The 57384-nt window shown below is 65.3% G+C and carries 55 protein-coding genes (1 of these 55 only partly in view); 26 read left to right on the top strand and 29 right to left on the bottom strand.

Annotation, left to right across the window (positions count from 1 at the left end; genetic code table 11):
- A protein-coding gene (locus LZC95_23465) for a hypothetical protein (GenBank protein WXA99762.1) crosses the window boundary here: on the top strand, positions 1-1259 show its final stretch. The gene continues 3532 nt to the left of window position 1, outside the view; 1259 of the gene's 4791 nt are visible here — the last part of the coding sequence; the start codon falls outside the window, past its left edge; it ends in the stop codon at positions 1257-1259.
- Here LZC95_23465 and LZC95_23470 read toward each other — a convergent pair whose 3' ends face one another.
- Entirely contained in the window at positions 1260-2144 is an 885-nt protein-coding gene (locus LZC95_23470) for an LD-carboxypeptidase (GenBank protein ID WXA99763.1), read from the bottom strand. It abuts the gene before it with no gap.
- Positions 2145-2198: 54 nt separating this feature from the next.
- On the opposite strand from LZC95_23470, the gene LZC95_23475 reads away from it, so the two are divergent.
- The 3 genes from LZC95_23475 (at position 2199) to LZC95_23485 (ending at position 5595) form a co-directional block, all read left to right on the top strand.
- Complete coding sequence (locus LZC95_23475; protein ID WXA99764.1) at positions 2199-3137, top strand: acyltransferase family protein; 939 nt, start codon at positions 2199-2201, stop codon at positions 3135-3137.
- Between the two features lie 39 nt (positions 3138-3176).
- Positions 3177-4118 (top strand): NAD-dependent epimerase/dehydratase family protein, encoded by a 942-nt coding sequence (locus LZC95_23480; protein ID WXB00214.1) that lies wholly within the window; start codon positions 3177-3179, stop codon positions 4116-4118.
- A 103-nt stretch (positions 4119-4221) separates the two neighbouring features.
- Complete coding sequence (locus LZC95_23485) at positions 4222-5595, top strand: phenylacetate--CoA ligase family protein (GenBank protein WXA99765.1); 1374 nt, start codon at positions 4222-4224, stop codon at positions 5593-5595.
- 74 nt (positions 5596-5669) lie between these two features.
- Here LZC95_23485 and LZC95_23490 read toward each other — a convergent pair whose 3' ends face one another.
- Together LZC95_23490 and LZC95_23495 are read right to left on the bottom strand one after the other, a co-directional pair.
- Positions 5670-6728, bottom strand: coding sequence for a polysaccharide deacetylase family protein (locus LZC95_23490; protein ID WXA99766.1), 1059 nt, complete (start codon positions 6726-6728; stop codon positions 5670-5672).
- 50 nt (positions 6729-6778) lie between these two features.
- Positions 6779-7291, bottom strand: a complete 513-nt coding sequence (locus LZC95_23495) for a polysaccharide deacetylase family protein (GenBank protein ID WXB00215.1) — start codon at positions 7289-7291, stop codon at positions 6779-6781.
- Positions 7292-7758: 467 nt separating this feature from the next.
- On the opposite strand from LZC95_23495, the gene LZC95_23500 reads away from it, so the two are divergent.
- The 3 genes from LZC95_23500 (at position 7759) to LZC95_23510 (ending at position 12205) form a co-directional block, all read left to right on the top strand.
- The gene (locus tag LZC95_23500) at positions 7759-9243 is read left to right on the top strand and encodes a sigma-70 family RNA polymerase sigma factor (GenBank protein WXA99767.1); all 1485 of its coding nucleotides are present in this window, start codon (positions 7759-7761) and stop codon (positions 9241-9243) included.
- Between the two features lie 278 nt (positions 9244-9521).
- Entirely contained in the window at positions 9522-10901 is a 1380-nt protein-coding gene (locus LZC95_23505) for an insulinase family protein (GenBank protein ID WXA99768.1), read from the top strand.
- Positions 10898-12205, top strand: coding sequence for an insulinase family protein (locus LZC95_23510; GenBank protein ID WXA99769.1), 1308 nt, complete (start codon positions 10898-10900; stop codon positions 12203-12205). The genes LZC95_23505 and LZC95_23510 overlap by 4 nt, the downstream gene beginning before the upstream one ends.
- A gap of 180 nt (positions 12206-12385) precedes the next feature.
- Here the strand turns inward: LZC95_23510 and LZC95_23515 are convergent, their stop codons facing one another.
- The 6 genes from LZC95_23515 to LZC95_23540 form a co-directional block, all read right to left on the bottom strand.
- Positions 12386-13789: an ATP-grasp domain-containing protein gene (locus LZC95_23515; GenBank protein ID WXA99770.1), complete on the bottom strand. Its 1404-nt coding sequence runs from the start codon at positions 13787-13789 to the stop codon at positions 12386-12388.
- Between the two features lie 14 nt (positions 13790-13803).
- The gene (locus tag LZC95_23520; GenBank protein ID WXA99771.1) at positions 13804-14430 is read right to left on the bottom strand and encodes a TetR/AcrR family transcriptional regulator; all 627 of its coding nucleotides are present in this window, start codon (positions 14428-14430) and stop codon (positions 13804-13806) included.
- A complete protein-coding gene (locus LZC95_23525) occupies positions 14427-16271 on the bottom strand; it encodes an amidohydrolase family protein (protein WXA99772.1) in 1845 nt (614 codons plus the stop codon). Before LZC95_23525 ends, LZC95_23520 begins: the two co-directional genes overlap by 4 nt.
- 97 nt (positions 16272-16368) lie before the next feature.
- Positions 16369-17112: a TerB family tellurite resistance protein gene (locus LZC95_23530; protein ID WXA99773.1), complete on the bottom strand. Its 744-nt coding sequence runs from the start codon at positions 17110-17112 to the stop codon at positions 16369-16371.
- Positions 17113-17147: 35 nt separating this feature from the next.
- Positions 17148-18278, bottom strand: coding sequence for a DNA topoisomerase IV subunit A (locus tag LZC95_23535; protein ID WXA99774.1), 1131 nt, complete (start codon positions 18276-18278; stop codon positions 17148-17150).
- A gap of 12 nt (positions 18279-18290) precedes the next feature.
- Positions 18291-20222 (bottom strand): DNA topoisomerase VI subunit B, encoded by a 1932-nt coding sequence (locus tag LZC95_23540; protein WXA99775.1) that lies wholly within the window; start codon positions 20220-20222, stop codon positions 18291-18293.
- Between the two features lie 116 nt (positions 20223-20338).
- On the opposite strand from LZC95_23540, the gene LZC95_23545 reads away from it, so the two are divergent.
- From LZC95_23545 to LZC95_23560, 4 genes are all read left to right on the top strand, one after another.
- Complete coding sequence (locus tag LZC95_23545; GenBank protein WXA99776.1) at positions 20339-21583, top strand: MFS transporter; 1245 nt, start codon at positions 20339-20341, stop codon at positions 21581-21583.
- Positions 21584-21670: 87 nt separating this feature from the next.
- Positions 21671-23062, top strand: coding sequence for a thioredoxin family protein (locus LZC95_23550; GenBank protein ID WXA99777.1), 1392 nt, complete (start codon positions 21671-21673; stop codon positions 23060-23062).
- Positions 23063-23263: 201 nt separating this feature from the next.
- Positions 23264-25996, top strand: coding sequence for an outer membrane protein assembly factor BamA (gene bamA / locus LZC95_23555; protein WXA99778.1), 2733 nt, complete (start codon positions 23264-23266; stop codon positions 25994-25996).
- A gap of 55 nt (positions 25997-26051) precedes the next feature.
- Positions 26052-27089 (top strand): hypothetical protein, encoded by a 1038-nt coding sequence (locus LZC95_23560; protein WXA99779.1) that lies wholly within the window; start codon positions 26052-26054, stop codon positions 27087-27089.
- Here LZC95_23560 and LZC95_23565 read toward each other — a convergent pair.
- The 6 genes from LZC95_23565 to LZC95_23590 form a co-directional block, all read right to left on the bottom strand.
- Complete coding sequence (locus tag LZC95_23565; GenBank protein WXA99780.1) at positions 27086-28651, bottom strand: caspase family protein; 1566 nt, start codon at positions 28649-28651, stop codon at positions 27086-27088. The two genes, LZC95_23560 and LZC95_23565, sit on opposite strands and share 4 nt — an antisense overlap.
- Entirely contained in the window at positions 28648-29280 is a 633-nt protein-coding gene (locus LZC95_23570; GenBank protein WXA99781.1) for a hypothetical protein, read from the bottom strand. The genes LZC95_23565 and LZC95_23570 overlap by 4 nt, the downstream gene beginning before the upstream one ends.
- A complete protein-coding gene (locus tag LZC95_23575; protein ID WXA99782.1) occupies positions 29273-29803 on the bottom strand; it encodes a sigma-70 family RNA polymerase sigma factor in 531 nt (176 codons plus the stop codon). Before LZC95_23575 ends, LZC95_23570 begins: the two co-directional genes overlap by 8 nt.
- A gap of 21 nt (positions 29804-29824) precedes the next feature.
- Positions 29825-30439, bottom strand: a complete 615-nt coding sequence (locus LZC95_23580; GenBank protein WXA99783.1) for a hypothetical protein — start codon at positions 30437-30439, stop codon at positions 29825-29827.
- Positions 30440-30455: 16 nt separating this feature from the next.
- Positions 30456-31082, bottom strand: coding sequence for a hypothetical protein (locus tag LZC95_23585; protein ID WXA99784.1), 627 nt, complete (start codon positions 31080-31082; stop codon positions 30456-30458).
- 69 nt (positions 31083-31151) lie between these two features.
- Complete coding sequence (locus LZC95_23590) at positions 31152-32081, bottom strand: LysR family transcriptional regulator (protein WXA99785.1); 930 nt, start codon at positions 32079-32081, stop codon at positions 31152-31154.
- 66 nt (positions 32082-32147) lie between these two features.
- Here LZC95_23590 and LZC95_23595 point away from each other — a divergent pair, with 66 nt between their 5' ends.
- The gene (locus LZC95_23595) at positions 32148-33032 is read left to right on the top strand and encodes an NAD(P)H-binding protein (GenBank protein WXA99786.1); all 885 of its coding nucleotides are present in this window, start codon (positions 32148-32150) and stop codon (positions 33030-33032) included.
- Here LZC95_23595 and LZC95_23600 read toward each other — a convergent pair.
- Entirely contained in the window at positions 32971-34701 is a 1731-nt protein-coding gene (locus LZC95_23600) for an amidohydrolase (GenBank protein ID WXA99787.1), read from the bottom strand. The two genes, LZC95_23595 and LZC95_23600, sit on opposite strands and share 62 nt — an antisense overlap.
- A 32-nt stretch (positions 34702-34733) precedes the next feature.
- Between LZC95_23600 and LZC95_23605 the strand changes: the two genes are divergently transcribed.
- Positions 34734-35177 (top strand): hypothetical protein, encoded by a 444-nt coding sequence (locus LZC95_23605; GenBank protein ID WXA99788.1) that lies wholly within the window; start codon positions 34734-34736, stop codon positions 35175-35177.
- 24 nt (positions 35178-35201) lie between these two features.
- Here the strand turns inward: LZC95_23605 and LZC95_23610 are convergent, their stop codons facing one another.
- Positions 35202-35435 (bottom strand): hypothetical protein, encoded by a 234-nt coding sequence (locus tag LZC95_23610; protein WXA99789.1) that lies wholly within the window; start codon positions 35433-35435, stop codon positions 35202-35204.
- A 76-nt stretch (positions 35436-35511) separates the two neighbouring features.
- Positions 35512-36144, bottom strand: coding sequence for a glutathione S-transferase family protein (locus tag LZC95_23615; protein WXA99790.1), 633 nt, complete (start codon positions 36142-36144; stop codon positions 35512-35514).
- 62 nt (positions 36145-36206) lie between these two features.
- On the opposite strand from LZC95_23615, the gene gyrA reads away from it, so the two are divergent.
- Together gyrA and nth are read left to right on the top strand one after the other, a co-directional pair.
- Complete coding sequence (gene gyrA, locus LZC95_23620) at positions 36207-38876, top strand: DNA gyrase subunit A (GenBank protein WXA99791.1); 2670 nt, start codon at positions 36207-36209, stop codon at positions 38874-38876.
- Between the two features lie 2 nt (positions 38877-38878).
- Positions 38879-39631, top strand: a complete 753-nt coding sequence (nth, locus tag LZC95_23625) for an endonuclease III (GenBank protein ID WXA99792.1) — start codon at positions 38879-38881, stop codon at positions 39629-39631.
- A gap of 133 nt (positions 39632-39764) precedes the next feature.
- Here the strand turns inward: nth and LZC95_23630 are convergent, their stop codons facing one another.
- Positions 39765-40241 (bottom strand): hypothetical protein, encoded by a 477-nt coding sequence (locus LZC95_23630; GenBank protein WXA99793.1) that lies wholly within the window; start codon positions 40239-40241, stop codon positions 39765-39767.
- 214 nt (positions 40242-40455) lie between these two features.
- On the opposite strand from LZC95_23630, the gene LZC95_23635 reads away from it, so the two are divergent.
- Both LZC95_23635 and LZC95_23640 read left to right on the top strand, forming a co-directional pair.
- Complete coding sequence (locus tag LZC95_23635; protein WXA99794.1) at positions 40456-40635, top strand: hypothetical protein; 180 nt, start codon at positions 40456-40458, stop codon at positions 40633-40635.
- A gap of 11 nt (positions 40636-40646) precedes the next feature.
- Positions 40647-41609 (top strand): hypothetical protein, encoded by a 963-nt coding sequence (locus tag LZC95_23640; GenBank protein WXA99795.1) that lies wholly within the window; start codon positions 40647-40649, stop codon positions 41607-41609.
- Positions 41610-41698: 89 nt separating this feature from the next.
- On the opposite strand, the gene LZC95_23645 is transcribed toward LZC95_23640, so the two are convergent.
- The 4 genes from LZC95_23645 to LZC95_23660 all read right to left on the bottom strand — a co-directional run bounded on the left by LZC95_23645 (position 41699) and on the right by LZC95_23660 (position 44828).
- Entirely contained in the window at positions 41699-42196 is a 498-nt protein-coding gene (locus tag LZC95_23645; protein WXA99796.1) for a DinB family protein, read from the bottom strand.
- A gap of 85 nt (positions 42197-42281) precedes the next feature.
- Positions 42282-42590, bottom strand: coding sequence for a hypothetical protein (locus LZC95_23650; GenBank protein WXA99797.1), 309 nt, complete (start codon positions 42588-42590; stop codon positions 42282-42284).
- A gap of 57 nt (positions 42591-42647) precedes the next feature.
- Positions 42648-43886 carry a ParA family protein gene (locus tag LZC95_23655; protein ID WXA99798.1) on the bottom strand — a complete coding sequence of 413 codons (1239 nt, stop codon included), beginning with the start codon at positions 43884-43886 and terminating at the stop codon, positions 42648-42650.
- 84 nt (positions 43887-43970) lie between these two features.
- Positions 43971-44828, bottom strand: a complete 858-nt coding sequence (locus LZC95_23660; protein WXA99799.1) for a mechanosensitive ion channel — start codon at positions 44826-44828, stop codon at positions 43971-43973.
- A 101-nt stretch (positions 44829-44929) separates the two neighbouring features.
- On the opposite strand from LZC95_23660, the gene LZC95_23665 reads away from it, so the two are divergent.
- Genes LZC95_23665 through LZC95_23685 form a run of 5 tightly spaced genes read left to right on the top strand, consistent with a single transcriptional unit; the run spans position 44930 to position 48160 of the window.
- Positions 44930-45829 carry a methyltransferase gene (locus LZC95_23665; GenBank protein ID WXA99800.1) on the top strand — a complete coding sequence of 300 codons (900 nt, stop codon included), beginning with the start codon at positions 44930-44932 and terminating at the stop codon, positions 45827-45829.
- A 20-nt stretch (positions 45830-45849) separates the two neighbouring features.
- Entirely contained in the window at positions 45850-46434 is a 585-nt protein-coding gene (locus LZC95_23670) for a hypothetical protein (GenBank protein WXA99801.1), read from the top strand.
- 33 nt (positions 46435-46467) lie between these two features.
- Positions 46468-47010, top strand: coding sequence for a hypothetical protein (locus LZC95_23675; GenBank protein WXA99802.1), 543 nt, complete (start codon positions 46468-46470; stop codon positions 47008-47010).
- Positions 47007-47576: a hypothetical protein gene (locus LZC95_23680; protein WXA99803.1), complete on the top strand. Its 570-nt coding sequence runs from the start codon at positions 47007-47009 to the stop codon at positions 47574-47576. Before LZC95_23675 ends, LZC95_23680 begins: the two co-directional genes overlap by 4 nt.
- A 17-nt stretch (positions 47577-47593) precedes the next feature.
- Positions 47594-48160, top strand: coding sequence for a TIGR00730 family Rossman fold protein (locus tag LZC95_23685; GenBank protein WXA99804.1), 567 nt, complete (start codon positions 47594-47596; stop codon positions 48158-48160).
- A gap of 12 nt (positions 48161-48172) precedes the next feature.
- Here LZC95_23685 and LZC95_23690 read toward each other — a convergent pair whose 3' ends face one another.
- The gene (locus LZC95_23690; protein ID WXA99805.1) at positions 48173-49156 is read right to left on the bottom strand and encodes a CAP domain-containing protein; all 984 of its coding nucleotides are present in this window, start codon (positions 49154-49156) and stop codon (positions 48173-48175) included.
- A gap of 104 nt (positions 49157-49260) precedes the next feature.
- Between LZC95_23690 and nagZ the strand changes: the two genes are divergently transcribed.
- From nagZ to LZC95_23705, 3 genes are read left to right on the top strand one after another with little or no spacing between them, the layout of a single operon-like run.
- Entirely contained in the window at positions 49261-50358 is a 1098-nt protein-coding gene (gene nagZ, locus LZC95_23695) for a beta-N-acetylhexosaminidase (GenBank protein WXA99806.1), read from the top strand.
- A complete protein-coding gene (gene hutI, locus LZC95_23700) occupies positions 50355-51584 on the top strand; it encodes an imidazolonepropionase (protein WXA99807.1) in 1230 nt (409 codons plus the stop codon). Before nagZ ends, hutI begins: the two co-directional genes overlap by 4 nt.
- 2 nt (positions 51585-51586) lie before the next feature.
- Positions 51587-51796, top strand: a complete 210-nt coding sequence (locus LZC95_23705) for a hypothetical protein (protein ID WXA99808.1) — start codon at positions 51587-51589, stop codon at positions 51794-51796.
- 10 nt (positions 51797-51806) lie between these two features.
- Here the strand turns inward: LZC95_23705 and LZC95_23710 are convergent, their stop codons facing one another.
- From LZC95_23710 to LZC95_23725, 4 genes are all read right to left on the bottom strand, one after another.
- Positions 51807-52832 (bottom strand): D-alanine--D-alanine ligase, encoded by a 1026-nt coding sequence (locus tag LZC95_23710; protein ID WXA99809.1) that lies wholly within the window; start codon positions 52830-52832, stop codon positions 51807-51809.
- Positions 52833-53056: 224 nt separating this feature from the next.
- Positions 53057-54010 carry an MBL fold metallo-hydrolase gene (locus LZC95_23715; protein WXA99810.1) on the bottom strand — a complete coding sequence of 318 codons (954 nt, stop codon included), beginning with the start codon at positions 54008-54010 and terminating at the stop codon, positions 53057-53059.
- Entirely contained in the window at positions 54007-54582 is a 576-nt protein-coding gene (locus LZC95_23720; GenBank protein WXA99811.1) for a TetR/AcrR family transcriptional regulator, read from the bottom strand. Before LZC95_23720 ends, LZC95_23715 begins: the two co-directional genes overlap by 4 nt.
- Before the next feature lie 56 nt (positions 54583-54638).
- Positions 54639-55514, bottom strand: a complete 876-nt coding sequence (locus LZC95_23725; protein ID WXA99812.1) for an AraC family transcriptional regulator — start codon at positions 55512-55514, stop codon at positions 54639-54641.
- Positions 55515-55548: 34 nt separating this feature from the next.
- Here LZC95_23725 and LZC95_23730 point away from each other — a divergent pair, with 34 nt between their 5' ends.
- A complete protein-coding gene (locus tag LZC95_23730; protein ID WXA99813.1) occupies positions 55549-55959 on the top strand; it encodes a DUF2000 domain-containing protein in 411 nt (136 codons plus the stop codon).
- Positions 55960-55962: 3 nt separating this feature from the next.
- On the opposite strand, the gene LZC95_23735 is transcribed toward LZC95_23730, so the two are convergent.
- Positions 55963-57234, bottom strand: coding sequence for a hypothetical protein (locus tag LZC95_23735; GenBank protein ID WXA99814.1), 1272 nt, complete (start codon positions 57232-57234; stop codon positions 55963-55965).
- Positions 57235-57384 lie beyond the last annotated feature (150 nt).

A 57384-nucleotide genomic window follows, 5' to 3' on the forward strand; every position in this document is an offset into this window, starting at 1 on the left:
AGGTCTACGAGCGGCAGGTTGCACGCGCGCGGGCACCGCTCGATCGGGTTCGCTCGCTCGCGCGCGCGGCGCAAGTGGCCTCGGCAAAGGACAACCTCGAACGCGCGCAAGCGTTCCTCGAGCTGGCGCTCTCCGGTGTGCCTTCGGCCGAGACGCTGGCCGTGGTTTCGGACTTCGCGGTGGCGGGCGATCGTGCGACCGGCGGCGAGCAGCTCCGGCGCGCGCTCATCCTGGCGCTCTCGCGCGGCGGTACGGGAGCGCGGGATGGCGGGCGCACGCGCGCATCGCTTTTGCGGCGCGCCGCGCAAATCGCCCGGCTCGATCTGGGCGACATCGACCTGGCCTTCTCGCTGCTGGGCGATGCGCTCATCGCGCAGGTCGATGCCATCACGCTCGACTTCGTGGAGGCGCTCGGGCGCGAAGTCCAGAGCCCTTCTCGCAGCGACGCCGTCTTCACACGCGCGCTGTCCGAGGTCTTCGATGGACCGCTGGTGCGGCAGCTTCTCGTGCGGCGCGCGCGCCTTCGCCAGGAGGACCTTGGCGATCTGCTCGGCGCGGCGGCGGATCTGAAGAAGCTTCACGATCTGTCCCCCAGCGATCGCGGCGTGGTGGAGCAGCTATCCACCCTGCTGCGCGAGCTCGGGGACTACCGCGCCATCGTGCAGCTGTACGAGGACCTCATCTTGCGCGGCAAGGACATCGAGACCCGCGCCGAACTCGCACGCCGGGTCGCGCGGATGTGGGAAGAGCAGCTGCAGGATCCGCGGGAGGCCGCGGATGCTTGGCGCCGCGTCCTGCGCATGCGCGCCAACGATCCCGAGGCCCTCGATGGCCTGGAGCGCGCCAAGTCGAAGATGCTGAAAAAGCCGGAACCGGGCGTGAGCATCGAGTCGTACGCGCCGCCGGACGACACCGCGTTGTCGACCGACACGGGGCCGCTGACGGCTCCCCCGCCGGCGGCGAATCCCGATAGCTCGCCCACCGTCGAGGCGGACATCACGCGTCCCGATCCCAAGTTCCGGCGCAAGCTGTCAGGTGCAGCCCGACCTACGCCGCGCGTTCCCATCGACACCTTCGCCGCGGCCGACGAGTTCACGCCGAGCGAAATCGAGGTCAATTCGGTCGACTTCATGGACCAATCGAGGGCGCGTCCCTACCGCGGGCCCTCGGTGGAAATCCCCATCGAGACCGATGAAGAGGACGACGACAGCCTGGAGATCTTCCCCGCGGAAGAACTCACGGACGATCACTCGACCTGATCACACCTGCGAGAGCTGGCCCCCACGCAACGCGACCTCGATGCCGAACTCCAAGGCCGTGTTGATCTCGCCATGCCCGAACGGCGCGCCCGAATAGACCGGGATGCCCAAGCCATCCAGGCACGAGACCATGGCCTCCATGGACGTCACGCCATCGGGCCCCGTCGGGCACTCGGTGAACTCGCCCAAGACGATGGCCGAGGCCTTCGCGAAGTACCCGCCCAGACGCAGCGACGTGAGCATGCGATCCAATCGATACGGCGCCTCGTTCGTATCCTCCAGCGCCAGAATACAGCCCTCCGGAAGATCGAGCCGCCCCGCCGACGCCATCGCCTCGAGCAGCGCGATGTTCCCGCCCACGAGCACGCCGGCAGCATCGCCCGCGACAATGGGGTGCAAGCTCGGGAAATGCAGCGGCGGAGCCTTGCCCTCCAGAGCCCGCTGAAACTCCTCGCGCGCCGGCTCGGACATCCGCCCGACGGCGTTCACGTGCGAGGCGTGCAGCGAGGCAATGCGCAGACGCGTCGCCTCGACATGGAACGTCGTGATGTCGCTGAAACCCACGATCCACTTGGGCTGCGCGCGAAATGCGTCCCACGGTAGCTGGTCGACGATGCGCATCGAACCGTACCCGCCCCGGGCCATGAGGATCGCCTTCACCTCCGGATCGAGCATGGCCGACGCCAGCTCGTCGCGGCGGCGCGCATCGTCACCCGCAAGGTACCCGCGCTTCTCGTAGATCGAGGGCAGCACCGTGCGGATGCGGTAGCGCTCGGCCAACCATGCGAGGCCTTGGTCGAAGTCAGATCGGTCGAACGCGCTTGCCGGTGCCGCCACGGCAATACGATCGCCGCGCGCGAGGGCTGCCGGTCGGGTGAAACGCATGGTGCATCGTACCTGTCTCTCCCTCTCGCGGTCGATCTTTGTTACTTCATGGACGTGCCAGCGAACAACGAACAAGCTTCCAGCGCCCTCGTGCGCATTGGATCGGCAGCGCGGGCCGCATGGCCTTGGGCGCGTCGCGTGCGCGAGGCCGCGGGGGAAACGCTCGATTCCTGGATGTCGTCCCTTCTTGGAGAGGACTTCACCGAGCGATTGCAACGCGTGCCGGTGTCGCTCGGCTCCTCGGGAGTCGACCCCTTCGGGCTCGATCCGGGCTGGACGAAATACGCGCTTGCCTCCGCGGCATTTCTCCACCGGCGTTACTTCCGCACGGACGTTTACGGCGCCAACCAAGTGCCGACCGGTCGCGTCCTCCTCATCGCGAACCACTCCGGGCAGATCCCCATCGATGGCGCGATCATCGGCGCCACCATGTTCATGGACGTCGAACCGCCGCGTTTCGTCCGCGCCATGGTCGAAAAATGGTCGCAGTCGATTCCCTTCGTTTCGACTTTGTTTCCGAGGGTGGGCCAGGTCGTCGGCGTTCCGGAAAACGCGCGCCGCTTGCTCGAACAGGGTGAAGCGCTGCTCGTCTTTCCGGAGGGCGCGCGCGGCATCTCCAAGACGTTCGACCGCCGCTACCAGCTCACCGACTTCGGCCTGGGCTTCATGCGCCTGGCCATCGAGACGAAGACGCCGATCATCCCGATTGCGGTCATCGGCGGCGAAGAGCAATACATTTCCGTTGGCAACCTGGATACGGTTGCAAAGCTATTGCGAATGCCATCGTTCCCGGTCATTCCGCAGTTCCTTCTGCCGGGCGGGCAATTGCCCTTGCCCACGAAATACCGGGTCTACTTCGGCGAACCCATGCACTTCACCGGCGATCACGACGACGACGACGCGGTGATCGAAGAGAAAGTGTGGCTCGTCAAAGCCACCATTCAATCCATGCTCAACCGCGGCATCAAGGCGCGGCGCAGCGTCTTTTGGTGATCCGTGGACCGCGATAAAACGCCGTCGGGCTCGTTCGTGCTGCATCCTCCCGCGGGGGAGGAAGGCGCCATCCTCATCACCGGCATCTGCGGGCGCCTCGGCAAGCGGCTCGCCCGCGTGCTGCACCGCGAGCGCACGGTCATCGGCGTCGACCGGCGCGCCTTCCCGGACAAGCCGAAGGACGTCATCCATCAGCAGGTCGACATCCGCCGCAAAAAGCTCAAGGACGTCTTTCGCGCGCACCCCATCTCGGCGGTGGTGCATTTGGGCATCATGCACAACCCGCGTGCGTCCTCCGGGGAGCACCACGCGTGGAACGTCGCCGGCTTCGCCAAGCTGCTCGAGTACGTCGCACACTTCCGCATCGGCAAGCTGATCGTGCTTTCGAGCGCGAACGTCTATGGCCCGCAGCCGGAAAATCCGCAGTTCCTGAGCGAGGAGGCGCCGCTCCTGGGCGGGGCCAACTTCGGCGAAATTCGCGACCTCATCGAGGTCGACATGCTCGCGCAGAGCTTCTTCTGGAAGCACCCCGAAACGGACACGGTCATCCTGCGGCCGGTGCACATCCTCGGCTCGGTCCGCAATGCGCCGTCGAATTTCCTCCGCCTGCCCACCATCCCCACGCTCTTGGGCTACGACCCCATGGTGCAGGTCATCCACGAGCGGGACGTGGTCGAGGCCATCCGCCTGGCCATCCGCCCCGGGGTGCGCGGCGTGTTCAACATCGCGGGACCGGATCCGCTGCCCCTTTCGCGCATCATCAAGCTGCTCGATCGGCCGAGCATCCCCGTTCCCTATTCCGTGGGGCGCTCCGTGTTGAAACGCCTCTGGTCGCTGCGCCTCACCACCTTCCCCGCCCCGGAGCTCGACCACATCCGTCACGTGTGCATGGTCGACGACCGCCGCGCGCGGGAAATCTTGGGCTTCCACGCGCAGCAGTCCATCGAGAACACCGTGCGGGCGGTGGATTCGGATCGCTGAACGCGGCGAACGCGAAACGTCGGAGCACGTCGGCTCATCCAAGGTCCTGCTCGCGTGCCACGTCCCGCAGCGTTACTTTTGGGCCCGCACGCCCGACGGTACCATGGACATTTACGGGCAACTGTTTCGGTCGATTCTGTGGCCCACCTGGGAGTCGAGGGTTCGGCGGCGGCCCACCCTTGCGCGCCACGAGTACCTCGAACGGACGCAATGGCGTTCGCTCGACGAATTGGTGGCCATTCAAACGGGTGCGCTTCGGCGGCTCGTCCGGCATGCCTACGCGCACGTCCCCTTCTACCGGCAGCGGTTTCGCCAGGCGGACATTACCGAGGCGGACATCAAGAGCCCCGAGGACCTTCGCAAGATCCCCGTTCTCACGCGTGAGGAGGCCCGCGAGCGCGCCAGCGACCGCGAGTCGGTCGCCTACCCCTTCCCCACCGTGCGCAAGAACACCGGAGGCACCACCGGGCAGCCGCTTCTCTTCGGCTACGACGCCGACAGCGAATACTGGCGCCAGGCCATCAAGCTGCGCGGTTACGGCTGGGCGGGGTACCACCCGGGCGACCGCGCGCTCTATTTCTGGGGCTCGCCGAACCCACCGGGCTTCGACTTTTCGAAGGCGCGCGCCAAGGTGATCCTCGACCGCTTCATGCGCCGCGAGACCTACGTCCCCTGCACGGTGATGACGGAGCGCGAGCTGCGGCACGTGGTGCGCGTCCTCAAGCGCAACACGCCGAAGGTCGTCGTGTGTTACACGCAGGCCGGGGCCGAGCTCGCGCGCTTCATCAACCGGCACGGGCTCCGCGCCTGGGGAACCATCCCGGTGCTCTGCGGTGCCGAGCGCCTCTTCCCCGCTGACCGCGCGGAGCTGGAACGCGCCTTCGGTCCCGCCGTATTCGAGACCTATGGCTGCCGCGAGGTCATGCTCATCGCCAGCGAGTGCGAGGCCCACGAGGGCCTGCACGTCTCGATGGAGAACATCCTCGTCGAAATTCTGGTAACGGAGCCCGACGGCCGCGAGCGCCCCGCGCGCGAAGGCGAAACCGGCGAAGTCGTCATTACCGATTTGCACAACTTGGGTATGCCATTCATCCGATACAAGAATGGCGATTTGGCCGTGGCCGGGCCCGCCGATCGCTGCCCGTGCGGGCGGCATCTTTCACGCATTGCCAAGGTGGAAGGGCGCGCCGCGGATCTGCTGAAGGGCGCCGATGGCACGGTCATCAGCGGCGTCGCGTTCCACGTTCTTTTCACGGGATTGGCCGATGCCGCGCGCCAGTTTCAAGTCGTTCAACACCGCGATCGCTCGATCACGTTGCGCATCGTGCCCGGCGATGGGCTCAACGATGTGTCGCTCGAAAACATCCGCCGTGGCTGCGCCCAATTGCTGAAAGAGGTCCCGGTGCGCATCGAAACGACCCCCGAGATCCCCCTCACCAAAGAGGGAAAACGCCGCACCGTGATCATCGAAGCCTAGGGGTTAGGGGTTAGGGAAGAAGAGGATGAGGGCGGCTTCCCCCTAAACCCTAAATCCTAAACCCTAAACCCTGATCACCACTCGTTGCGGGCCATCGTGTGGGGCTCGTAGGCGAAGTACGGTAGGGCGACCATGCCGCGGAAGTACGAGGGCGGAACGTCCACCTCCAGCGAGAGGCGCCGCACATCCATCGGGTCGAAGCGCCACACCGGGTTGGTGCCCGTGCCGTTGGTGAAGCCCAATTCGTAGCCCGCCGCGCGGATGGCATTGCGCGCGTGCGGCGCCCGATGCAGGGCCTTGCCCACCGGATAGGCCACGGCGTCCACGCGCTCGCCGAGTACCTCCTCCAGGTCGTGTTTCGACCCTTCCAGCTCGCTGCGAAGGCCCGACTCGGACAACGTGTACAATACACGGTGTTCGCGTGTGTGCGATTGCACACTCATGCCGGCGCGCCGGAGCCCGAGCACATGCTCCCAATTCATCATCAGGTCGTCGACCATGCGCCGCTCGCATTCGCGGCTCAAGGTCACACCGGCGGCCCGCTCCAGTTCGTCCAGGTAGCGCGCCAGATCCAGATCGTAGTGGCTCTTGATCACGGCCATCGCCCGGCGCGCGGCCGCGACGCGTTCTTCGCGCTTCGTTCCCAGGGTGAAGGTCAGCGGGCGCGGATAGGTGACGGTGATGGACTCGTGCGGGGAGTGCTTCACCAGGTAGCTCACGCGATCCCACCAGAACAGGCGGCGCTCTTCGATGAACCGCGTAGCGATGAAAAACACCCCGGGCACGCCGTGGCGCACCAGAAGAGGAAGAACGGTATCGAAATTATCGCGATATCCGTCGTCGAAGGTCAAAAGCACGGGATTGTGCGGCAAAGGCGCCCCGTGTCGGAATGCCAGAAGATCGTCCATGCCGATGATATGGCAATAACGTTTCAAAAATACGATTTGCTCTTCGAAGGCTTCGGGGCGCGCATCCACCACGTTGCCATCGACCATCTCGGCCGACGCGGGATCGGCCACCCTGTGGTACGTCAACACCGTGAGCCAGGGGCTCGCGGTATGCCCGCGGATGCGCAAGACCAATGAGAGAGCCCCCGTCTCATCGAGAAGCTTCGACAGCCTCGTGCGCGCCATCGCCCTGCTACCTTTGCACCTTTCTGCCCGCGCCACGCGGGAACACACCGTTACGAAGACATGAGCTCACCGACGGTCACCAGCTCGAAGCCGGATCGACGCAGGCGCCCGACGATGGCGGGCAACGCTGAAAGCGTCCACGACTGCCCTTCGTGCATGAGGATGATCTCGCCAGGCCGAACGCGCGAGGTCCTTTCCTGCACCTCGATCGAATCCGTGGTGCGGCAGTCGTCCGAATCGAGCGACCAGAGCACGGTCGTGTAGCCGGCGAAGGCCACACGCGCCAACGTGGCCGGCGTCAGCTCGCCGCGCGGAGGCCGCACGAGCGGTCTCGGCGTAGGACTGGGCGGGAGCAAATCGGCCGTGTGGATCAGTTCATCGACCAGAGCGCACCCGTCCAGCGAGGGAAAGGCGCGATGCGAATATCCGTGACTGGCCACTTCGTGCCCTGCAGCGACGATGGATCGAACAAGTTCGGGCCGCTTTTCCGCGTTCATTCCAAGGAGGAAAAAAGTTGCACGCACATGGAGTTGGTCCAAAGTGCGCAAATACCGAGGTGTCATTTCGTCGGGCCCGTCATCGAACGTGAGTGCCACCCGTTTTCGATTTTCGTGTGGACCCCGCATGAACAGTAAGTTCGACGGCAGAGCATGCGCGACCGTTCGCACGAGCTGGGACTTCATTTGCGAGATGGACGATCCCTCTCGAGCCGGAAGCATCACTACTTTTATGCACGCTCAGCACGTTGCGTTGCGCTTCTTTCACGTACTTCATGCAAATCTGCGTTTCGCCCACGCTCGCGCTGGAAAACCAAGGACCCGCGTCCGACCGTGTCCAACACGTCACGCGCGGGGCAGACTTGCGCCTTTGCTACTTGCGACGCAGGTATCAACACGACATATCGGATCACGGAGAAGTCGAGAAAACGCGACGCACGACCGGCCAGACCCTGAAGTCGGGTTGACCGTATGGAATGAGAGGTCAATTGGGGGTGTTTGATTCAATGGCGTTTCAGGAAAGAGCTCATCAGGTGAAAAGTTCGTCCACGAGTCGTTCTTCTGCCGTTAGGTCCGTCGCTGCTCGTGTTGGTGGGGCTGCAGTCGCCTCGGCTGGCAAGCCTGCCGCCGCGAGTGAAGCCCGCGCCACGCGCACCGTCGACGGCGAGGATTCCGTTCAGGCCTATTTCCACCGGCTCGCCCGGGTGCCGCTCCTCACGCGCGAGGGCGAAGTCGAGCTTGCTCAACGCATCGAGCAGGGTGAGCTCATGATTTTGAGCGCGCTCGTCTCGTCATCATTCGCGGTGCGGGAGCTGGTGGCCATCGCGGACGAGCTCGCCGAAGGAAAAATGCGTTTGCGCGATCTCACGCGCAATTCCGTCGAGTCCGAAAGCCCGACGGACGAGCAGCTCGCCACCGTGAAGGTGCTCGGGCAATTCGAGGCAGTACGGAATCTTGCAATCGTACAGCAAACGAAGCCGTCCGCGCGCGCGTCGATTCCGCCGCCGCCTTCCGAGGTGGCCCTCCAGGCCGGGCCTCGGGTCGCTTCGAAGAAGACGGCTGCGGCCGCCAAGTCGAAGAAGAAGCCGGTGAAGCCGGAGTCGCCGCTCAAGGTGGCGCGCGAGCGGGCTCGGAAGGCGCTGGAAGAAATCCGTCTGACCCGAGGCGTTCTCGACCGGGTCACGGCCCGCCTGCGTGCGCGCCTGGTGCCGGACAACGACGCGGAGGATACCGCGACGGTGGAGGCGCTGCAGCGCACGGTGACGACGATCCGCGAGGGCGAGCGCAAAGCCGACTCGGCAAAGTCCGCATTGGTGGAGGCGAACCTCCGTCTGGTGGTGTCCATCGTCAAGCGACGGAAGAATTCGCCGCTGGGCCTCCTGGATTTGATTCAAGAGGGCAATATCGGACTGATGCGCGCGGCGGAGAAATTCGATTATCGCCGCGGATACAAATTCAGCACGTACGCCATGTGGTGGATTCGGCAATCCATCGCGCGCGCCATTGCCGATCAGGGCCGCACCATTCGCACGCCGGTGCACATGGTGGAGACCGGCCAGAAGATCGCGCGCGCACGACGCCAACTCGAACAGGTGCACGGCCGCGAGCCGACACCCGAAGAGCTGGCCAATGAGCTGGATCTTCCGGTGAAAAAGGTGATGACCGCGCTGAACGCGGCACGCACGCCCGTGTCGCTGGAGGCCCCGGTCGGGGACGATGGCGAGGCGCGCCTCGGCGACTTCGTCGAAGATACGCACAACCCGGCGCCCGTCGATGTGCTCGTGCGCAAACGGTTCGTGCAGGAAACGCGGGAGCTGCTCAACGAGCTCACGCCGCGCGAAGAGCGTGTACTCCGCATGCGTTTCGGCCTCGACGACGGCAACGAGCGCACCCTGAGCGAAATCGGCGAATCGTTCTCCCTGACACGCGAGCGCATTCGTCAAATCGAGACCCAAGCGCTGCGCAAACTGCGCCTCCCCACCCGCGCCCGAAGACTCCGAACCGATCTAGAACCCTAGTAGACGAGTGGACGAGTGCACGAAGATCGACGATGGCCCCCAGGCCAAGTCGACTCGTAGTGCACGAGTCCACGAAGGTCGACGAAGGCCCCCAGGCCGTAGTCAACCGTAGTGGACGAGTGCACGAAGATCGACGATGGCCCCCAGGCCAAGTCGACTCGTAGTGCACGAGTCCACGAAGGTCGACGAAGGCCCCCAGGCCGTAGTCCACGGAGGGGCCGGAGGCCGCAGGGCCGAAGTGCCACCTTAATGAGCTGCGGCCGTGCTAAACACGGCCCGTGAGCACAGCACGAGCGAAGTGGATCGAAGCGCTTAACACGGGGGATGGGTCGAAAATCACCTTCGAGGGGGAGGTGCCCTTCGGCGGGGGCGAAGTTCTGCGCTATCGGCTGGAAAATGGGCTGCGGGTGCGGCTCCTGGTCGATCGCAGTGCGCCCGTGGTGAGCTATTTCACGTGGTTCGGTGTGGGCTCGCGCCACGAGAAGCCTGGAAAGACCGGGCTGGCGCACCTCTTCGAGCACCTCATGTTCAACGAGACGGAGTCGCTCAAGGCGGGCGAGTTCGATCGCAAGCTGGAAGAGAACGGCGCCGAGTCGAACGCCGCCACCTGGCTGGACTGGACCTACTACTACGAGAGCCTCCCGGCCGATCGCCTGTCGCTCGCGGTGGAGCTGGAGAGCGACCGCATGGCGCACCTGGTGTTGCGCGAGCCGCAGGTCGCCAGCGAGAAAGAAGTCGTCGCGAACGAGCGCCGTTTCCGCGTGGACGACGACATCGAGGGCACGGCCAGCGAGTTGCTCTACAAGACGGCGTACACGGTGCACCCGTACCACTGGCCGACCATCGGCTGGATGGAGGACATCCACAACTTCTCGCCCGAAGATTGCGAATCGTTTTATCGGACGTATTACGCGCCGAACAATGCGATGGTCGTGATTTGCGGCGATATCAAAGAAAAGGACGTCCTCGCGAAGATTCAAAAAGCGTACGGCCCCATTCCGAGTTCGGAGATCCCCTTCGAGGACACGCACCCCGAGCCGCCGCAGCTCGAAGAGCGACGCGTAGCCATCCGCAAGCCGACGCCGACGGAAAAGCTCTACATCGGATTCCACGGCCCCGCGTTGGGCGATGCCGATCATGCGCATCTGACGGTGCTCAACGAGATTCTCTTCGGCGGGCGAGCCTCGCGCTTGTACCGGTCGCTGGTCATCGAGAAGGAGCTGGCGAGCGATCTTCGCGGCTGGGTGGCCACCTTCCGCGATCCGGGATTGTACGAATTGCACTTCACCGCGCGGCCGGGCAAAACGGCGGCGGAAATCGAGGCGGTGTTGGCAGAGGAGCTGGATCGGGCGAAGAAAGTGCCCATTTCCGAGGATGAATTGGTGCGCGCCAAAGCGCGGCTGGAGCTATCGACGTTGCAATCGATGGAGACGATGAGCGGCAAGGCGGAGCAAATTGGCTTTTACGAGACGGTGCTCGGGGACGCATCGGTGAGCTTCCGGCGGCTCGAAGAGTACCGCCGCACCACCATGGGTGACGTGCTGCGCGTGGCGCGCCGTTACCTGGTGGATCGCGCCCGCACGACGATTCACGTGCAGCCCGAAGAAGCGACGAGCTGCGCGCCAGCCTCCCCTCGGGGGACGGAGGCCGCAGAATGACCACGCGCATCGAGCTGGAAGGCGGAGCGCTGCTCTACGTCGAAGAGAGCCATGCGATTCCGTTGGTCGAGGTGGTCGTGTCCACGCGGAGCGGCTCCGCGCACGATTCGGTGGAGAAGCAAGGGCTTTTCCGCACCACGCTGGGCATGCTCCGCCGCGGCGCGCGCGATCTGACATCGCACCAGATCGAAGATGCGCTGGACCGATTGGGCAGCGAGATATCGCTCGACGTGAACGCGTCGATCTCCACGGTGTACGGGCAGGTCATCGAGCGCAACCTCGGGCCGTTCATCGAGTTGTTCGCGACCTTGCTGGAGTCGCCGACGTTCCCCGAGGACGAATTCGGGCGTTTGAAGCGCGAAATCGTGGCCGATCTGATCGGCGCGCGCGACAACGACAGGGCGCTCGCGCAGCGGGCCTTTCGCCGCGGGCTGTTCCGCGATCATCCGTACTCGCGCTCGGCGGCGGGCACCATCCCGGGTGTGGAATCATTGACGACGGATGATGCGCGTGCGGAGTACCGCAAGCACTTCGTCAAAGGGAACATCGTCATCGGCTTTTCGGGCGACATTTCGCTGGAGGCGGCGGAGAAGCATGCGCGGCGCCTCATTCGCGATATCCCCGACGGCCCGCGGCTGGAGGATCCGGTTCCCCCGCCCGCGCCCATTGCCGGGCGCCGTCTCGTCTTCGTGGACAAGCCGGAGCGCACGCAGACGCAGATCGTGATTGGCCAATTGGGCACGTCGCCGCACGACGACGACCACATTCCGCTGACCGTCGCCAACGCGGTATTCGGCGGCACCTTCACGTCGCGGTTGATGCGCGAGGTGCGGTCGAAGCGCGGCTGGTCCTACGGCGCATCGTCGCGCCTGGGCATCGATCGGCAGCGGCATTCGTTCGCCATGGTGACCTTCCCCGCAGCCACCGACGCCGCCGCCTGCATCGCCCTGCAACTGGAGCTCTTCACCGATCTCGTGGAAAAAGGCATTACGGCCCGCGAGCTCGCCTTCATCAAGCGCTACCTCGCCCGCTCCTTTGCCTTCGAGGTCGACACCGCCAGCAAGCGGCTGCACCAGGCGCTCGACGTCGAGCTTCTGGGTCTGCCCGCGAATTACTACTCCGGCCACGTGGCCCAGGTGGAAGCGGTCACCTTGGAGCAGGCCAACACCGCCCTGAAAAACCGCCTCACGACGCGCGACCTGCTGGTCTCCATCGTGGGCACCGCCTCGGAAATCGAAGGCAAGGTCCGCGAGGCAATTCCCGAACTCGGCGCGCACGACATCGTGCCGTTCGACCGCGATTAACCCTCCCAGAAGATTGAACAGGGAGGGGGGGAGGCGGGGAGGGATACAACGCGAATCCCACCGCGTGCCAAGGCTTTTTTAGTTTTTCAGTTGGCTTCGTGAGCCAAGTGAAAACCCAAACCAGCCTCGGTGCGCGGTGGGATTTGTGCCGTATCCCTCCCCGCCTCCCCCCCTCCCTGTTCAAATTCTCTTGGCGAGCACCTCGGCGAGGGAGGTGTCGTAGCGGCCCGAGCGGAATTCGGGGCTCTCGAGGATGGCCTGGAGGAAGGCGACGTTGGTGACGCAGGGTGCGATTTTCGTCCCCGCGAGGGCGCGCGCCAGTTCGGCGATCGAGGCTTCGCGATCGGCGCCCCAGGCGACGACCTTGGCCACCATGGGATCGTAGAACGGCGTCACCTTCGAGCCGGCGGCCACGCCCGATTCGATGCGCAGGGCGCGCGTTTGGGCATCGCCCACGCCGCCGGCCCAGACCAATTCGTCGATGGCGCCCGGCTTGGGGATGAACCCCTTCTTCGGATCCTCGGCGTAGACGCGCACCTCGATGGAGTGCCCCTCGGGATGCACCCGCGATAGATCGGGCAGCGGCTCGCCCGCGGCGACGCGAAGCTGCAGCTCCACCAGATCGAGGCCGAGCACCATCTCCGTGACGGGGTGCTCGACCTGCAGGCGCGCATTCACCTCCAGGAAGAACAGATCGCCCGAGGCGTCCGCGATGAACTCGCACGTGCCCGCGCCCACGTAACCGACGCTCTTCACCACGCGGAGCGCCGCGTCGAAGAGATCCGCCCGGCGCTTTGCGCCTTCTTCGCCCTGGAAGAACGCCGCCGGCGAGGGCGACTCCTCGAGGATCTTCTGATGGCGCCGCTGCATGCTGCACTCGCGCTCGCCCAACGCGTACGCGTTGCCTTGTGCGTCGCAGAGCACCTGCACCTCGATGTGGCGCGGCTCCTGAACGTAGCGCTCCAAGTAGACCCGCGCGTCGGCGAAGGACGCCTTGCCGCGGTCCGAGCACGTCTTCAGCGCGCGCTCCATGCCGGCTTCCTCGCGCACGATCTGCATCCCGATGCCGCCGCCACCGCCGACGGCCTTCACGATCACCGGATAGCCCACGCGCCCGGCCACGGCCTTTGCCTCGGCCACGCCCTCGGGCGTGTCGATCGCGATGGGCTCGTCGGTGCCCGGCACGGGACGCGTCCCCGCCGCGAGGGCCACGTGGCGCGCCTTCATCTTGTCGCCAAAGGCGTCGAGCACCTCGGGCGAGGGACCGATGAAGGTCACGCCCCGCTCGGCCACGCGGCGCGCAAAGTCGGAGTTTTCGCTCAAAAAGCCGTAGCCCGGATGCACGGCCCGCGCGCCAGTCTTCTCGATGGCGGCGAGCAACGCATCGCGATTCAAATACGAATCTTTGGGCGGGGGCGGGCCCAAGAGCACCGCCTCGTCGGCCTCGTGCACGTGCGGCGCGTTGGCATCGGCCTCCGAGTGCACGGCCACCGTCTTGATACCTAGACGGCGGCAGGTTCGAATAACGCGGCGCGCAATCTCACCGCGATTCGCAATGAGAACTTTCTCGAAAAGGGCGGACATGCCGCCGCGTTCTATCAGGCGCGCCGCTGCTGCAAAAGCTCGATCAGGCCGACGAGAAGCGACATGCGGCGCTCTTCCAGCTCGGGATGCGGCAGAACCACGCGAGCCAAGGACTCGCCGTCGAAAACGTGCACCAACGTGAAGAGAAGCGTCTCGAACAGGTCCTCCGGGATGGAGTCGATGCCCGGAAGGCGCGACGCCGTCGTGCGGATCGATGCGTAATACCGGCGGATCGTCGGCTCGAGCGCCGTTCGAAGCGGCGCATCCGTGCGTGCCGCCACCAGAAGCTCGTACCACACCGAATTGATCGGCGTGCGGCAGGCATCGCGCAGCATGCGCATCGCGGCATGCAGCGACGGCTCCTCGTGCGGCGCCTGCCAGAAACGCCGCTCGAACTCGGCAATCTGGCGGCGGGCCACTTCCTCCGCCGCGGCGAGGATCAATTCGAGCATCGACGGGAAGTGACGAAAGAGCCCGCCATGCGAAACGCCGGAGCGGCGGCAGACCTCTTTCACGGACGTGGCGGCATAGCCGACCTCGCGCAACGAATCGATGGTCGCCTCCACCAACTTCGCCATCGTGCTTTCACGCCGCTCACGCTGACTGCGACGGACCTTTGGCAATGTCATCTCTTCGCTCATGCTGCGCACTCGCCTCCGCTGGTGACCTCGTTGGTGCCCGACTGCTCGCGTGAACTGCCGGACGTGGCCGTGGCCGCGTCCGTGCTGCGCTCGCCGACACGAAGAAAAGAGCCCGTACGCAGGGTCTCCCCGTAGCCTGCGAGAAATTGCCCATTCTGATACACGACACGGCCCGCGACGAGGGTGGCCCTCACCGCGGCATCGCTTCGGTTCACCATGCGCGAGAGCCCGCCGTACTCCGGCACCGGCGCCTCGTAATACGCGTCCACGCTGGCATCGAGGCCCGCGGGATCGAGCACGACGACATCGGCGCGATCGCCTTTGCGCAACGTGCCCGCGTGAATACCGTACCAGCCACCGAGCTCGCCGGTGAGCCGGTGAACGGCGCGCTCCAAGGTCATGAACGGCGTTCCCCCATCGATGGCTGCCTTCACCCGGCGTAGCATGCGAATGGGGAAATTGTAAAAGGCCATATTGCGAAGATGGGCACCCGAATCGGCAAATCCCATTTGCACGGCCGAATCGGCAGCCAATCGGTCGAGCACCGGCGTGCGATGATTGGCAATCGTGGTTCGCCACCGAACCTTGGTCCCATATTGAACGACCAAATCGAGAAACGCGTCCACCGGGTGAATTCCGCGCTCGTCGGCCACCTGCCCGAAGGATTTGCCCACCACCGACCCATCGGGGCACGCCACGATGTGCGCATCGTGGAAATCACGTTGCCACACGCGCGGGGTGAATTTCGCTTCGTAATCGCGACGGAATTCGCGGCGGTACTTCGGATCGGTCAATAGCTGATTGCGTTCCACTTCCTCTTGGAGGTGCAAGGCTGCGCGTCCGGCGCCGAATTCCTCGAAGACGACCAAGTCGATGCCATCGGCGTACACCTCGAAGGGCACCGGCAGATGCTGCCAGCGGAAGTCCGCTCCCGTGAAGCGATTGATGAAGCGCGCCACCGCGCAGAGTGCACGCACCAAAAAGGGACTCGATTTGGCGTCGGCGGCGGTGAGAAGCGTCGTTTTGAGCGCCTTGCGTCCGAAGAGCGCCATGCTCTCCCAGAGAAAGCGCACCGCGTTCACCTTCGTGGTGATGTTCGGCGCGCTCTGGAGAACGCGCCCGGTGGCGCGCAGGATGCGATTGAACCTCTGGTATTCGTTCCAGTGGGCGAACGTCGAGGGCAGCGATTTGGAGCGATACCGCTCACCATCGAGCTTGTCCCACGGATTGGTCATCGTGGAGAGCCCGAGGAATCCCTGTGAAAGCGCGTCGTCGAGCATCTGCTCCATCCGGCGCATCTCGTCCTCGGTGGGCTTCTCGTTCGGATCGACGGAGCGCCCCAGGCCCATCACGGTCGCGCGCATGTCCGAGTGCCCGAGGAACGCCGCCACGTTGGGGCCGAGCGGCATCGACTCGAGAAAGCGCACGTAGTCGCCCGCGGTCTGCCAGGACTTGTGGCGCTCGAGCAGCGCGAGCACGTACTCGCGCGGCACCGCCTCGACGCGGCTGAAGAGGTCCGCGCAATCGAGCGCGGAGGAGTGCACCGTCCCGATGGAGCAGCTTCCGAGGAAGACGCTGGTCACGCCATGGCGAACGGATTCGCGCAGGCCCGGCGCGGCGAGGATCTCCGCGTCGTAGTGCGTGTGGATGTCGACGAAGCCAGGCAGCACCCACTTTCCCTCGGCCTCGATGATCTCGGGACAGCCCTCTTCGGGGAGCGGCACCGAAGACACGGCTGCGATGCGTCCCTGGCGAATGCCGAGATGGCGCACGGCGGAGGGTGCCCCCGTCCCGTCGAACCAGCGGCCATTGCGAATGATGACGTCGTACGCGGTCTCCATTGGCCAACCTCTCGTTGCCGGATGGTAACGAGATAGAGACCGCTCGCAATCTTTTTATCAGCGCAAACGTTTCACCACGCTGAAATTTCTCGCAAATTCAGTCCGCTTCGTCTTCCAGCGCCCGGCTGGAGAGGCTGATCGCGCCCTCTTCCACGGCCGACTGAACGATGACGGTGGCCTGCTCTTCCGAGTAGCCGAGCATTTTCCCGAGCTTGGCCAGCATCGTTTTTTCCGAGGGAAGCTGCACCCCATCGGCGTGGGTGATGATCGCGGCATTGGTGAGCAAGAGCTCGCGATCCTCCGCGCCGAGGTGCTCCAGCGCCATGTCCGTGTCGAGCTTTCGCTCGCTGCGCACGAAGGCCGTGAGCTCTTTGCGCTGCTCGGGGGTGACGGCATACCCGGAGATGACCTGATCGACGATTTCGAGCTCCGCCGGATCGGCATTTCCATCGACCCAAACAACGGCGGCCAGCGCGCGGATGACATCGCGTTCGCGGTTCGTCAGAGGACGCGGACGCGAGCGGCTCGGTGGGTTGACGCTAGGCGGAGGCGGCGGAATGGACGCGCCGCGCTTGGCGGTCACGTTGTCCAATGCGGCCGCCGCCGTCGCCGATTTCACCGTGTCCTCGACGCGCTCGATGCGGATCTCCACCCCTTCGTTCCGCAGTTGATCGGCCACGAACTGATGAACCCCCGCCAGATCGGCACAGGAAAGGCGCGCCATGAGCTCGCCCCCGACGAAGCGATGGCACTCGACGACCTCGGCGCGCGCGCCAATCACATCGAGCAGCTCCTCCTGACGCTCCGGTACCGCGGTGATGAAGACGAACGCCGTCACCATGATGACCTCCAGCCTCCATTATGCGGCAGAAGGCTTTACTGAAGGAAATCTTTGTCCCGCAGTTTCTTCGGAATGTACTCCTCGGTGATGAAGGAAATGCTCTTCGTGAGAAGGGCGTCGACCTCCATCTTGAAGCCGTTTTTCAGCAGCTCCTGGATCTCACGCTGCCACTTCTTGTCCTTGAACCAGGGGTACGCCTTCATCTGCTCGGCGCGGGAAATGTCTTCCTTGGAGAGCTTGATCTCCACCGCCTTGGGCAGGGTGAACTTCTTGTAGTCGAACGAGCTCATGCCCAAGAAGCGAACGCCCGGGACGGCCATGCGCATTGATTCGTAGGCCAGGTTGATCGAGCCCTGCTTGAGGACCGAGTAGATGTAGAGCCCCCACGGATCGTTATCGACGAGGACGTAAATGGGCAATTTCAGCTCGGTGGCCATGCGTTGCAGTAGCCGGCGCGACCCGCGGGCGGCCTGGCCCTCGGTGGTCATGAGGATGCACTTGTGCTTCTCCCAGAAGCGATCCTCGTTGAGGCGGTGCCAGACGGCTTGCTTCTCGACGCAGAGGATGAACTCGGCCTTGTTGCGCACGAAACGGAGCTGATCGTCCTCGCAGATGCTCGGGATCCCCCACCCTCCGCGGCCCATGCGCGTCAAATCGATCTCGTCGCCCGCGTCGTTGACGACGAGCGAGCCCACGACGAGGCCGCGCTTGTTGGCGAAGAGATGAAGCTCCTCGCGCAGCGCGTCGATGCCCACCTCGAGGTCCTCGATGATGGGATCGCTCTCGCTCTGGTCCTCGAAGGTGTTCTCCGAGCTGCCCTGGAGCGTGTGCTTCGTCATGTAGAACATCTGACGAATGCTGACCGTCTTGCCCTCGTCGATCAGCGTCTTGCAGCCGCGCGCGATGAGGAAGGTCTGCATGAACTTGCGGGCCATCGCGGTGTTGAAAAACTCGCGCGATTGCGTCTTCTGACCCAGCTCGATGATGCGCTTTTTCTCGTTGAAGGAGACGTTGGACAGCGCCCGCATGCGGATGGATAGCGCGGGGTTCTCCTTCTTTTCGACGGTGCGTACCGCGGCTTGAGCGAGCTGCTCGATCTTGCGGAGCGTACGAACGTCCTTGTCGGATGCCTTGGGCTTGGTCGTGGCTTTCTTCGCGGCGGCCATGGGTTGTTCTCCTTAGACCTGGGTCCGTAGCTCGGGTTTCGTGCGCTTCTTCGGCAGCGGGGCGCCCTTCTTGGGCGGGGGCGGCGGTGCCTTCTTCGTCGGGGGCGCCTTGGCCGGGGGCGGCGGGGGCGCTTTCTTCGCGCTCGCGCTCCCCTTCTTGGCGGCGGCAGCGGCCTTCGGAGGCGCCGGCGGGGGCTCACTTCCACTGGCCGGCGGGGGCGGCTCGCTCGGGGCGGGAGAGCCTTCTCCGTCGGGCTTTTCCGGCTGCTCCTGCACGATGCGCACGAAGTTCGGCAGGGCGGAGTAGAAGGACTGCTGCACGGCGTCCTTCGGCTTCGAAAGGATCGCCCCGATGGCCTCGGCCACCTCGGGAATGTAGCGCTGGAAAAGGTGCAGACGCTTTTGCTCGCTGACCGCGCGCTCGCGGGCACGCAGGTGCGCCCCCAGCTTGCGGCCGCACTCCTGCACGGCGAGCTTCATCTCGCGAAGCAGCTCGTCGTAGTGCGCGACGGCTTCCTTCGCCTCGCTGGTGAAGGGCACCCAGACGCTCGCCAGGTGCACCACGACCGCCAAGGGGCCGAGCGGCAAGGCGCCGCGGGGCTGCTGCAGCTCGTACGAGCGCCAGTTCGTATCGTAAATGGCCTCGCTGATGGCGCAGGCCTTGGGCTGGTACTGCAAGGGCACGCGGTTGGCGAAGCGCATGACGTCCGCGGGATCGTCCGTCGGAAGCTCGCCGCCGTAGGCGAGGCCGACCTCCACCACGAACGGGTTGCCGCGGTAAACCGAGGGCGGGCGCGTCGTCGACACGTAGAAATCCGCCTTGAAGCGGCGTTTCAGGCCCTCGATGAGGAGCTCCTCGCCGATGGGCACGACGCACGAGGCCGACGGCGCCTTGACCTTCACCTCGCCCAGCGCCTTGTGCAGGCGATCCACGTCGTCGCCTACGATACTGGCCGCCGACGTCTTCGGCTTCACCTTGGCGAGCTCGCACACTTGATCGGCCAGGGCCGGGCTGATGCGCGAAAAGTCGTCGATGAGCACCTGCTTCACCGACTTGCCCGGTGAATCGTGCAGCATGCGCAGGAGCATTCCCAGCTCGACACCGTGCGGGTGCGGCTTGATCTCCTCGGCCTCGCGCGGCAGCTCGTTGGCCACGCGCGGGAACGAGAGCACCTCGCCTTTGGGCGGGTGGTACGTCAGCCCGAGGTGCGGGTTGGCCACCACGGTTTGCTCGAGGTAAGCCTCCACGCCGGTGCGCCCGCCGCGGTAAGCCGCCACCAGCTCGATTTCGACGCGGGTGCCGTGCTCCTTGTCCCACTCGACGATTTCGTCCTTGAGGACGTCGGGGTGGTTGCGCTTCGTGTCGATGCGCAGCTCGATGCGGTGGGCCGGACGGCCCTTGCCGATCTTCGAGATGATGACCACCGGGCGGCCCGTGGTGAGCTGGCCGTAGAGGCCCGCGGCGCTGATGCCGATGCCCTGCTGCCCGCGCGATTGCTTTAGACGGTGGAACTTCGACCCATATAAGAGCTTCGCGAAGATCTTCGCGATCTGCGGTTTGACGATGCCCGGGCCGTTGTCCTCGATGGAGACGCGAAAGCGCGATGCTCCGGAGGCGTTCGTGGGGTTGCCCACCTCCTTCACCTCGACGATGAGGTCCGGCAAGATGCCGGCTTCCTCGCAAGCGTCGAGCGAGTTGTCCACGGCCTCTTTGACGGTGGTGAGCAGCGCCTTGGCGGGATTGTCGAAGCCGAGGAGGTGGCGATTCTTCGTAAAGAATTCGCTGACCGAAATCTCGCGCTGGCGCGAGGCCATGGTCTCGGCGGTGGCCCTTCGCGCGGGGCGAGTGCCAGATCCAGATGCGGCTGCAGATGCGGCTTCCTCGACGGCGGGGGTCTCTTCGGATTCGATCCGCTCGCTGGCTTTGGCGGCTCTTTTCGGCATAGGTGATAACTCCCGAAGGCGGGGCGCCTAAGGCGATCCCGATCCAGGGAGCGGACGTAGCTCGTGGGTTGAACAAATGTCAAGCTCGTGGCCCTTGACCGGGATAGCCTGCTGACGTGATCCGGCGACCGCTCGTCATTCTGATCCTGCTTACCGGGCTGAATCTCCTCAACTACCTGGACCGCTACGTCCTCTCGGCGGTGCTGCCGAAGATCGAGGCGGAGCTCGCATTGACGAAGCTCGTCGAGGGCACAGCGGCCACCGTGTTTCTCGTGGGTTATTTCGCGACGAGCCCGATGTTTGGCGTGCTGGGCGACCGGGGACGGCGCACGCGGCTCATGGCCCTCGGGGTCGCCGTGTGGAGCCTTGCGACCCTTTGGACGGGGTTTGCGGCGGGAAAATGGTCGCTGCTCGCCTCGCGTGCCTTCGTGGGCATCGGCGAGGCCAGCTACGCGACCATCGCGCCCACGATCATCGACGACCTCGCCCCGCCCGAGAAGCGCGGGCGATGGCTCTCCGTGTTTTACACGGCGATGCCGATTGGCTCGGCGCTCGGGTACCTCACGGGTGGCTTCGTCGAACATGCCTTCGGGTGGCGCGCAGCGTTCTTCGTCGCGGGCGGGCCGGGGCTTTTGCTCGCTCTTCTCTGCCTGGCGGTCGTCGAGCCGGAACGCCGCGCCGTGGCCAAGGCCAAGGAGCCGATGCTCACGGCCATGCGCGATCTTTATCCGCGACGCACCTACCGGCGCGCGGTGCTCGGTTATGCGGCGTACACGTTTGCCATCGGCGGGCTTGCCTTTTGGGCACCAACGTTCCTCTACGAGACGTTCCACCTCGACTTGAAAACGGCGAATTTCCGCTTCGGAATGGTGACCGTGGTGGGCGGGGCGATCGGCACCGTGATCGGTGGTTTCCTCGGGGACAAAGCCGCAAAGCAGGATCGCGGCGAGAGCCATCCGGACCAAAATGCTTCGCTCGGGTACCTCTCCGTCTGCGCATGGAGCACGGCCCTGGGCGCACCGCTCACGGCCCTTTGTTTCGTTGCGGACTCGGCGGGAACGTTCTTCGCCGTGGCCCTGGCATGCGAAATTGCTCTGTTCGTGTCGCAATCGCCGGTCAACGCGGCGCTCCTGCGAAGCGTGCCCGAGGAGCGCCGCGCTAGCGCTATGGCCCTGAGCATCTTCGCGATTCATCTGTTCGGGGACCTCTGGTCGCCCCCTCTCATCGGAGCACTTGCGGATCAGCTCCCCATGCGTGCGGCGATGTTTCTCATTACGGCTGGGTTCGCCATCGGCGCGATCATCTGGTTCGTGCCAGGCAAGCCGCTGAAAAAGCAAGCAAATCCCGCCAGTGCAAATTGACTCCGGTCCTGGCTCGCGTAGAGTGCGGCACTGTTTACCCGCGCACCCTGCTTCGTCACGCGCCTGCCACGAACGGAGAATCATCCTATGCGACACGTTGTCTTTCTTGCCGCGACCGTCCTTGGCTTCGTCACAGCAGGCTGCGGGCACCAGTCTTCTTCAGCCTCATCGACACCGGCAACCCAACAGACCACCGCGGCCTCGGCCAGAGCGAAAGACGCCCCCCTCCCCTTCATCGAGGACGATTATCCGCGGGCGTTGGCCGAGGCCAAAGCGAAGAACAAGCCGCTCTTCGTCGATGGCTGGGCAACGTGGTGCCACTCGTGCCTCAGTCTGAAAAGCTACGTGCTGACCGCGCCCGAGATGCGCGCCCAGGCCGACAATTTCGTCTGGCTCTCGGTGGATAGCGAGAAGGACCAGAACGCGCCGTTCTTCCAGAAATTCGGACTCAGCGTCCTGCCGACGTTGTGGGTCATCGATCCGCAGACCGAGCAGATCTCGTGGAAGCTGGCCGGCGCACTCACCGCACCGGAGCTCGCCGCCGCGCTCGATGGCGTGCGGAAGAAAGACGGAAATGCGAACGAGGCCGAATCGCTCTTTGCCGAGGGCGTTCGCGCCGATGCGCACAAAGATCCCGCAGGCGCTGCGCGGCTTTACGAGAAGGCGCTCGCAGCCTCGCCGCGCACGTGGAACCATCGCGCGGAGGCGGTGGCGGCGTACGTGACCGATCTTTCGACGATCAAGCAGGCCGAACGATGCGCCGAGGTGGCCGACCACGAGGCGCACACGCTTCCCATGGGCTCGTACCGCGTGAACGCGGCCGTGATCGGTGCGGGGTGCGCGCAGGATCAACCGCAGGGCTCGCCCGCACATGCGCACCTCGCGCCGCTCGTCAAAGAGCTGACGGACATCGTGCATACGAAGGCGAAGATCCTCGCGGACGATCGCTCGGGAGCCTTCGACGAGCTCATTTCGGCGCTCAAGTCCGAGGGAAAAAAGGACGTGGCCAAGCAGATGGCCGCCGAATGGGCCGCCTTCCTCGAGGGCGAGGCGCAGCGTGCGCCCGACGCCAAGGGCCGAGCGGTCTTCGACGCCCACCGCCTGCTCGCCTACCTCGAGCTCGGCGATCCGGCGCGGGCCATTCCCATGTTTTCGCAGACCGAACGCGACTTTCCGGATGACTACAACCCGCCGGCGCGCCTTTCTCGCACGTATTTCGAGTTGAAACGCTACGACGAGGCCCTCGACGCGGCCTCCCGCGCCATCTCCAAGTCGTATGGCCCGCGCAAACTGCGGCTCTATCAGCTCAAAGCCGATATTGCGGCGGCCAAAAAGGACAGTGCCGCCGAGCGCCAGGCCCTGGACGAAGCCCTGCAATTCGCCTCCACGCTTTCGCTGCGCGACGGGTACGAAAAGCTTCGCGCCCAACTCGCCGAACGCCGCGCGAAGCTCGGAAGCGGCGCGACGGCGCAGCGCTAGAGACCAGCACTAGGACCGCTGACGGACGGCCGAGCAGAAAAGTCGCCGGCGTGGGAATGAAAATCGTCGACGTGTAAAAGGCGTTGGGGAGCGCGACGCGCGGTTGACCTCCTAGGCTTTGCTGCGCTACGAGCGTGTCAACTTCTCCCTTCTCAACCTCCCCTTTCCGTCCCTCCCAGCCGCCTTGCTCACCAGCTCTTGATGCGCTCGATCTCCGTTCGTACCGTCGATGCGCCTTCGCGGCGTGGGCAGCGATGCCGCGGTGTCTTCTTCATCGCCCTGTTCGCGTTCGGCGCGACGTTGGCGATGCTTCTCACGGGTAGCCTTTCCTCCGTCGCATGGGCGCAGGCAACTCCCGCTTCGCAAGCGAAGCCTGGGGCAGGTCCGGCTTCGCAACCGAAGCCTGGGGCAGGTCCGGCGCCGGATGCAGGGGCACCGCCCGCTGCTTCGACGACCACGCCCGCTCCGGATGCCGGCGCCGCCGACCCCAACGCGCCCGCCGCACCCGCGACCGAGGCGCTGGGCCCCACCATTCGCATCCCGCAGACCGAGGGTGACAAGGCCGAGGGCTACAACATCGTTGCCATCGAGGTGAGCGGCAACCGCAAGACCACGAAGGACGAGGTCCTCTCGTACTTGAAGGAGAAGATTGGCCAGCCCTTCAAGATGGAGACGCTCACCGGCGACGTGCGCGCCCTCTGGGATGCGGGCTTCTTCGACGACGTCGAAGTCGACCTCACCCGCGGCGACCGCGGCGTCACCTTGCGCTTCCTCGTGCGCGAGCGGCCGAACATCAAGGCCATCGAGTTCTCGGGCAACGACGAAATCGAGACCGACAAGCTGACCGAGGGCATCGAGGTCAAGGCGAACACGATCCTCAGCGTTCCGGCCGTGCGCCGCAGCGTCCAGAAGATCAAGGACATGTACCAGGAGAAGGGGTACTTCCTCGCCGACGTCGACTTCACCATCGATTCGCAGCGCGAAAACGAGGTGATCGTCAAGTTCAAGATCGTCGAGCACCAGCAGGTCACCGTTCGGCGCATCACCTTCATCGGCAACGAGAACGTCCCCGAGAGCGAATTGCGCGAGGTGATGCAGACGGGCCAAGGCTCGCTCTTCTCCTTCGGATCGGGCGGTCCGTACCGGCAGGACATGTTCGAGCGCGACGTGCTCATGATGAGCGCGCTCTATTACGACAAGGGCTACATGAACGTGCAGATCGGTACTCCGCGCGTCATGCTCACGCCCGACCGCGAAGGCATCGAGATCACGCTGGTGATCCACGAGGGTCCGCGCTTCAAGATTCGGCAGCTCCGCGTGTTCGAACGCGACGCCGACGGCAACGAGGTCGAGCCGCTCGGCGGCCGCCGCGCCCTGCGCCAATTGATCCGCGCCCATAGCGGCGACTGGTTCAACCGCGCCGAGGTGGTGAAGGACCTGCAGGCCGTGCGCACGCTTTACCGCGACGCGGGCTACTACAGCGTGGAGGCCGATCCGGAAACGGAGCTCGACAGCGTCAAGCGCGAGGTCGACATCGTCATCCCGATCAAGCGCGGCCCGCTCACCCGCATCGAGCGCATCGAAATCAAGGGCAACACCAAGACGCGCGACAAGGTGCTCCGCCGTGAGATGGAGGTCCAGGAGGGGCAGCTCTACTCGGAGACCAAGCTCGAGACCTCGAAGAAGCGCATCACCGCCCTCGGCTACTTCGAGCGCGTCGACGTCACGCCGGAAATCGGCTCGGCGCCGGATCGCGTGACGATCTACTTCGAGATCGCCGAGCGTGCGACCGGCACGTTCCAGGTGGGCGCCGGCTTCAGCTCGGTGGAGAACTTCATCGCCACCGCGCAGATCCAACAGGCGAACCTGTTCGGAAACGGGCAATCGCTCGCCTTGCAGGCCCAGATTTCGAGCTTGCGGCAGATCGTCAGCGTCCGCTTCTTCGAGCCGTACTTCCTCAACTCGGACTGGTCGATGAGCACGGAGCTGTTCAATCAGCTGTACGTGTTCAGCGACTTCTCGCGAAGCTCGAACGGTGCGTCGCTGACCTACGGCTACGCGCTGGTGCAGCCATGGCTGCGTCTGTCGCTGACCGGCACGGTGCAGTACGACAAGGTCAACACGCAGAATACGACGACGTTCTTCGGCAGCACCTCGAGCGTCATCAACACGTTCCCTCGCCTGCCGCTGGCCAATCTGTTCAACGACGGCCGCACGATTTCGCTCCGCCCCTCCATCGCGTACGACACCCGCGACAACCGGCTCTTTCCGACGTCGGGTATCTACGTGAACCTGTCGACGGAGTTCGCCAACGACGCGTTGGGCAGCGAAGTCCAGTACCTGCGCCACCGCCTCTCGGGGCAATTCTATTACAACCTGGGTGGCAGCACCGGGCAGCCGGGCTCCGGCTTCGTGCTCAAGCTGCGAACGGAGCTGGGGTACATCACCAGCCCGAGTTCCGCCGGCGTGCCGATTTACCAGCGCTTCTTCCTCGGCGGCATTCTGGACATGCGCGGGTACCGCTTGAGAACCATCGGTACGCGTCTACCGCTGAACCAGACGCTCGACCCGAATGCGACGCCGATCCCCAATGGCGCGAACATCGGCGGTAACTTGCAGGCGTATTCGAACTTGGAGCTCGAATTCCCGATCATCGACAAAGTCGGTATTCGCGGCGTCGTCTTCTACGACATGGGCAATGCGTGGAACACGGAGGATCAGTTCTGCAAGACCACGCCGGCCCCGCAGTTCCCGGGCGTGGTGAGCCCGTGCTTCTCCGCCTCGAGCCTGCTCAAGCTGCGCACCAGCACCGGCTTCGGTATCCGCTGGTTCTCGCCCCTCGGTCCGCTGCGGTTCGAGTGGGGCTTCCCGCTCTACCGAATCTTCAACGAAGAGTCGTCGGTGTTCGAGTTCACCATCGGCAACTTCTTCTGACGGATTTTTCGCCGGCGCGGTTTACATCCTTCGGGGCTCGTCCGTCTTCGTAGGTATGGTTCGACGATGGTGGATGGGCCTCGCGGCATGCGCCGTGGCCGGATGTGGATCGGGTGCGGAAGACGCTTCGAGTTCGCGTGAACGAATCACCGAATCGCCCCGCGCGCGGGTGGCGGAGTTGGCCGGGGAAACGGCGACCTTCGAAACGGTGGCGATCGAGCCGTTCGCGGGGTCGCCGTTCACGAACGACGTGGTTCGCCTTCGCGACGTTCCCGAGGACGTGAAGCCGGATGCGAGCGGCTGCTACTGCTTCGCGGAAACGGACGCGCGGTTTGCGTATGCGCACACGTACGTGCACGCAACGCGGGCGCTGCGTTCGTACAATGCGCGGCTCGCCGAGATAGGGCTCGCACCGGTGAAGGACGTGCCCATTTCCCTCGTGAAGGCCAATGCCGGAATGCCCACGACGGGAAGCCTCGGCGAGCGGAACGGGACCGTATTCGTGGAGGTCACCACGAGCAGCCCGGTCGTGGATACCGGTGTGCTGGTTCACGAGATCGGGCACATCATTCATCGAAAAATCGCGGGCAGCGATGCGGGCACCTCGAGCATTCCGCTGGGCATCACGGAGCTGGCGCCCAATTTGCTGGCCGCCCTCGAGCTGCGCATCACGCGGTTTGCCGAGTATGCGTGGATGGACGCAGCCATCGATCTCACGCGCGAGCTGCATTGCCCCGACCGGATCCTGCGCGATGCGGATCTGTTCCAATCGCAGATCGATGCGCCGCGGTTTGCCGCAGCCTTTCCGGTTTGGGTGGGAGCGTTGCGCGAGGAGCTCCAGACGCACCCGGAGCAGTACCAAGCGCCCGATGAATACAGCAACAGTGCCCTCGTCGTCGGGCCGATGCTCGCCACGGCGCCGGCGTGTGGATACGCTGCTCTGCAGCGTGTTGCGCTCGAAGCGCTGCACGACGTTCGGACGAGCGGGACCATGGGTGCGTTGAGCCAACGCCTCGTGGCGCATGCTCGAACGGAGTGTCCGGCGGGCGCCGATGCGCTCGAAGAAAGGCTGCGCGCCCGCGGGGTGCTTTAGAAATCCGCGCCGAGCATCGGGCTTGCGGCGCCGTGAAGGAGAATTTGGCGCGTGCCATCGAGGGTCGCCACGTTCGCGGTGCCTTGGATGCGCAGCCCGCACCAAAGGCGTGTGCCCAACGACCAGCGCGTGAAGGCGTGGAGTTCGACGCCGGGGGCAACGGTCTGCTGGGATATCTCGGCGGAGTAGCCGCCGCGGGCCAGGAGATCCGCATCGGGTCTTTGCAGCGTGCGATCGTAGTACGAGACGACGGGGCCGCCGCCGAGACGAAACGATGCGGATCCTGTGCGCCATTCGCGCTCGAGGGCCACGCCCGCCTCCCATCGACGCGACGTCTCCGTCGCCCGCTCCGCATCGCGCGAGGAAAACACGAGCCCCACGTGGGCGCTCCAAGTCCACTCGTCGCCGCGGTACGCGTACTGGACGATGGGACCATGGCCGAAAGGCGCGAGATGACCCACGGCCACCCCGTAGCCGACCCCCACTTCGTGCGCGTGAAAACGCAGGGTGCCACCCTTGGCAGCGAGGGATTCCTCGGTGAATGGGCGAAAGTCCGGGTCGCGCAAATCGCGGGTTTCGCCGGCCGCGAGGAGCAGTTCCGCCGCGCCCGCGCGGCCCGATGCTCGGCGATGCACGATGTAGCGCCCGGCGGGAAGCGCCAGGGAAATCGCGCGATCGTCCTGCCCCCACGCTTCCGAGAGAACCGTGCGTGAGCCCACGGCATAGACGACGTACGAGACATTGCCCTCCCGCGGCAGCACGAGGCGCGCATTGGTGGCCGAGGTCCGCGTGAGTACGAGGGGCGCCGATTCGCGAAGGTCGAGGGCAAGGCTCGGTCGCTGCGGAATGCGGGAGCTGTTCGCGGTGCGAAACACCGTCTGATCGTAGGCAAAGGCAAAGGACTCCGACAGCGTCACCCGGCCATCGCCGTTGGCATCGGCCGCGCCGTTCAGGCCCGTGGCCCAGTAATGCGTGAAGACGGCACCGCCGAGGGCATCCGACTCCTGCGCGGCCTCGCCGTCGGACGACGCATGAATCCACACGGCGCCGGATGCCGACCGCATTTCGTCCACGTTCACCACGAACGCCGGCTCGAGCACGCCACCTTTTTCGCGAACGGCGTCGCTCGAGCGGCATGCGTCCGTGATCACCACGCGCAACCGCGCGGGGATTTTTCCGAGTTGCGCCGCAAGATCGGTGAACGGGACCGTCTCGCGGCCGAAGTGCATCGCGCGACCGTCACCGTGTCCGCTGAAGTAAAAGAAGAGCGTCACCTCGTCGGGCCGATGGGTGCGTGCCATCGTGTCGGCGCGGGCCAAGGCCGCGGTGAGGTCGGCCGCCGTTGGATTGGCAAGGACGATCGCGGCTTCCGCGGCCACGCCGCCGCGCGAACGCAGCACGTCGCGAACGCGCGCGGCATCGTCGCGCGTGTGCTTCAGCGGCCTCTCGTCGCCCCGGCCCTCGGAATGACCGACGGCCACCAGGATCCGAACCGGTTCGGCACGGGCCTGCGCGGCGCACGCTGCGATGAGCACTCCGGCGAGCACCGCAGGCAACCTCACGGCGCAGGATCCCGCTCGAGCACGATGCTCGCAGCCGCGCTGGGCTCGTGGGCCCGCGCATGGGCGATATCGCCGGGCGTCCCCACGAGGGCACGACCTTCGAGCCCCTCGCGGTCGACGCGCACCGACGATGGACTCAAGTGCGTCCCTGGGTCCACGTCCGCGGGCGGCTGCATCGGGAGCCACTCGCCCTTCGTCGTCAGAATGCCGGCTTCCAGCGTGCGACGCTCGGGTGTCGCAAACTCGAGAAGCAACCGGTCCCCTGCCCTGACCCGACACCGCCCCGAAATGCGCTCCTGGCCCCCCTCGCGATCGCGGATGATCGAAAACGCCACGCCCCCTTTGAGCCGATCCTCCTGGGCCGGTCCCCGAAGGAGCAACACGAGCCCCGCGGCCAATGCCAGCGGCGCCGCGATGAAGGCCAGCCGCAGCGGCTTCCGCCGTGGACGTCGAAGCTTCGCCACGTACTCGGCGCCGGAAGACGTGGCCTTCATCGCACCCGCGAGCGCATCCACGTGCAGTCTACATGCATCGCACCTTTCGAGGTGGGCGCGGACCTCCGGCATGTCCTCGCCGGATGCCACGCTTTCCAGGGCGAGCGCGCTCGGATGCTCGGTTTCGTCAGGCATGCTGCTCCTCGCCTCGCAAAAAGACGCTGGCCCGCTCCCGCAGCGCCTTCACGCGCTTGTTGATGGTCACCCGCGACAATCCTAGCTCACCCGCCGCTTCCTCCTGCGTCAGTCGGTCGACGAAGACGAGAATCGCGATGCGCGCATCGTCCTCTCCGAGCTCGCCGAGCAGCTTCACGACCGCATCGCGTCCCTCGACATCGACACCGGGCGCGGGCCCCACACGATCTTCGCCGACGTGGTGGATCGACTCGTGCTGCCCACGCGCACGGCGCGTTCGCAGCCGATCGATGGCCAGATTGTCGAAGACGCGATAGAGCCAGCGCAGTGGCGCTTGCGCCTCCCGCAGGGCGCCCCCCGATTGCATCAATTTGAGAAAACCATCGTGCAACACGTCCTGCGCCAGCGATTCGTCGCGAAGCAGCACGCGCAGGCGGCGAATCAAGAGAAATGAGTACTTCTCGTAGAGCATCGCCAGCTCCGTATCGGACAGGCCGCCGCTCACCGAATCAGCGTATGCCATGCTGTAGGTCGGGAGAAGCCATCACTCGAACGCGGGATTTCGGGAAAGCTGCAGGGTAATTGGCGTCTCGAGAGGAACGATTGCGCCCTTCTCGCACGAGACACCAGGGTACGGGTGCGAGCAGTCGTTCTCCCTCGCTATCAACAAATTGAAACCAAGCTGCGCGCCCGGAAGCGCCGACTGCACGGCGGCCAATTCGTCGGCGTGGGCGAAGTACAGAAATCGCACACGGGCTGCCACGCCCAGGAGCCGATCGACGGCGGCATCGTAGCGATGGTCGCCGTTCACGTCCTCGTAGGCCGCGATTTCCGCTGCGAACATGTGCGCGATCACGCCATCGAGCTCTTGCAGCAAGTCGGCCTCCGCGGGTGGCGGCTCGTGGAAGAAGAGGGAGAACGCTGCCGGAAATCCCACCGAGACGGCCACGTCATTGCCAACGATGATCGTTTTGTCGGCACGGAACCAAACCGCCATCACGCGAAAGGACTCCGGCCGCTCGAGCACGACCTGATCCGAGCCTTGAACGGTCCCGTGAATGCCGACCAGCGGCGGCGGTTCCCGGGTCATGTCGTCACCGCACGCGATGGACGCGAGCAAGGTCAACACCAGCAAAAGTGGAACAACGCGATAAGCCAAGCCAAGCATCCTTTCCTCAAGGATTGAAGACACCACGAAGTCCGAGGGAAAGCCAACCGTGCAAGGCCGCGTCCTCGATATCGATATGCCCGTCCGTGGAGCTATTCCCGCCACCGAACCGCGCGAGGGACATGCCCACGAAGGGCCCGATGCCAACATGGGAAGATAGGCGGTAATCACCGCCGACTTGGAGGTGCGCATATTCGGGCCCGCCAAGGTCGAAGGTGGCGCGGCCGCTCGGGCCGTTGGCGCGAATGTGCGCAAATTCTGCCCCCGCGCCAAGCCCTATCCAGATTTGCGTCGATTGGCCCTGCGATACATAGAAACGTGCGTCGACGCCAAAACGGTAATCGTTGGCCGAGCAGTCGAGCTCCTGGCAAATGCGGCCCGACATGATGCCGTAAGCATATTGAAAATAGCCTCCCACGTAGATGCGCGGATGGATGCGATATCCAGCGCCGAGCCCGATGGGCAGCGCGCCAGCCCAAAACGCGTTGAGCGGAGATTTTCCATCCAACGAGCCCACTGGCACGGCGTATCCGGTGCGCACGTCCAATTCGAATCCATGATCGCGGGGCATGTCCTCCGCGGCCCTGGCGTGCGCAGCCAGGGTGAACGCGGCCACGCCGGCCAGCGCTCTCACACGTCTTAAGTTCGTCATATCCAGAGGACGGGTGAGCTCCGAAATATGTAAAGGGGGGGCGTACGAAATCTAGGAAACGGAAAGAGGGCGCTGGCGCAGGATCTCCACGACGATGTCGCGAAAGGCGGTCAGCTTGGGCGGCACGTGCTTGTGGCCCGGGTGCACGAGGTAGACGCGGCTCGTGTGGGTGACCCAGCGGGGCATCAGGCGCACCAAGGTGCCGTTGGCCACTTCCACGTCGCCGAGAAAGGTCGGGATGGCACCGAAGCCCGCCCCCGCCTTGAGCGCCTCGCGCGCGAAGGACATGTCGTCGCACACGACGCGCGGTTCCGAGGTGATGCGCGTTTTCGGCGGCAAGTCGCTCAAGGACCATTCTCCGGCGTCGGTGACCTGCAGGTGGCGCGCACCGCGGTACGAGACCCAATCGTGGGAGAGAAGATCGCTCGGCGCGCGCGGGGTGCCCCGGCGCGCGAGGTAGGCGGGCGATGCGTAGAGTTGGAGCGTGATGGTGCCTACCCTGCGAACGACCAGGCTCGAGTCGCGCATTTTTCGAGGGCTGACGCGCAGGGCGAGGTCCACGCGGTCGCGCACCAAGTTCACGACGCTGTTCGAGAGGTACACCTCCACCCGCGCCCCGCGGTAGCGCGACGTAAAACGCGCGACGGCCTCCGCGAGCACCGTCGTTCCGAGATCCACCGTGGAGGTCACCCGCAAGGTGCCCGAGGGCTCCTCCTCGCGCTCGGGAAGCTCCGCCAGGGAATTCTCCAGTGCCGAAAGCGACGGAGCGAGGCGCTCGTAGAGCGACACGCCTGCGGTGGTCGTGGACACCTGGCGCGTGGTCCGCTGGAACAAACGGACACCGAGCGATGCCTCCAGCGACGAGATCGCGCGGCTCACCGTCGAACGGGGCGCATCGAGGCGGGCCGCGGCACCGGAGAAGCTTCCCGTCTCGTGCACGGCCACGAAGGCGCGGACCAGGTTCAAATCGATTGTTCCCATGGTGCACCACAGAAAGCAGATTTTGGCGCATTGTACCATGCCCGCAACGACCCAAAGATTGGGCGTATGACAACGTCAGCTCTTCTCGTGACCGGCGCGTCCGGTCAGCTCGGGCGCCAGGTTCTCGATGATCTTCTCGCCCGCAAGGTTCAAGGTCCCATCATCGCCACCACCCGCAACCCCGAGCACCTCGCCGCCTATGCGGCCAAGGGCATCGAGGTTCGCCAGGCCGACTTCGAGGGCGATCCCGCCGCGTTGGCCAAGGCGTTCGCCGGTGCATCCCGCGCGCTGCTCATCAGCACCGATGCCCTCGACAAGCCGGGTCGCCGGCTGGCGCAACACGTGGCGGCGCTGAAGGCCTTCGAGGCGGCAGGCGTGCAGCACGTGGTCTACACGTCGCTCACGAACCCGTACGTCGAATCGCCGATTCTGCTGGCCCCCGATCATCGTCAAACCGAGGCAGCGCTTGCGGCCTCGCGTCTCGGATTCACGGTTCTGCGGAACAACGTCTACATCGATCTGCTCCTCGGGTCGCTCCCGCGCGTCCTCGCCTCGGGGAAACTCGTCGATGCGCGCGGCACCGGCGCCACCGGGTTCGTCACCCGTCACGATTGCGCCCTCGCCGCATCCGCCGCACTGAGCGCGCCCTTCACGGGCCGCCGCACCCTCGAGATCACGGGCCCTGCGGCCGTGACGAGTGCCCAAGTCGCCACGTGGCTCGGCGAGCTGTCGGGCAAGGCGGTGCAGCACATTTCGGTAACGACCGAGGCGTTGACCGCGGCGCTCGTCGAACATGGCCTGCCGGCACCGCTCGCGGCGGTGATCGCGTCGTTCGATGTGGCCATCGCCAAGGGCGATCTCGCGGTGGTGACCTCCGCGGTGAAGGAGCTTACGGGCCGCGATCCGCAGACGGTTCGCGATTTTCTCGCGGCGCAGAAGCTCGCGAGCTGATCTGCCCGAAGGCGACGTCGCCCCCGAGCACCGTGGCCCGCACGCGTACCGACTTCAGATCGGACGCGAGCGGGCCGTCGAGCACCACGATGTCGGCGCGCTTGCCCGCTTCCAGGGTCCCGCATCGATCGAGCGCGCCGCAAGCTTCGGCGGAGGTGCGCGTGTACATCGTCAGGGCCTCGTCCAGAGCGATGCGCTGCTCGGGCTCGTTCACGTGCCCGCGAAGGGTGCGACGGTGCACGGCGGAGCGGATGCCGTCGAGCGGATCGAAGCTCGCCACAGGGTAGTCCGAGCTGCCCGCGACCTTGATCTTCGCGTCGAGCAGCCAGCGCAAGGCCGTGTTGGCGATGCCCGGGATGCGCGCGGCCGTGCCCATCGCGGGCAGCGCGAGGAAGTGCGGCTGCGCGACGACCAGCACGCCGGCATTGGCCATGCGCGCAACGAGCGGCCGCGAAAGGAACACGGCGTGCTCGATGCGCGGGGCACGGATGCGGGACACGGCGCTACCCGTGGCCTCGTAGGCCGACACGGCGATGTCGATGGCGTCGTTGCCAATGGCATGCGTCGCCACGGCAAAACCGCGCTCGGTGGCGGCCCGGATCACCGCGCGGGCTTCTTCCCGTCGGTAAATGTTGATGCCCGTGCGAACCCCGTCGCGGCCGAAACGGAGTCGGGCCGAGCTCATCGTCCTCATCGAATCGAACGAGCGCTGTCGCAGCCCCATGGCCAGCGTGTTCACCACCGCACCGGCCATCTGCCGCCAGCCGACGCACATGGCGCAGACGGGCGCGCCGTCGAAGATCAACTTGAGCGCGCCCACCGTGAGCAGCCCCTCTTCCTCACCGGTCACCGGCCCCTCGAGCACGTCCCACGGCGCCTCGAACGTGCCCCGCGCGGAGACGGGCATCATCACGGTCGGCACTCGAAGGAAGCCACGCCGCGCGGCCTCTCGATAGAGCACCATCAGGTCCGCAGGCACGGCCGCATCGGCAATGCGCGTGATACCCGCCGCCAAAAGCGCGTCGTGGTGTTGCGCCAGGCGCGCGAAGAAGTCATTGGCCTGCTCCGGGGTGTGGTTTGCGCGCGCCGCGATCTCGACACGGCTCATGCCGCGCTCGATGAGCAAGCCATCGGGCAACCCGTCGGGGCCGCGCGAAATGAGCCCGCCCGACGGATCCGGCGTGTGCTTGTCGATCCCTGCCGCCTCGAGCGCGCGGCTGTTGGCCAGGGCGCGATGGCAACTGTAGTGAAACGCCAACAGCGGCCGATCGGGCACGGCGTCGTCGAGCTCCCGCCGCGTCGGCGCGCGCCGCTCGGCGAGCAACGCCTCATCCCACTCCGAGGCGACGAGCCACGCGCCCGGCGGCAGCTGCGCGGAGGCCGCTGAGAGCGCCCGCTGCAGATCGGCGATGGTGCACACGCCCGGGGGCCGCAGCCGCACGCCGCCATCCATGAGCGTGGCCAAGAAGGCATGGTGGTGCGCATCCACGAAGCCCGGCAGAACGGTCGCGCCGCCCGCATCCCATACCGTCGCCTCGGGGCCCGCAACCTCCGCGCGCGTTCCCACCGCGACGATTTTCCCATCGCGCCACGCCACCGCTTCCGCGCGGCGACCCGAAGCATCCATCGTGCGAACGTCGGCGTTCTGAATCACGTGTAGGGCAGTCATGCGATGCGTCAATGATAGAATGAAACGCCGCCATGGGAACGCTCACCGTTCGCGTCGATCGCGCCGTTCGCCTCGTTGCATTGGCAACATTTGCCCTGTCCACCGCGTCGTGCGCACGGGCCGCCCCGCCGGCACCCGCCCCGACGACGACCACGGCCGGCAGCGATCAGGCCATCCTGCTGACGATTTTCCTACGCCACGACCAGACGAAGACGCTGGCGCAAATCAAAGAGCACCTCGCCAAGACCGAATTCACGCAGAATTTCCCCCCGCCCGGCGTGGAAGTCGTCTCGTGGTACGTGATGATGGGCATCGGCCAAGTCGTCACGTTGCGCGTCCCGCCCGACAAGCTTCGCGAGGTCAATCTGGCCTGCGAGCAACGAGCCTGGGGCGCCTACCGCACCGAGTTTTTCCCCACCTACGACTATCGGCCGATCTTCGAGGCCGATCGGCAAAAGCTGCAAGTCGGCAAGTAAACCCCCCCAAGGTTTGCCACGAACTCAGTCGAGGCAGCAGATATCGGAGCCACACTCGATTTTGCCCGCTTTGTACACGTTCTGGCACGTGCTCTCGGCGGCGCACGCACCACCAATCGTGGTGCACGGCCAGTTGTGTTTCACTTCGGTGCCGGTCTGCTCGACGCCGGGAGCGTTCTCGCCCGTGGAATCCTCGGGCGAGGCGCTACAGGCGGCGAGGGCCAACACGGCAAACAGCATGCAGGTAAGCTTTTTCATGGGGAAACTCCTTGTGGCAGAGCTTGCACCATAATCCAGCCTCCCATTCGACCGCAAGGTCGGTATCCAAGGAACATTACCCCGCCATTGAACGGGCGAATGCCGGCCGCGCCATACAGCGCCCGACCCAATCCGTTGCGCGCGGCCCCATGGGCAAGCCCGCCATGCGCAGGCCGAACGCGGCGTTGCCTGCAACCGTCACGTCCGCGAGCGAGAACGCGTCGCCCAAGATGTACGCGCGGTTCTCCAGCCGTGCCTCGAGAAGCGCGGCATTTTGTTCCCATTCCTTGCGCGCTTGCTCGGCGATCCAGCCCACGCGCCTTTCGGGCGGAAGCAACCCCGGAAAGTGCGACGCGTCCGCGTGGAGCGCGAAATGGCGCGCGCCCTGGACCAGTTCCACCAAGCCCCACACGGACCACGAATACGCCTCGGCGCGCACGGACGAATCGGCCTTGGGCCAGAGTCCTTTTTCGACGCCGTATCGTTCGCCAAGATGGAAAAGAATGGCTAGATTCTCGAAGATCTTCGCCTCGCCATCCACGAGCGCGGGCACCTTGCCATTGGGGTTGATCTTCAAGTACTCCGGCTTCTTTTGATCGCCGGCTCGCAGATCGAGCTTGACCTTTTCGAACGGAATCCCGAGCTCTTCGAGCGCCCAAAATGCGCGCGTCGCCGAACTCATGGGTGCGTAATACAAGGTGATTGCCATATCGCTCTCCTCGTCGTCATGGGTACCGAAACGGCGGGAGAAATAGTAGGAAGAAAGCCCAAATGTCGAACGACGACATCCCGACGACCAACATGAATCAGCGCGTCCCGGTCTCCATCCAGGACGAGATGCGCACGAGCTACCTCGACTACGCGATGAGCGTCATCATCGGGCGCGCCATCCCGGACGCGCGCGATGGGCTGAAGCCCGTCCACCGGCGGATTTTGTACTCGATGTACGAGCAAAAAATCCTCCCCGGCGGCGCGCACCGCAAGAGCGCCACCGTGGTCGGAGACGTGCTCGGTAAGTACCACCCGCACGGCGACGCCAGCGTCTACGACGCCATGGTGCGCCTCGCGCAGGATTTTTCCATGCGCTACATGCTGGTCGACGGCCAGGGCAACTTCGGTTCGGTCGACGGCGACCCGCCGGCCGCCTACCGATACACGGAAGCGCGCCTGTCGCGCATCTCGATGGAGCTCCTTGCGGACATCGAGAAGGAGTGCGTCGACTTCTCCCCCAACTTCGACGACCGCCTGGAGGAGCCGAACGTCCTCCCCGCGCGCATCCCCAACCTGCTCATCAACGGCTCGGGCGGTATCGCGGTCGGCATGGCCACCAACGTCCCGCCGCACAACCTGGGCGAGGTCGTGGACGCGACCATCCATTTGATCCGCAACCCGCAGGCCCCCATCGAAGAGCTGATGCGCTTCATCCCCGGGCCGGACTTCCCCACGGCGGGCCTGATTTACGGGCGCACCGGCATCGAGCAGGCACAGCGCACGGGCCGCGGATCCATCGTGATGCGCGCCCGCATGAACATCGAAAAAGCACCGGGCAAGGGCGAGCGCGAGCTCATCGTGGTCAACGAGATCCCCTACCAGGTGAACAAGGCGCGCGTGCACGCCAAGATCGGCGAGCTGATTCGCGAGAAGAAGATCGAAGGCATCAGCGAGGTGCGCGACGAGTCCGATCGCGATGGCATTCGCCTGGTCATCGAGTTGAAGAAGGACGTCGTCCCCCAGGTGATGATCAACCAGCTTTACCGGATGACCGACCTGCAGACGAGCTTCGGCGTCATCAACCTGGCCATCGTGGCCGGGCGCCCCGCGGTGCTCAATTTGAAGGAGACGCTGGCCGTCTTCGTCGAACACCGCCGCGACGTCGTCACCCGCCGCACGCGCTTCGAGCTGCGCCAGGCGGAGGCCGCGCGCGAAATCGTCGAGGGCCTCGGCATGGCCGTGACGGACGTGGACAAGGTCATCAAGACCATCCGCGCCGCACGCGATTCCGAGCAGGCCAAGGCGGATCTTCTCAAGCTGCCGCTCGTGGGCCTCGAGGCGTTCGTGCGCCGCGCGGGCCGGCCCGAGTCGGAAATCGAGTCGGCGAAGGCCCGCGGCGAGTACTTCCTCTCCGAGCGCCAGGCCAAGGCCATCCTCGAGATGCGCCTGTCGCGTTTGACGGGCCTCGAACAGGAGAAGCTGGCCGCCGAGTACGGGGAGCTGTGCAACACCATCGCGCGCCTCTCCGCGATTTTGGCGGATGAGAAGCTGCTCTTCGACGTCATCGTCATGGAGCTGGAAGAGATCCGCACGAAGTACGCCGACAAGCGCCGCACGGAAATCGTGGCCAGCGACGCGGACATCCAGGACGAGGACCTGATCCAAGAAGAGGACATGGTCGTCACCATTTCCCACGCGGGCTACATCAAGCGGACGAGCACCAGCACGTACCGCGCACAGCGCCGCGGCGGAAAGGGCAAGATCGGCATGGAGGCGCGGGACGAGGACTGGGTCACCCAGCTCTTCGTGGCCTCGACCCACGCCTACGTCTTCTTCTTCTCCGACAAGGGCAAGGTCTACGTCAAAAAGGTGTACGAGATCCCCCTCGCCGCGCGCAATGCGAAGGGCCGCGCGATCATCAACTTCGTCGGCATGGAGCAAGGCGAGAAGGTCGCCGCCATCGTCGAGGTGCCGAAGATCGAAGAGGGCAAGTTCGTGGTCACGTTGACCCGCCGAGGACAGATCAAGAAGAGCGAGCTGACGGACTTCGAGAACTTCCGCGAGAAGGGCATCATCGGCGTGAAGATCGAGGGCGACGATCAGCTGCTCTCGGCCGCGCTCACCGACGGGGAGCGCGAGTTCATCATCGCGACCAAGCAGGGTATGTCGATCCGCTTCGACGAGAAGCAGGTGCGTGCAACGGGGCGCGCCACGATGGGCGTGAAGGCCATCGAGTTGGTCGACGACGACGCCGTGGTGGGCATGGGCGTGACGCAGCCCGATCGCCCGTACGTGCTCGCGGTTTGCGAGAAGGGCTACGGCAAGCGCACGAACATCGAGGAGTTCCGTTCGCAGAACCGCGGCGGCAAGGGCATCATCCTGATCGACGCGAGCGAGCGTAACGGCCCGGTGGTCGACATCACGCTGGTCAAGCAGGGCGACGAGGTGATGCTCATCACGGATCGCGGCCAGATGCTGCGCACCAAGGTGGACGAGATCCGCGAGACGGGCCGCAACGCCCAGGGCGTGCGCATCATGAGCGTCGACGGCGAAGAGCGCGTCGTCGGTCTGGAGCGACTCGAAGAGAGCTCCGCCGATGAAAGTGCGGAAGGCGGCAGCATGCTTCCGCCCGCACCGGACGGCGGCGGCGAACCTCCCAGCCAAAATGGCGGCGAGAACGGCAGCCCCGACGGCGACGGCGGCGCCCCGCCCGCATCGACGTTGAACTGACGATGGCCGCCGCGAAAGCGAAAAAGAAAGCCGCGGCGCCCGCCCCGAAAAAGGCGGCGCCGTCTCCTCCGAAGAAGAAAGCCGCGCCGTCCAAGGCGGAGAAACTCGACGTTTTCCGCCGCCTCGCCGAGTACCACGCCGACGCGCACTGCGAGCTCGATCACAAGAACGCGTTCGAGCTGCTCTGCGCGACGGTGCTCTCGGCGCAGAGCACGGACGTGGCGGTGAACAAGCTCACCCCTTCCCTCTTCGCGCGCTACCCGGATGCCAAGTCCATGGCGGCCGCCAAGCCCGAGGACATCGAGGCGCTCATCAGCCGCATCGGCATGTACCGGCAAAAGACGAAGAGCCTTCTCGCCCTCTCGCAAGGCATCGTGGAAAACCACGGCGGCGAGGTCCCGCGCACCCTGGCGGAGCTCACGAAGCTCCGCGGGGTGGGCCGCAAGACCGCCAACGTCGTCCTAGGCGTCGCCTTCGGCACGCCCGAGGGCGTCGTCGTCGACACCCACGTCCAACGAATCTCCCAGCGTCTCGGCTGGACGAAGAATCAAGAGCCACCGGAAATCGAGCAAGATCTCTGCGCCCTGCTGCCCCGCACCGAGTGGGATCACGCAAGCCACGTGCTCATCTTCCACGGCCGCCGCGTCTGCGGCGCCATCAAACCAAATTGCGAAGAGTGCCCCGTCAACGACGCCTGCCCCTGCGCCTTCCGCGCCGAACAAGTCGGCCGCAAACCGGGCCGCGCCCGCGCGTGAACGGCCGAAGAGAATTTACAGGGAGGCGGGGAGGCGGGGAGGTTTTGAGGTTTGCAGTTTTCACCACGGGAAACCTCCAAAAAAACCTTCCCGCCCTTCCCGCCTTTATGTGAATTTTTAGGACAACAGGGAGCTACGGGGTGACGATCGTGATCTTCGGCGACGTGGTGAGGGTGCCGGTCACCGTACAGCCACCCGCGAGGGGCGCGTTGTTGAAGGTGAGCGTGCCCGCGGCGTTGTCATAGGCGGCCACGACCGCGCTGGGGCCGCACGTGCCCGCAAGGCTGTTGACCGTGACGTTCTGAATGGTGACTTGCGTGAGCGAGTCGGCCGTCACCGCCCACGGGAAACCCTGGGCCGCGAGGCTGTTGCAAACCGATCCGCCGCTGAACGTGGCCGCCGTAACGGCACCACCACCATTGGCGTCCGTCGCGCCACTGAAGTTCGCGTTGCAGTTCAGGGTGACGCCGCTCTTGTTGAGCGTCGTTGCGCCCGTCGCCGAAAAGTTCGTCGATACGGGCGTAAGGCGGAAGGTTGCATCGGTATCGTCCGACGCAAAAGCACCTAATGCCAACACGGACCCCAAGGCGATGGCTTTGATCGCGTACATTTTAAATTACCTCCGTCGGGAGGCAACGTGGCACATCTCACATGCGCCTGTCTCGTCATTAATGTAACGAGACATTCGATTTCGTGATTCGATTTCAACGAAATTAAAGTACCCAATCGAAGCTCAGTGGGTCGCTATCGAATGGCAATACATCCGGAAGGATGTCAATCCGAACCGCTCGACCGGATGGACACTAATTTAAATACGGATTCAAATGACATTCGACACGCCAGCAGGCATTTTCAGCCGGAATCCGTCAGAATTCGCGGCGTCGCTCGACCGCCCGTTCTTCGTGGTCAACGAAGTTGGCAATGACGCTTGGCGGTATGCGCATCAATGGCGCGTCATGCTGCATAACAATCTGACAAGGAATTTAGAAATCACCAACAAGTGAGGAAAACGGTCATGGCTTCTATGGCTTGCAAAACAATCAGGTGCGGCGCCGCACTCGGAGTGGGTGCACTCGCCTTTTCCCTCGCGTTCGTCGGATGTTCTTCCGATGACACGTCGACACCCACAGTTGACGCGGGTAACAAAGATACGGGCACCGGCACCGACGCGGGCCCGGGCGTGGATTCGGGCCAACCGGGCCCGGGAATGGTCACGCAAAAGGGCGTCATTTCCGACTTTCCGCCGGGCGGCGGCCAAGCGGTCGTCGGCGCCACCATCGATGTCGGCAATGGCCGAACTGCGACGACGGGGAATAGTCCAAAAGGAGGTTATTCGATTCAAGTCCCCAAAGACACGCCCTATTTCATGCGCATTCGCAAGGAGGGATACACCACCCTCATCGAACAAGAGTGGCAATTGACCGGGGACGCGGATCGCGGCAAGAGCATCTTCCCGGACAAACAGGCCACGACGCTCCTCGTTGGCGTCATCCAGGGCAATCCGTCTTTCCCGAAGGTCGATCCGGCCAAAGGCGTTCTCGCCATCGGTCTCATCAAAGGCAGCTGCCCGACGGAAGGTGGCGCGACCATCCGCGTCGAGCCGGGCGCCAGCGCGCTGTTGGCCGATGACGGCGGCACCGACAGCGGCACCGACGCCGGATCGGACGGAGGGTCCGGGGACGCGCCCCAGGTCGTTTATCTGAACAACCGGGCCTTTCCGGACGTCGCGGCGACCAAGAGCCAAGACGGCGCAACGACCCCCACGGCCATCATCTACAACGTCCCGCCTGGCAACCGTTTCAAGATCACGGTGGAGCACCCGAACTGCGACGTCCAGCCCTTCCCCTTCAACGAGCCGACCGCACCGAACATCAAGTACACCGGCAACATCGTGGTCGAGCCTCTGGGCAACCCGGCCGAGGACGGCGGTACGAACACGTCCACCTTCGCGCGCATCCTGCTCTCGAAGAAGCCCTGAACCGAGAAACGCCACCTCGTGGCGCCATGTGTACTGCCTGGCGCCATGGGTGGCGGAGTGGTGTATCTGCCAACGGCGTTGACGTTTCGCTACGACGAAGGGGGCGCGGACATCTTGCCGAGGAGCCATTGCAGCCCGGCGAGGTGCTGCTGGTCGTGGCTGCACAAGAAGTGGATCAACCCCTTCAGGGTGAGCGATCCGTAGCCGCCAAAAGACCCCGTTCGTGCCAGCTGGGCATCGGTGAGGCCGGCGATGATCTTCACGGTCTGGAGGCGGGCGGCTCGGAAGGCGGCCAGGGCCTCGCGCGGATCGGCGTCGGCGTATTGACGCTCGGCGGCAAGCTCGTAGCTCTCGATGTCGGCGAGCACGGGATCGGTCTCCTCGACCATGCGGCGGATGCGCACGTGGTAGCCGTCGATCTCGATGTCGCGCACGTGGCAGACTTGTTCGAGCACGGTGAATTGTTCGCTCGGGATGCCGTCCCATGACGGCGGCACCCAGCGGAGGGACGTCTCCGGGACCTCGCCCAATACTCGCTCGAGCGCGTCGGGAAACGATGAGAGCGCGGACAGGGTTGCTGAGTTCATGACCCGCCTATGTGGGGCCTTCGTCAGCCCGAAGCAAGCCCGCGCCTCTGCCGCTCACCTTTTTGAACCGTGCGCGTCGTTCGCGTCACATCCCGCGCGGGACCTTGTCCAAATCGAGCTGGTCCAACGCGGCACGGATCAAGGCACTTCGATTGGCCTTGGTCATGCCTCGCGCCTTCAGCTCGTCGACCAGCTGATCCAGCCGGCCCAGATCCTTCGTGTACATGGAGATGCAGATCACCTTGTAGTGAGTCGGCTTCTCCAAGGATGCACGCGACGGTGCACGCGCGGGGGCGGCATCGGCGGGTGCATAAAAGCGGCCCGAAAGAACTCCTTGTACTTCGTCCGCGTCGAGCACGCGCGCTGCTCCCAGACCTTCATCCCGCGCCGCCATGGTGTATCTCCTTCTTCTTCCTTCGAAAACTGTATCTCTCGTGTTCGTCCTACGACGTCACGCGGTGGCTGCGAGCTCGCCGGTGTCGTCCGTCATGCCGCTCGCGCTCGAGCGCCGTGCATCCGCGCCATCGACGATGATGTCGACCACGCGCTTGTAGTCCTCTGCGGCATTCGAGTCCGGCGCGTACTCGTAAATGGTACGCCCCTGCGCCGGAGCCTCTTTGATCTTGATGGTCTGCCGAATCGGCGGCAGGCACCGTTCGCCGAAGTGTTCCTTCAGCGTCTCCACCGCGTCGCGGCAAATGCGCGCGCGCGCGTCGTAGAACGTCGGCAGCACGCCGAAGATCTGCACCGGGTGGCGCAAGAGCGAGTTCACGTTCTTCACCGTCTTGAGCACCTGCCGCACGCCGACGAGCGAGAGGAAGTCGCACGCGACGGGCACCAGGATGCCGTCGGCGAAGACCAGCGCGTTCTGGTTCAACAGCGACAGCGACGGCGAGCAGTCGAGCACGACGACGTCGTAACCGGCTTCCGCCGCGATGAGCCGCTCACGCAGCACGCGGTCGCGGTTCTGTCGACCGGCCAGGTATAGCTCGGCGGCCGCCAAGGTTTCGTTCGATACGAGCACGTCGAAGTTGGGCCGCACGTTGACGGCGACGTCCTGCGCCTTCAGGCCCATCACCAGCACGTGGTACAGCGACGTCGTCGCCTTCACGCCGAGCGAGACGCCCACGTTGCCCTGCGAGTCCGTGTCGACGAGCAGCACGCGCAGGCCGCGCTCGGCCAGCCCGGCGGCGACGCTCACGCTGGTGGTCGTCTTGCCGGTCCCGCCCTTGTGATTGAAAATCGCCAGGCGCCGCGGCCCGTGAAGCTTCTTCCGTGCGCCCCCATCCGACGACGTCACGGAGGCTGCGACTTCCGCCACGACGCGGTCGTTTTCGGCTCGTTCCCGTTGCGCGCGCTCGGCCTGCTGAACCTGCGCCGCTTCGGCAGCGGCCATCGCGCCCAGGCGTGCACCATTCGCTTCCGCGAGAAGCTGCGCCCTGCACGGCTCGGAGCACGCATAGGTGCGCTCGCCGCGAATGCGCAGCACTTGGGACACCAACTCTACGGAAAAGCGCTTGCTGCAAGCCTTGCAAACGGCCCCACCCGATCCCTCGCCGCGGAGCCCGCGGTCGTGGCACGCTTGGGAACAATAGAAGGCAAAGCCTCCTTCACGCTCCTCCATCTGATAGCGAAACTGCACGTCGAATCGTTTCGTGCAGATGCTGCAGCTCTCGGTCATCGCCGCCATCGCATTCTCCTCACGCGAATGGCTTTAGACATATCGAGGCACCCGGGCCAAATAAGTTACCAAATAAGTACTCATAGGCCGCGTCTAGTTCTCGCGGAGCGGGCGCGGGAGCCCTTCGCGTGCGTAGGTGATGCGCTCGGGGATCGGGCCTTCGATGCCCTTGTCCCGGAAGGCCGCCTCGATGGCAAAGCGCAAATCGGAGGCGATGCGCAGATCTTCGTGCGGGTTCGAAATCCACACGAGGAGGGCGAACACGAAGGCCGGCTCGTTGCACTGATCGAGCCGTACCTCGGTTCCCATATCGCTCAGCACCTTGGGGTGTGCCGCCGCCACCGCGAGGAGCGCCTCGCGCACGAGCGCGGGGTCGGACTTCGCCGAAGCGTCGACCTTGACCTCGATGCGCAGGTGCGGCGTCGGACGCGAGTGGTTGATCACCGGCGACGTGATCAACTCGCTGTTGGGAACGATGATCGTCTCCTGGTCGCGCGTCAGAATTTGCGTGGCGCGCAGGCCGATGTCTTCGATGACGCCGGCGGAATTGCCGACTTTGACGAAGTCACCCTTGGCCACCGGCTGCTCGATGAGGAGCACCAGCCCCGAGACGAAGTTTTGCGCGATGTTCTGGAGGCCGAACCCGATACCGACCGCCAACACCGCCGAAGCTGCGAACAGCGCATCGAGCCGGAGCCCCATCGAGCTGAGGCCGACGAGGATGCCCAGCAGCACCACGCTGTAGCGAAGGATCTTCGACGCCGCGAACTGGGCGCCGGAGGAAAGGCCGCGCGAGCCAAGCAACCGAAGCAGCCAACGCGAAGCAATGCTGGCCAGAATGGCCGAGGTGAAGACGACGGCGATGCCGAGGATGATCGAGCCGGGGGTGATGTCCCCGCCGGAGATTGTCAGAATCGGATAATGTAAGAAGTCCCGAATCTTGGGCAACATCGTGCGTCACGAGGGTGGTACTGCGCGCACGAAGGTGTGGGCAAAAAATTGGCTCCTGCGTCGCTTGCCACGGGCGAAAGGCTCCCCTTATAAGCGTGCCCATGACGCGCCTTTCCCGTCTTTCTCGTCTTTCCCGTCTTGCTGGTTTTTCTCCGCTGGGCTGTCTCACGGTGGTCCTTCTCGCCGCCTGTGGCGGTGCGACCTCCGAAAGCGCCGCCCCCAAAGCGACGACCACGGAGTCCGCCTCGGCTTCCCCCGATGCCGAAGCTCGCATCCGCGAGGCCCTCGCCGGGCAACACCGCCCCGACAAGGAGAAGGCGCGCGACGTCTACCGTCACCCGGTCGAGACGCTCGCATTCTTCGGCGTCAAATCCGATTCGAAGGTCGTCGAACTCTGGCCCGGCGCCGGCTGGTACACGGCGGTCCTGGCCCCCGTGGTGCGCGGCCGAGGCAAACTCACGGTGACCAGCGCCGATCCCGCGGTGGCCACCGGCTACCAGAAGGAGAGCGCCGTGAAGTACGCGGCCCGCCTTCACGAGACGCCGGGCGTCTACGACCAGGTCGAGGTGCGCTACATCAACCCGCCGAGCACCCTCACCTTGGGGCCCGATGGCTCGGCCGACGTCGTGCTCACCTTCCGCAACGTCCACAATTGGATGAAGGGCGGCTTCGCCGACAAGGTCTTCGCGGCTGCGTTTCAGGTCCTGAAGAAGGGCGGCGTCCTGGGTGTCGAAGAACATCGCGCCGCCCCTGGCACCACGACCGAAAAGAGCATCGAGACCGGCTACGTGACCGAGGACACGGTCATCCAGTTTGCCAAGGCCGCCGGGTTCGTGCTCGACGCCAAGTCGGAAGTCAACGCGAATCCGAAGGACACGAAGGACTACCCCAAGGGCGTGTGGACTTTGCCCCCGACCTTGGACCTCGGCGCCGAAGGCCGCGAGAAGTACCTCGCCATCGGCGAGAGCGACCGCATGACCCTCCGCTTCAAAAAGCCGTAGCGGTTGACAAAAACGCCCGCATGAGCCGTGTTCGATGTATGTTCGCGGCCGTGCGGCGTCGGGTCGGGAGACGAGGTATCACGCTCATCGAGGTGGTCAATGTCCTCGCGCTGACGTGCATCATCGTAGCCGTCGGCATGTACATCGTTGCGCGCATCTTGCGGCACGCGAAGACCGGCGAGGTGGCCGGCTCGCTCAACGCCATCGCATCGAGTGCCGCCGCCTACTACGACACGTCGGACTCGGGGCAGCCCGTGGGCACCCAGCCCGAGTCGGCGAAGGCGATGCGCCATTTCCCGCCGAGCTCGCGCGCGAGCGTACCCCCCAGCATGGCAGACGTCCGCGGCCGCCGTTACCAGAGCGCGCTCGCCGATTGGTCCGGCTCGCCCTGGGCCGAGCTCCGCTTTTCCATCCCGCAGCCGCAGTATTACGCCTACTCCTTCGAGTCGCAGGGTAGCGGTCCCAACGCCCGCGCCACGGCCATCGCACAAGGCGATCTCGACGCCGACGGCATCCTTTCGCGCTATGCCGTTTCGGTCGCACCGGACGAGACGCTGCACGCCAAAGTGTCGCCTACGGTGGAACGGGAGAATCCGGAAGAGTAAAGAAGAGACGAGAAGAGGCGAGAAGAGGCGGAGATGAGTTGGCTGCACCCGAAGACGAAAGCCGTACGCGAGCGCGGGGTCTCCCCCGTCGAGGTCGCGGTGGGCATCGCCATCTTCGGCTCGGTGCTCGCCGTCGCCGTTCCGGCCTTCGTCAAAGAGCTGCACGCCTCACGCTTCGCCGAGCCCATCGACGGGCTCAACGCCATTGCGACCGGCGCGACCAACTACGCGCGCGGGCGCGCGGTCAACGACGCATTCCCCGCGAGCGCACCGCTCACGCCGCCGGCCGTGCCGCGTGGAAAACGCGCGGTCGATCCGCCGGGCGTCTGGGACACGCCCACGTGGAAAGCCCTCGAGTTTCACGCGGCCGACGAAGGCGTCGCGCACTACTTCGCTTTCGGCTTCGACGCGGAGCCGGGGCAGAACGAAAGCAGATTCGTCGCCCACGCCCATGCCGACTTCGACGGCGACACCGTCACGAGCACCTTCGAGATCCGCGGCGTGACCGAAGGCTCGGGCCACGTCACCGACGTGAAGCTCGAACCGGGCATGTACATCCAGTCGGAGCTGGAGTGATTCCAGGAAAGGCCGCGCTCGTCCTCGTGACGGCGGCCATCGGCATCGGCGCCGTGCAGCCAGGACTCGCGCGCGAACTGCGCACCGTTCACGAGCACGAGGATCTCTACGTCTTGCCACCGCCATCGATCTTGCGCGCGGCAACACTCGGACATCGAGCGGCCGCGGCCGATATTCTGTGGTCCAACGTCGTGGTGCAATATGGCGAGCACATTGCCGAAAAGCGCCCTTTTCCAGATCTTCCGAAATACCTCGATGCCATTTTGGCCATCGAACCGGGGTATATGCCCCTATATCGGTATTGCGACGCCTTCTTCATTTTTTCGTACCCGAAGGCCACCGAACAGGATGCGCGCAAGGCTCGCCACTACCTCGAACGAGGTACCCGCGAGCGTCCGCTCGATGCGGAAATGTGGTTTCGCTACGGCCGTTTTCTCGGCGCCATGGGCCCCAGCTTTTTGACGTCGAGCGAAGAGAAAGAGCAATGGCGCGCCGAGGGAAAGGCTGCTATGCAACGCGCAATCGAACTAGGACTGGATGTGGATGCTTTGGCACCCCATCATTGATGGACTAGGGTGAGAAAATGAGAATTTGTGTCTTTTGCGGATCGAGCGTCGGCAAGAAACCCGATTACCTCGAGGCAGCCCGCAACTTTGGGCAAGTGCTTGCGCGCCGTGGCATCGGCCTGGTGTATGGCGGTGCGAGTGTCGGGATGATGGGCGAAGTGGCCGACGCGGCACTCGCCGCAGGTGGTGAGGTCATCGGCGTCATTCCGCAGGCCTTGGTCGACAAAGAGATCGCCCACAAGAACCTGACGGATCTGCGCATCGTCACCACCATGCACGAGCGAAAGGCGTTGATGGCCGAGCTCTCCAACGGATTCGTCGCCCTTCCCGGCGGCACCGGCACCTTGGAAGAGGCCTTCGAAGTCTGGACGTGGGGCGTGCTGGGATTCCACAAGAAAGCCTGTGCCTGGCTCAACGTCGCCGGCTACTACGACTCGCTTCTCGCCTCGATAAGCCACATGGAGGAAGAGGGCTTTCTCAAGCCGGAGCATCGCCAAATGGTGCTCGTCGACTCCGACGCCGACGCGTTGGTCACGAAAATCGTGAACTACACGCCGGCGCTCACGCGCTCGAAATGGGACTGAGGGACTGAGGATTCATTCGACGCGCAGGGTGCGCAGACTCACCATCACGAAGTCCGGTGAGCTGGGAATGCGTGCCCACACGCTCACTTCGTAGAGGCCGGGCTTTCCGCCATCGGAGAGGGGGACGTCGATGGAAAAGTGCTTTCCTTCGACGCGCACGGGAATCGGGGTGCGAAAGCCCGGCGGCCAATACATCTGATACGGATTCGGAATCGGATAGGTGCGCCGCGTATTGAGGTCCGCCACGGTAATGGGCTTCGGCGCAGGAATGCGCGCCACACCGATGCCGCCAAATGTTGCCGGCGCAACGATATCGCCTTCGATGCGCACGGTGGTGCCGACCTTCGCCTTCTTGGGGAGCGGCGCGTAGCTGCCGTAGGGATCGAGGAACTCCTGCGCGAAACAGGGAACGGCGAGCTCGGTCTCCGTGCCGCGGGGCTGCGCCACACCGATTCCCACCTTCTTGTGGTGCGGCTTCAGGATGTTCTTCCGATGACCATCGTTGGGCGGCACCTCGTTGAAGAACATCGCCTCGCTGCGCTCGAGCGCCTCGGCCTCGATCATCGGCCGGTCGTCCAGGGTGCGCGTTCGTTGATCGGTGAAGCAGAGCGCGTTCTCCTGCACGTAATCCGTGCCGCCCGCCTCGCTGTAGCGCTGCTCGGGCACCGAGCCATCCGTGCCCCAGTGGCCGAGGTAGCCGTTTCGAGCCATGTCCTCGGCGTGGCGCTGCCCGGCGACCTGGGCGGGCCCCTCGTCGAGCTCGACGGGTGGAAGCTTCTGCGTGGCGCGGTCGCGGTTGATCAGCGCGAGCATGTACTTCCGTGCCTCCGGCACCGTGAGCAGCTTCTTGCCGCCCTTGGACGCGACCGTGCTTTCCGTGAGAGAAGGCCCGGGAGGCTTGGCCGGCGCGGCGGCGGCGGGCGCGTCCGGGTTGTTTGCGGCACACGCCGAGGCGAAAGCAAACGAGAAAAGGAGCGAACGAGACAAACGAGTCAAAGGAGAGGACCTGGAAAGACGTTTGGCCAGCAAAGGCATAGCGTGCATCATGACAGAGGGACACGACGAGAGCCGTCGAGGCGCATGAGAAGGATCACGAAACCATGAGACGCACCGAGGCGTGCGGACATTTGATCCTCGGAGGATTCACGGGCACGACGCTGCCCGACAGCTACGCACGTGCGCTGCGTAAAGGCGAACGCGCCGGTGCCGTCATCTTCCGACGCAATCTTCGTCCTGAGAAGGGGGCCGATGCGGACGCAACCGCCGTCGCGGAGCTCACCGCGAGCATCCACGCGGCCGCGCCCGAACCGCCGATTGTCGCCGTGGATCAAGAGGGCGGCCGCGTGGCCCGGCTTGGGCCGCCGGTGCTGCGGCTTCCGGCGGCGGCGCGCCTCGGTGCGACCCAGGACGAAGACTTCATCGAACGCGTTGCCTACGCGCAAGGGTGTGAGCTCGCGGCGCTGGGCTTCACCACGTCGTTTGCGCCCGTTCTCGATGTGCACACGCACCCGGAGAACCCGGTCATCGGCGATCGCGCCTTCGGAGCGACCCCCGAGGCGGTGAGCAAGATGGCCCTCGCCTTCGCGCGCGGCCTGCGAAAGGCCGGACTGTTTCCCTGCGGAAAGCATTTTCCCGGGCACGGTGACACCACGAAGGATTCGCACTTCGAGCTGCCCATCGTGCAGGGCGATCGCGCGCGACTGGAGGCCGTGGAGCTCGCTCCATTCGCGGCGGCCGCTCGCGCAGGGCTTCCGGCCCTCATGACCGCCCACGTCGTCTACCCCGCGCTCGACGAAAAGCCGGCGACGCTTTCGCATGCAATCTGCACGGATATCGTGCGCACCCATCTCGGCTTCGGCGGCGTGTTGATCTCGGACGACCTGGAAATGCAGGCCGTTGCCGCGCGCGCACCGATCGAGGAGCTCGCCGTGGAAGCCGTGTCGGCGGGGTGCGATCTGCTGCTCATCTGTTCGAACGAAGATGCCCAGGCCCGCGCCTACGAGGCGCTGGTGCGTCACGCGGAGGCGCATCCATCGTTCGGCCTTCGCTGCGAGCAGGCCGCCGAACGCGTGCGCTCGCTACGCCGCGAATTTCCACCACGTCCAGAGCAAGAAAGGGAACGACTCGTGAACATCGTCGGCGGAGCATCATCCCGCGCGATCGCGCAGGAACTCGCGGCAAGAGGGCTCGCGTCATGAGCGGCACACGCAAGGCATTTGCGGCTTACCGCATCGTGACGTGCGACGAGGCTCGTGCGACCGCGGGCGATCCGCTCGGCGCGATCTCCGAAGGTGCCGTGGTGCTCGAGGCGGGAAAAATCGCGTGGGCGGGCCGCCGGCAGGAGCTCGACCCCGCCCTGCCCGTCACGGATTTGGGCAACGTCGTGGTGACCCCCGGCTTGATCGACGCGCATACGCACTTGGCCTGGGCGGGCTCGCGCCACGGCGAATACGCCGTGCGCATGGCCGGAGGTGACTACGAGGCCATCGCCAAAGCAGGCGGCGGTATCGTGTCCACGTTCCGCGCCGTCGCGGACGCGACGCCCGAGCAACTGCGTGCGCTGCTGGTGGCGCGGCTTCGCCGGGTGGCGCAGCTCGGCGTGACCACGTGCGAAGTGAAAAGCGGCTACGGCCTCTTGCCGGAGCACGAGTTGAAGCAGCTGCGGGTCATCGCGTCCTGCGCGAACGAGGCCGATCTTCCCGGTGTGGTGCCGACGTTCCTCGCACTCCATGCCCTGCCGCCCGAGGCGCGTGCGGATCGTGCCGGGTACGTGCGCCGCGTGATCGACGAGCTCCTTCCGCGCGTGAAGGAGGAGAACCTCGCGACGTACGTCGATGCGTACCTCGATGCGAACGCGTTTCAAATCGACGAAGGCCGCGCCCTCGGCGAGCGGGCACGTTCCTTTGGGTTTCAGCTGCGGCTCCACGTCGGGCAATTCGCCGACATCGGCGGGGCGGAACTGGCCGCGGAGCTGGGGGCGCACTCGGTCGATCACCTGGAGGCCGTGGGCGATGCAGGCATCGCTGCCCTGCGGGAGGCGGGCACGCACGCCGTGCTGCTTCCCATCGCGAGCTTCACGTTGAAGCAGGCGCCACCGCCCGTCGCGAAGCTGCGTGCCGCCGGGGTGCCGCTCGTCGTGGCCAGCGACGCGAACCCGGGCACGGCGCCCACCGAGAGCCTTCCCCTCGCCCTCGCCCTCGCCGTGCGCAATTACGACGTGACGCCGGAGGAGGCGCTGCTGGGCGCGACCCGGCTGGCCGCGCGCTCCCTCGGCTTGAACGACCGCGGGACCTTGCGCGCAGGCGCCGCCGCCGATCTCGTGGTGTGGGATCTTCCGCACGAGCACGCCATCGTCCAACCGTGGGGAACGCCGCGCACGCGCCTCGTTTTGCGCAACGGCGTCGCCATTTCCGGTACGGTGTGAGCGTGGATCCGCAGACACACAAGCGTTACCTCGACTACCGGCAACGGTACGAGTATTTCGGCCGCCAAAAGGCCATTCTCACCGCCGTGCAATTCTCCGCCTTCGACGCCGAGCTGCGCGCCCTTCAAGGCAAAGGAGGTGAGCGCGACGCCCGCGAAGACGAAGACGAAGCCCGACTCGTCGAGCTTCGTGCGATTCTTCTTCTCGACTAGGTTCGAAGCGTCAGCCCGCGCGGCGCAATGCCGCGCGGTTCTCACATACGATCTCCGGCGCGCTCTCGCGGCCTGGAGCATGACGGCGCACGTGGGGAATGGATGCGTGCAGGCGCGCCGTGCCCAGAATGGCCTCGCACAGCGAGCCGTAATCGATGCCGGCCGCCGAAGCGATCTGCGGCAAAAGCGAGGTGGGCGTCATCCCAGGCAGCGTGTTCACCTCGAGCACGTACTCGTTCTCGCCCTCGGTCACCAGCAGGTCCACGCGAACCGCGCCCGTGCAGCCCAGCGCACGCACCGCGCGCTCGGCCAAGTTCACCACGCCGCGGATGCGCGTGCTGGAAAGACGCGGCGGCGAAATGTACTCCGTGGCGCCCACCGTGTACTTCGCGTGGTAGTCGTACACCCCGCTCTTGGGCACAATTTCGATGGCCCCGAGCACCCGCCCGTCGAGCACCCCGACGTGAACCTCCATCGCGCGCACGAAGCGCTCGACCAGCACCGTCTCGTCGAACTCGAGCGCCGCGCGAATGGCCCTGTCGAGCTCCTCGAGCGAATTCGCCCGGCTCACGCCCAACGACGACCCTTCGCCGCGCGGCTTGACCACCACGGGGAAACCGAAGCTCGCGTGCAGCTCCTGCAAGTCGGCCAAGGTACCTCCCAGGTCTTGCGCGGTCGCCACGTAGTACGGCGGCGTGGGCACGTTGTGGAGGCGGAACAGCTCCTTCGCCTTCAATTTATCCATGGCCAGCGCCGAGGCGATCACACTCGATCCGGTGTACGGAATGCCCATCCACTCCAGGAGGCCTTGCACGCAACCATCTTCACCGCCGCGCCCGTGCAGCGCGATGAAGGCTACGTCGATGCGGGCCTGACGAACGAGCTCATCGACCGCGGGCGACTCCGGGCCGATCACGATGCGAACGACGTCGTGACCGCGCTCCTCCAGCGCCGTGGCCACGCCTTCCCCCGTTCGAAGTGACACCTCACGCTCGCCGCTCAAGCCCCCCATCAGAATTCCGACTCGTTTTGTCATTAATTTCTCCGTCGTTGGGGGCTGAGCAACTCTCGCGCCTCGTGTCATACATGAGCATCTGCCGCGTGTCTGCCCGCTCGACGGCACCGGCACGTGGGGATCACGTGTCACGGCAGCCACGGGCTGGCGCGCCCAGGACACCGCCACGTATCAAGTGCAGAGGCCTTTGGTCAACAAAGTCGCAGAGAACCGAGCTCCTCGGGCGCGGCCGGCCCTGGCCCGGGCTACTGGCAACCGGGCTGGCTCCCGAAGGCGCGGACCCATTGATCGCGGTCGTGCGCGGGCAGGAGGACCACGTCCGGCGCCTGCGCTTGAAGCTGCGCGAGGCGGGACACGATGGCGTTGGCCTCGTCCTCGTGGTGGTCCGTGCCCGACATGACGAGGCTCTTGGGACGCCGCGCCTCGATGGCCTCCACGACGTTCACGGTATCGCCCACGTGGAAGAAGCGCTTCCCGGGCGCGACGTTGACGAAGGTCCCGATGCTGCCTGGCGTGTGTCCGGGTAATTTTACGATCACGATGGATCCGTCGCCGAAGACATCCGCGCTCTCGTCGAACGTCTCGTAGGGCTTCTTCTCGAAGCGGAGCGCGGTCGTGCGACCTTGCACCGCCCGCGCGTGCGCCGGGATCACCTTCCGCGTCTTCTGCGTGCCGTACTCGGCGAAGAAGTCGATCTCCTCCTGCGGGAGCAACACGGGCACGCCGGGCAGATCGACCAGGCCGCCCGCATGATCGATGTGCGCGTGCGAGGGGATCGCCCACGTGAGCTTCGCCGGATCGGCCCCCGCCGCGCGAACGGCATCCGGGGCTGACAAGAGAATTTCGGATTTGATCTGGCCAAGCCAAAATCGCAACAGCGTAGGGTAATCGGCAATCTCTTCGTCGTAATGGCTGCTGAATCCCATGTCGACGAGAACGTCCCCGCGCGGGTGCCGCACCAAGAGCCCCGATACGGTGACATGCCACTCTGGCTTGGTGGAGAAACCCGCCATGGACACGCGCCCCGGTGCTTCGCGGCGCGCAAATTCGAGCCAGCACACGCCCACCTTGGGCAGGCCCGAAAGGGAAGGCGCCACGCGCGCGTGCGGCGGGGCCTCGGGAAGCTTTCGACTGCGCACACCCAAGGTGGCCACACCGAACGCGAGCAGCGCACCGGCGACGATGAGGGCGCGCTTCATTGAATTCCCTCGTTTCGGAGAATGCGCGCGAGCTCGCGCTTGGCGGTTTCCACCGGCTCGGTGCTCTTTCGCGCTTTGGCCAGGACGATGGCCCCTTCGATGACGGCCAGGATGAACTCGGCGAGCTCCCCTGCCCTGCGCGGCTTGAGGCCGGCTTCCACCAGGCGCGCCTTGACGATGTCGTGCCAATTGGTGAAGACGCGGGCCACGCCCTCGCGAACTTGGGGCGCATCCGGCGCTTCCGCGGCCACCGTTCCCACGGGGCAGCCTGCGCGAAAATCCGAGCCTTCGAGCGAGGCCGCGAGGTAGGCCATGATCGCCTCGAGCCCGCGCTGCGTGGTTTTGTTCCCCTCGAGCGCGGCCTTCATGCCGGCGCAGGTTTGCTCGCCGGAGTGCGCGATGGCCGCCGCAAAGAGCTCCTCTTTGCCGCCGGGGAAATGAAAATAAAGTGAACCTTTCGGCGCGCCGCTTTCGGCGACGACGTCGGCCATGCCGGTGGCGGCAAAGCCGCGCTCCCGCAAGAGGCGCGCGGTGGTTTCCAAGAAACGACGACGGCTATCGGACTGGGTCATGTCCGTCACTATAGCGATCGGTCTACATAGCGCAAGGAACAACTATAGCGATCGGTCTACATATCCACTCCAGCGGCTCGACGGTACGCGCCCGGTGTGATTCCGAAGTAGCGAACGAACCAGCGCGTCAGGTGGCTTTGATCCGCAAAGCCCACGGCGCCGGCGGCCTGGGCGAGCGGAACGCCGTTTCGAAGGAGACGCCGGGCCTCGCGCAGGCGGCACTGCCGCTGGTAGTCGCTGGGCGAGAGCCCGTAGCGCGCGACGAAGGCGCGGTACATGGCGTAACGGCTGCACCCTGCGGCCCGCGCGAGCTCGTCGGCGTCGCAGTCGGTGGCGTAGCGCTCTTCGAGCCAATCGCGCGCGCGCTCGGCGACGAGCGCGGACGCTGAGGCTCGCGGGGTGCGGATTTCGTCGGTGACGCCCGCGCGCCGGGCCATCGCCACCACGGCTTCCGCGAGGCGCTCGTCGCGCTCGAGCCGGCTGCTGCGCGCCTCCTCCATGCTCCCGAAAAGGCGCAGGAGCGCCTGCGCCGCGTGCTCGTCGTGGATGACCGGCTCGCGAAAGAGCGGGAGCGCCACACGCCCGCCGCCCCGCAGCGCATCGCCGAGCACCTCGGCGAATAGCTCGGGGCCGATGTGGGCGATGCGGTACTCGAAGCCGAGCTCGGCGCCGGAGTGCCCATCGTGCGGATCGTCCGGGTTGAAGGCCATGACCATTCCGGTCGCGCTCGCGCGATTGGCGCCGCGGCAGCGAAAGGCCTGCACGCCAACCTCGGTCACGCCGAACGAGTAGGCATCGTGGCTATGCGGATGGTACCGGTGCACGCGAAAATAGGCGTGCATCAGCTCCAAAGGCCGATCGTCCGCCCGGAAGTAGCGAGCCCAGTCGCGCTCCGGCCGCTCCGGCCGGGATGATGCCGCACCAGCGTTCAAGACTCGGAGCTTACCGCGCCCCAACGATGGGGGCATGCGCTACGACACGAAGATTTCCATTGCCGTGCGAGAGGACAATGCAACCTGGCAAAAGCTGAACGTGACGGCCTTTCTGGCGAGCGGCGTCGCCATCGGCATTCCCGAGGTGGCCGGCGAGCCCTACGAAGACGCGGCGAACCGCCGTTATCTGTCGCTGTTCCGCCAGCCCGTGCTCATCCACGCAGGCTCGGCCGAGGCGCTCGCCGCCGCCCATGCGAAGGCGCTCGAGCGCGGCCTCGCCACGGCCATCTACACCGACGAGATGTTCATCACGAGCAACGACGCCGACAACCGCGCCGCGGTCCGCGCCGCCGATGCGAGCAAGCTGCGGTTTGCTGGCATCGCCATCTACGGCCCGCGCAACGCCGTCGACAAGGTCTTCAAAGGCTTACGCCTGCACGAGTGACCGTCACCCCCCGAGGGGCACGATCGGATCGCCCTCGAAGAAGAGGCCGAACAGCTCGTCGTAAAGCCGGTCGAACGCGCGTGCATCGAGGACCAGACGGCGCCTCTTCTCCGGGCTTGCGTCCGATGGCAGGGAAAAAAGGCTCTTGTTGCGCACGGAATCGAGCGGTGCGGTGGGCGGTGCGAGGGTCAGCGTAAAACGAGGTTGGCGGTTGACCGAGACGGTGAAGATGAAGCTCTCCTCCTCGTGCGGCTTCTTCTTCGCGAGCATGACCTCGATGGAAATAACCGAGGCCCACGGCGACGCTTCACCTCCGTGGGGAAGGAACACGACCTCGAGGACGTCCCTGGGCACGTACTGCGACAAAGCGATGCCGAACGCGCGTGCGACGCGCTCGGTGTGCCGCTCGAGCTCCCAGCCTTCGTGCCCGTCCCAGCCCTCGATGGGCTTCCCGCCACGGTAAAGGTGCTCCTCTTCGATGTAGATGCGCGGGTTGCCCGAGCTCCGCGCATTCGCGAGAAATGCATCGATCAGGCTGCGCCCCGCCGGGGTGACGTGTTCGGCGAGGCGGTGCTTCATCCGCTCGTGGGCCTCATCGGCAGGGTCCCGGACGAGGGATCGCCATTGCTCGTCCAATTGCTGCGGCGGCTCGGGGATGGACGTGTCCGCAGGCGGCGGCGTTGCCACGGCACGCGCCGCGACGGCGTCCACCATGGCCGCACGCGGCACGGTCAAGGCACGTCCGGCAAGAACGAGCCCCGCGCCCACCGCCACCGTCGTCAGCACGCGCCGCCATGCGACGCGCGGTATCGGAGCGGCGCCGAGCCTCTCCCATGCCGGCTCCGATCGAAGGGCAAAGAAGGGATCCTGCGCCACGGCCTGCGCCACGTCGGGCATGATGGTGAGCGACTTCAAGACACCTTGCGCATGCACGATGATCTCGTACGCACGCTGCGCCGCCGTTTCGTTGGGCACGCGAAAGGAAAAGGACTCGCCCGATTCGAACACGAGCACCACGCGCCGGCTATCGCGGCGCGGCACCCGCTCGATGTTCACTTTGCGAAGGCCGCCCATGGGCACGAGCCGCACGCGCTCGCCTCGCACCTCGACGAGGTCGAGCGGCAGGAGAAAAACCCATGCACGCTGGCGAAGCGGCCACGCCAAAAGCGGCTGCTTCGCCACGAGCAACGGCGACGGCTCCCCTTTGCCCGCCAGCGCCGCCTCGAAGCGCTCGCGCACGTGCAAAGGAAGCTCCACCATCGCGAAGCTCTTCACGGGCCCAGAATAAGGGCCTTCCGGGGTCCCAAACTGCTCGCGCTCCGACGGGTCCCTGTACATCAGACCTCAAGGTAGCAGACGCGAGCCCTCCTCCCAGCGGGACCCAAAAGAACGCGTGTTGACCTGAGGAATTCAACCATCGGTTAA

This window comes from Sorangiineae bacterium MSr12523, assembly GCA_037157775.1.
GTDB classification, from domain to species: domain Bacteria; phylum Myxococcota_A; class Polyangia; order Polyangiales; family Polyangiaceae; genus Pendulispora; species Pendulispora brunnea.

Bases quoted from the DNA above. Each gene is read 5' to 3' on its own strand.
- LZC95_23710 (WXA99809.1), bottom strand. From the start codon at position 52,832: ATGACAAAACGAGTCGGAATTCTGATGGGGGGCTTGAGCGGCGAGCGT.
- LZC95_23570 (WXA99781.1), bottom strand. From the start codon at position 29,280: ATGCCTGACGAAACCGAGCATCCGAGCGCGCTCGCCCTGGAAAGCGTG.
- LZC95_23510 (WXA99769.1), top strand. From the start codon at position 10,898: ATGACCACGCGCATCGAGCTGGAAGGCGGAGCGCTGCTCTACGTCGAA.
- LZC95_23675 (WXA99802.1), top strand. From the start codon at position 46,468: ATGAGTTGGCTGCACCCGAAGACGAAAGCCGTACGCGAGCGCGGGGTC.
- LZC95_23520 (WXA99771.1), bottom strand. From the start codon at position 14,430: ATGAGCGAAGAGATGACATTGCCAAAGGTCCGTCGCAGTCAGCGTGAG.
- LZC95_23590 (WXA99785.1), bottom strand. From the start codon at position 32,081: ATGGGAACAATCGATTTGAACCTGGTCCGCGCCTTCGTGGCCGTGCAC.
- LZC95_23495 (WXB00215.1), bottom strand. From the start codon at position 7,291: ATGACACCTCGGTATTTGCGCACTTTGGACCAACTCCATGTGCGTGCA.
- LZC95_23525 (WXA99772.1), bottom strand. From the start codon at position 16,271: ATGGAGACCGCGTACGACGTCATCATTCGCAATGGCCGCTGGTTCGAC.
- LZC95_23470 (WXA99763.1), bottom strand. From the start codon at position 2,144: ATGCGTTTCACCCGACCGGCAGCCCTCGCGCGCGGCGATCGTATTGCC.
- LZC95_23605 (WXA99788.1), top strand. From the start codon at position 34,734: ATGGGAACGCTCACCGTTCGCGTCGATCGCGCCGTTCGCCTCGTTGCA.
- LZC95_23730 (WXA99813.1), top strand. From the start codon at position 55,549: ATGCGCTACGACACGAAGATTTCCATTGCCGTGCGAGAGGACAATGCA.
- gyrA (WXA99791.1), top strand. From the start codon at position 36,207: ATGTCGAACGACGACATCCCGACGACCAACATGAATCAGCGCGTCCCG.
- LZC95_23630 (WXA99793.1), bottom strand. From the start codon at position 40,241: ATGTACGCGATCAAAGCCATCGCCTTGGGGTCCGTGTTGGCATTAGGT.
- nth (WXA99792.1), top strand. From the start codon at position 38,879: ATGGCCGCCGCGAAAGCGAAAAAGAAAGCCGCGGCGCCCGCCCCGAAA.
- LZC95_23660 (WXA99799.1), bottom strand. From the start codon at position 44,828: ATGTTGCCCAAGATTCGGGACTTCTTACATTATCCGATTCTGACAATC.
- LZC95_23650 (WXA99797.1), bottom strand. From the start codon at position 42,590: ATGGCGGCGCGGGATGAAGGTCTGGGAGCAGCGCGCGTGCTCGACGCG.
- LZC95_23610 (WXA99789.1), bottom strand. From the start codon at position 35,435: ATGAAAAAGCTTACCTGCATGCTGTTTGCCGTGTTGGCCCTCGCCGCC.
- LZC95_23595 (WXA99786.1), top strand. From the start codon at position 32,148: ATGACAACGTCAGCTCTTCTCGTGACCGGCGCGTCCGGTCAGCTCGGG.
- nagZ (WXA99806.1), top strand. From the start codon at position 49,261: ATGAGACGCACCGAGGCGTGCGGACATTTGATCCTCGGAGGATTCACG.
- bamA (WXA99778.1), top strand. From the start codon at position 23,264: ATGCGCTCGATCTCCGTTCGTACCGTCGATGCGCCTTCGCGGCGTGGG.
- LZC95_23715 (WXA99810.1), bottom strand. From the start codon at position 54,010: ATGAAGCGCGCCCTCATCGTCGCCGGTGCGCTGCTCGCGTTCGGTGTG.
- LZC95_23670 (WXA99801.1), top strand. From the start codon at position 45,850: ATGAGCCGTGTTCGATGTATGTTCGCGGCCGTGCGGCGTCGGGTCGGG.
- LZC95_23490 (WXA99766.1), bottom strand. From the start codon at position 6,728: ATGGCGCGCACGAGGCTGTCGAAGCTTCTCGATGAGACGGGGGCTCTC.
- LZC95_23560 (WXA99779.1), top strand. From the start codon at position 26,052: ATGGTTCGACGATGGTGGATGGGCCTCGCGGCATGCGCCGTGGCCGGA.
- LZC95_23655 (WXA99798.1), bottom strand. From the start codon at position 43,886: ATGGCGGCGATGACCGAGAGCTGCAGCATCTGCACGAAACGATTCGAC.
- LZC95_23645 (WXA99796.1), bottom strand. From the start codon at position 42,196: ATGAACTCAGCAACCCTGTCCGCGCTCTCATCGTTTCCCGACGCGCTC.
- LZC95_23640 (WXA99795.1), top strand. From the start codon at position 40,647: ATGGCTTCTATGGCTTGCAAAACAATCAGGTGCGGCGCCGCACTCGGA.
- LZC95_23665 (WXA99800.1), top strand. From the start codon at position 44,930: ATGACGCGCCTTTCCCGTCTTTCTCGTCTTTCCCGTCTTGCTGGTTTT.
- LZC95_23720 (WXA99811.1), bottom strand. From the start codon at position 54,582: ATGACCCAGTCCGATAGCCGTCGTCGTTTCTTGGAAACCACCGCGCGC.
- LZC95_23515 (WXA99770.1), bottom strand. From the start codon at position 13,789: ATGTCCGCCCTTTTCGAGAAAGTTCTCATTGCGAATCGCGGTGAGATT.
- LZC95_23485 (WXA99765.1), top strand. From the start codon at position 4,222: ATGGACATTTACGGGCAACTGTTTCGGTCGATTCTGTGGCCCACCTGG.
- LZC95_23550 (WXA99777.1), top strand. From the start codon at position 21,671: ATGCGACACGTTGTCTTTCTTGCCGCGACCGTCCTTGGCTTCGTCACA.
- LZC95_23530 (WXA99773.1), bottom strand. From the start codon at position 17,112: ATGGTGACGGCGTTCGTCTTCATCACCGCGGTACCGGAGCGTCAGGAG.
- LZC95_23535 (WXA99774.1), bottom strand. From the start codon at position 18,278: ATGGCCGCCGCGAAGAAAGCCACGACCAAGCCCAAGGCATCCGACAAG.
- hutI (WXA99807.1), top strand. From the start codon at position 50,355: ATGAGCGGCACACGCAAGGCATTTGCGGCTTACCGCATCGTGACGTGC.
- LZC95_23635 (WXA99794.1), top strand. From the start codon at position 40,456: ATGACATTCGACACGCCAGCAGGCATTTTCAGCCGGAATCCGTCAGAA.
- LZC95_23540 (WXA99775.1), bottom strand. From the start codon at position 20,222: ATGCCGAAAAGAGCCGCCAAAGCCAGCGAGCGGATCGAATCCGAAGAG.
- LZC95_23600 (WXA99787.1), bottom strand. From the start codon at position 34,701: ATGACTGCCCTACACGTGATTCAGAACGCCGACGTTCGCACGATGGAT.
- LZC95_23575 (WXA99782.1), bottom strand. From the start codon at position 29,803: ATGGCATACGCTGATTCGGTGAGCGGCGGCCTGTCCGATACGGAGCTG.
- LZC95_23615 (WXA99790.1), bottom strand. From the start codon at position 36,144: ATGGCAATCACCTTGTATTACGCACCCATGAGTTCGGCGACGCGCGCA.
- LZC95_23685 (WXA99804.1), top strand. From the start codon at position 47,594: ATGAGAATTTGTGTCTTTTGCGGATCGAGCGTCGGCAAGAAACCCGAT.